The organism is Actinomadura sp. HBU206391 (assembly GCF_014323665.1).
Lineage (GTDB): Bacteria > Actinomycetota > Actinomycetes > Streptosporangiales > Streptosporangiaceae > Actinomadura_C.
Genome location: NZ_JABVEB010000026.1, coordinates 1 through 55,300, shown reverse-complemented (window position 1 = coordinate 55,300; position 55,300 = coordinate 1). Strand labels below are relative to the sequence as shown.

At 71.3% G+C, this 55,300-nt stretch carries 49 protein-coding genes and 1 pseudogene; 30 read left to right on the top strand and 20 right to left on the bottom strand.

The window, feature by feature from the left end; all coding sequences use genetic code 11:
- Positions 1 to 273: 273 nt before the first annotated feature.
- Positions 274 to 414 (top strand): annotated as a pseudogene (locus HKK72_RS12385) (transposase); the annotation flags it as partial.
- Positions 415 to 611: 197 nt separating this feature from the next.
- Here HKK72_RS12385 and HKK72_RS12380 read toward each other — a convergent pair.
- Both HKK72_RS12380 and HKK72_RS12375 read right to left on the bottom strand, forming a co-directional pair.
- A complete protein-coding gene (locus tag HKK72_RS12380; RefSeq protein WP_187234459.1) occupies positions 612 to 1,103 on the bottom strand; it encodes a hypothetical protein in 492 nt (163 codons plus the stop codon).
- Positions 1,104 to 1,285: 182 nt separating this feature from the next.
- Positions 1,286 to 2,671, bottom strand: coding sequence for an NAD(P)H-quinone dehydrogenase (locus HKK72_RS12375; RefSeq protein ID WP_187234458.1), 1,386 nt, complete (start codon positions 2,669 to 2,671; stop codon positions 1,286 to 1,288).
- A gap of 85 nt (positions 2,672 to 2,756) precedes the next feature.
- On the opposite strand from HKK72_RS12375, the gene HKK72_RS12370 reads away from it, so the two are divergent.
- The 3 genes from HKK72_RS12370 (at position 2,757) to HKK72_RS12360 (ending at position 5,783) form a co-directional block, all read left to right on the top strand.
- Complete coding sequence (locus tag HKK72_RS12370) at positions 2,757 to 3,215, top strand: gamma-glutamylcyclotransferase (RefSeq protein ID WP_187234457.1); 459 nt, start codon at positions 2,757 to 2,759, stop codon at positions 3,213 to 3,215.
- 112 nt (positions 3,216 to 3,327) lie between these two features.
- On the top strand, positions 3,328 to 4,110 hold the full coding sequence (locus HKK72_RS12365) for a purine-nucleoside phosphorylase (protein WP_187234470.1): 783 nt from the start codon (positions 3,328 to 3,330) through the stop codon (positions 4,108 to 4,110).
- Positions 4,111 to 4,115: 5 nt separating this feature from the next.
- Complete coding sequence (locus HKK72_RS12360) at positions 4,116 to 5,783, top strand: phospho-sugar mutase (protein ID WP_187234456.1); 1,668 nt, start codon at positions 4,116 to 4,118, stop codon at positions 5,781 to 5,783.
- A gap of 63 nt (positions 5,784 to 5,846) precedes the next feature.
- On the opposite strand, the gene HKK72_RS12355 is transcribed toward HKK72_RS12360, so the two are convergent.
- The 3 genes from HKK72_RS12355 to HKK72_RS12345 all read right to left on the bottom strand — a co-directional run bounded on the left by HKK72_RS12355 (position 5,847) and on the right by HKK72_RS12345 (position 9,919).
- Positions 5,847 to 7,199 carry a hypothetical protein gene (locus tag HKK72_RS12355; protein WP_261986748.1) on the bottom strand — a complete coding sequence of 451 codons (1,353 nt, stop codon included), beginning with the start codon at positions 7,197 to 7,199 and terminating at the stop codon, positions 5,847 to 5,849.
- A gap of 113 nt (positions 7,200 to 7,312) precedes the next feature.
- Complete coding sequence (locus HKK72_RS12350) at positions 7,313 to 8,002, bottom strand: hypothetical protein (protein WP_187234455.1); 690 nt, start codon at positions 8,000 to 8,002, stop codon at positions 7,313 to 7,315.
- Between the two features lie 168 nt (positions 8,003 to 8,170).
- Positions 8,171 to 9,919, bottom strand: coding sequence for an acetyl/propionyl/methylcrotonyl-CoA carboxylase subunit alpha (locus HKK72_RS12345; RefSeq protein ID WP_187234454.1), 1,749 nt, complete (start codon positions 9,917 to 9,919; stop codon positions 8,171 to 8,173).
- 486 nt (positions 9,920 to 10,405) lie between these two features.
- Here HKK72_RS12345 and HKK72_RS12340 point away from each other — a divergent pair, with 486 nt between their 5' ends.
- From HKK72_RS12340 to HKK72_RS12330, 3 genes are all read left to right on the top strand, one after another.
- A complete protein-coding gene (locus tag HKK72_RS12340; protein ID WP_187234453.1) occupies positions 10,406 to 10,678 on the top strand; it encodes a WXG100 family type VII secretion target in 273 nt (90 codons plus the stop codon).
- Positions 10,679 to 10,838: 160 nt separating this feature from the next.
- Entirely contained in the window at positions 10,839 to 11,843 is a 1,005-nt protein-coding gene (locus tag HKK72_RS12335) for an SPFH domain-containing protein (RefSeq protein WP_187234452.1), read from the top strand.
- Positions 11,844 to 11,876: 33 nt separating this feature from the next.
- On the top strand, positions 11,877 to 12,200 hold the full coding sequence (locus HKK72_RS12330) for a hypothetical protein (RefSeq protein WP_187234451.1): 324 nt from the start codon (positions 11,877 to 11,879) through the stop codon (positions 12,198 to 12,200).
- A 34-nt stretch (positions 12,201 to 12,234) separates the two neighbouring features.
- On the opposite strand, the gene HKK72_RS12325 is transcribed toward HKK72_RS12330, so the two are convergent.
- The gene (locus HKK72_RS12325; protein WP_187234450.1) at positions 12,235 to 16,722 is read right to left on the bottom strand and encodes an FtsK/SpoIIIE domain-containing protein; all 4,488 of its coding nucleotides are present in this window, start codon (positions 16,720 to 16,722) and stop codon (positions 12,235 to 12,237) included.
- 275 nt (positions 16,723 to 16,997) lie between these two features.
- Between HKK72_RS12325 and HKK72_RS12320 the strand changes: the two genes are divergently transcribed.
- The 10 genes from HKK72_RS12320 (at position 16,998) to HKK72_RS12275 (ending at position 26,785) form a co-directional block, all read left to right on the top strand.
- Positions 16,998 to 17,879: a hypothetical protein gene (locus HKK72_RS12320; protein WP_187234449.1), complete on the top strand. Its 882-nt coding sequence runs from the start codon at positions 16,998 to 17,000 to the stop codon at positions 17,877 to 17,879.
- On the top strand, positions 17,880 to 18,689 hold the full coding sequence (locus HKK72_RS12315) for a hypothetical protein (RefSeq protein ID WP_187234448.1): 810 nt from the start codon (positions 17,880 to 17,882) through the stop codon (positions 18,687 to 18,689).
- An 11-nt stretch (positions 18,690 to 18,700) separates the two neighbouring features.
- Positions 18,701 to 20,002, top strand: coding sequence for a CpaF family protein (locus HKK72_RS12310; protein WP_187234447.1), 1,302 nt, complete (start codon positions 18,701 to 18,703; stop codon positions 20,000 to 20,002).
- Positions 20,003 to 20,108: 106 nt separating this feature from the next.
- Complete coding sequence (locus HKK72_RS12305) at positions 20,109 to 21,080, top strand: type II secretion system F family protein (protein ID WP_187234446.1); 972 nt, start codon at positions 20,109 to 20,111, stop codon at positions 21,078 to 21,080.
- The gene (locus HKK72_RS12300) at positions 21,077 to 21,994 is read left to right on the top strand and encodes a type II secretion system F family protein (RefSeq protein WP_315987206.1); all 918 of its coding nucleotides are present in this window, start codon (positions 21,077 to 21,079) and stop codon (positions 21,992 to 21,994) included. Before HKK72_RS12305 ends, HKK72_RS12300 begins: the two co-directional genes overlap by 4 nt.
- A gap of 37 nt (positions 21,995 to 22,031) precedes the next feature.
- Positions 22,032 to 22,244, top strand: coding sequence for a Flp family type IVb pilin (locus HKK72_RS12295; protein WP_187234445.1), 213 nt, complete (start codon positions 22,032 to 22,034; stop codon positions 22,242 to 22,244).
- 4 nt (positions 22,245 to 22,248) lie between these two features.
- On the top strand, positions 22,249 to 22,716 hold the full coding sequence (locus tag HKK72_RS12290; protein WP_187234444.1) for a TadE/TadG family type IV pilus assembly protein: 468 nt from the start codon (positions 22,249 to 22,251) through the stop codon (positions 22,714 to 22,716).
- Entirely contained in the window at positions 22,713 to 23,135 is a 423-nt protein-coding gene (locus HKK72_RS12285) for a pilus assembly protein (protein ID WP_315987205.1), read from the top strand. The genes HKK72_RS12290 and HKK72_RS12285 overlap by 4 nt, the downstream gene beginning before the upstream one ends.
- A gap of 95 nt (positions 23,136 to 23,230) precedes the next feature.
- Complete coding sequence (locus HKK72_RS12280) at positions 23,231 to 23,620, top strand: pilus assembly protein TadG-related protein (protein ID WP_187234443.1); 390 nt, start codon at positions 23,231 to 23,233, stop codon at positions 23,618 to 23,620.
- Positions 23,621 to 23,899: 279 nt separating this feature from the next.
- Complete coding sequence (locus HKK72_RS12275; protein WP_315987204.1) at positions 23,900 to 26,785, top strand: BTAD domain-containing putative transcriptional regulator; 2,886 nt, start codon at positions 23,900 to 23,902, stop codon at positions 26,783 to 26,785.
- A 57-nt stretch (positions 26,786 to 26,842) separates the two neighbouring features.
- On the opposite strand, the gene HKK72_RS12270 is transcribed toward HKK72_RS12275, so the two are convergent.
- From HKK72_RS12270 to HKK72_RS12245, 6 genes are all read right to left on the bottom strand, one after another.
- Entirely contained in the window at positions 26,843 to 28,081 is a 1,239-nt protein-coding gene (locus HKK72_RS12270) for a YncE family protein (protein ID WP_187234441.1), read from the bottom strand.
- A 96-nt stretch (positions 28,082 to 28,177) separates the two neighbouring features.
- Positions 28,178 to 28,684 (bottom strand): methylated-DNA--[protein]-cysteine S-methyltransferase, encoded by a 507-nt coding sequence (locus HKK72_RS12265; RefSeq protein ID WP_187234440.1) that lies wholly within the window; start codon positions 28,682 to 28,684, stop codon positions 28,178 to 28,180.
- A 78-nt stretch (positions 28,685 to 28,762) separates the two neighbouring features.
- Positions 28,763 to 30,241 (bottom strand): DNA-3-methyladenine glycosylase 2 family protein, encoded by a 1,479-nt coding sequence (locus tag HKK72_RS12260; protein ID WP_315987203.1) that lies wholly within the window; start codon positions 30,239 to 30,241, stop codon positions 28,763 to 28,765.
- Positions 30,242 to 30,441: 200 nt separating this feature from the next.
- On the bottom strand, positions 30,442 to 31,446 hold the full coding sequence (locus HKK72_RS12255; RefSeq protein ID WP_187234438.1) for an NYN domain-containing protein: 1,005 nt from the start codon (positions 31,444 to 31,446) through the stop codon (positions 30,442 to 30,444).
- Positions 31,447 to 31,542: 96 nt separating this feature from the next.
- A complete protein-coding gene (locus tag HKK72_RS12250; RefSeq protein ID WP_187234437.1) occupies positions 31,543 to 31,764 on the bottom strand; it encodes an acyl-CoA carboxylase subunit epsilon in 222 nt (73 codons plus the stop codon).
- 24 nt (positions 31,765 to 31,788) lie between these two features.
- Positions 31,789 to 33,381 (bottom strand): acyl-CoA carboxylase subunit beta, encoded by a 1,593-nt coding sequence (locus HKK72_RS12245; RefSeq protein WP_187234436.1) that lies wholly within the window; start codon positions 33,379 to 33,381, stop codon positions 31,789 to 31,791.
- Positions 33,382 to 33,534: 153 nt separating this feature from the next.
- Here HKK72_RS12245 and HKK72_RS12240 point away from each other — a divergent pair, with 153 nt between their 5' ends.
- Positions 33,535 to 36,210 (top strand): phosphoenolpyruvate carboxylase, encoded by a 2,676-nt coding sequence (locus HKK72_RS12240; RefSeq protein ID WP_187234466.1) that lies wholly within the window; start codon positions 33,535 to 33,537, stop codon positions 36,208 to 36,210.
- A 92-nt stretch (positions 36,211 to 36,302) separates the two neighbouring features.
- On the opposite strand, the gene HKK72_RS12235 is transcribed toward HKK72_RS12240, so the two are convergent.
- From HKK72_RS12235 to HKK72_RS12220, 4 genes are read right to left on the bottom strand one after another with little or no spacing between them, the layout of a single operon-like run.
- The gene (locus tag HKK72_RS12235) at positions 36,303 to 37,082 is read right to left on the bottom strand and encodes an enoyl-CoA hydratase/isomerase family protein (protein WP_187234435.1); all 780 of its coding nucleotides are present in this window, start codon (positions 37,080 to 37,082) and stop codon (positions 36,303 to 36,305) included.
- A 26-nt stretch (positions 37,083 to 37,108) separates the two neighbouring features.
- Positions 37,109 to 38,107: an adenylate/guanylate cyclase domain-containing protein gene (locus HKK72_RS12230; RefSeq protein ID WP_187234434.1), complete on the bottom strand. Its 999-nt coding sequence runs from the start codon at positions 38,105 to 38,107 to the stop codon at positions 37,109 to 37,111.
- A gap of 27 nt (positions 38,108 to 38,134) precedes the next feature.
- Positions 38,135 to 38,641 (bottom strand): PH domain-containing protein, encoded by a 507-nt coding sequence (locus tag HKK72_RS12225; protein ID WP_187234433.1) that lies wholly within the window; start codon positions 38,639 to 38,641, stop codon positions 38,135 to 38,137.
- Between the two features lie 54 nt (positions 38,642 to 38,695).
- Positions 38,696 to 39,613, bottom strand: a complete 918-nt coding sequence (locus tag HKK72_RS12220) for a biotin--[acetyl-CoA-carboxylase] ligase (RefSeq protein WP_315987202.1) — start codon at positions 39,611 to 39,613, stop codon at positions 38,696 to 38,698.
- Positions 39,614 to 39,709: 96 nt separating this feature from the next.
- Here HKK72_RS12220 and HKK72_RS12215 point away from each other — a divergent pair, with 96 nt between their 5' ends.
- The 5 genes from HKK72_RS12215 (at position 39,710) to HKK72_RS12195 (ending at position 46,059) form a co-directional block, all read left to right on the top strand.
- On the top strand, positions 39,710 to 41,776 hold the full coding sequence (locus tag HKK72_RS12215; RefSeq protein ID WP_222720613.1) for an RNA degradosome polyphosphate kinase: 2,067 nt from the start codon (positions 39,710 to 39,712) through the stop codon (positions 41,774 to 41,776).
- A 46-nt stretch (positions 41,777 to 41,822) separates the two neighbouring features.
- Positions 41,823 to 42,761 carry an NUDIX hydrolase gene (locus tag HKK72_RS12210; protein ID WP_187234465.1) on the top strand — a complete coding sequence of 313 codons (939 nt, stop codon included), beginning with the start codon at positions 41,823 to 41,825 and terminating at the stop codon, positions 42,759 to 42,761.
- A 105-nt stretch (positions 42,762 to 42,866) separates the two neighbouring features.
- A complete protein-coding gene (locus HKK72_RS12205) occupies positions 42,867 to 43,544 on the top strand; it encodes a response regulator transcription factor (protein ID WP_315987201.1) in 678 nt (225 codons plus the stop codon).
- Positions 43,541 to 44,575: a HAMP domain-containing sensor histidine kinase gene (locus HKK72_RS12200; RefSeq protein ID WP_315987200.1), complete on the top strand. Its 1,035-nt coding sequence runs from the start codon at positions 43,541 to 43,543 to the stop codon at positions 44,573 to 44,575. The genes HKK72_RS12205 and HKK72_RS12200 overlap by 4 nt, the downstream gene beginning before the upstream one ends.
- Complete coding sequence (locus HKK72_RS12195) at positions 44,572 to 46,059, top strand: DUF4153 domain-containing protein (RefSeq protein WP_187234430.1); 1,488 nt, start codon at positions 44,572 to 44,574, stop codon at positions 46,057 to 46,059. The genes HKK72_RS12200 and HKK72_RS12195 overlap by 4 nt, the downstream gene beginning before the upstream one ends.
- 7 nt (positions 46,060 to 46,066) lie before the next feature.
- On the opposite strand, the gene HKK72_RS12190 is transcribed toward HKK72_RS12195, so the two are convergent.
- From HKK72_RS12190 to HKK72_RS12180, 3 genes are all read right to left on the bottom strand, one after another.
- Complete coding sequence (locus HKK72_RS12190) at positions 46,067 to 47,596, bottom strand: CHAD domain-containing protein (protein WP_187234429.1); 1,530 nt, start codon at positions 47,594 to 47,596, stop codon at positions 46,067 to 46,069.
- Positions 47,597 to 47,757: 161 nt separating this feature from the next.
- On the bottom strand, positions 47,758 to 48,237 hold the full coding sequence (gene bfr, locus HKK72_RS12185) for a bacterioferritin (protein WP_187234428.1): 480 nt from the start codon (positions 48,235 to 48,237) through the stop codon (positions 47,758 to 47,760).
- A gap of 104 nt (positions 48,238 to 48,341) precedes the next feature.
- Positions 48,342 to 48,566, bottom strand: a complete 225-nt coding sequence (locus HKK72_RS12180; protein ID WP_187234427.1) for a bacterioferritin-associated ferredoxin — start codon at positions 48,564 to 48,566, stop codon at positions 48,342 to 48,344.
- Between the two features lie 391 nt (positions 48,567 to 48,957).
- On the opposite strand from HKK72_RS12180, the gene HKK72_RS12175 reads away from it, so the two are divergent.
- Together HKK72_RS12175 and HKK72_RS12170 are read left to right on the top strand one after the other, a co-directional pair.
- Complete coding sequence (locus HKK72_RS12175; protein ID WP_187234426.1) at positions 48,958 to 49,629, top strand: response regulator transcription factor; 672 nt, start codon at positions 48,958 to 48,960, stop codon at positions 49,627 to 49,629.
- 95 nt (positions 49,630 to 49,724) lie between these two features.
- Positions 49,725 to 51,002: a sensor histidine kinase gene (locus HKK72_RS12170; RefSeq protein ID WP_187234425.1), complete on the top strand. Its 1,278-nt coding sequence runs from the start codon at positions 49,725 to 49,727 to the stop codon at positions 51,000 to 51,002.
- Here the strand turns inward: HKK72_RS12170 and HKK72_RS12165 are convergent.
- Positions 50,986 to 51,666 carry a GtrA family protein gene (locus HKK72_RS12165; protein ID WP_187234424.1) on the bottom strand — a complete coding sequence of 227 codons (681 nt, stop codon included), beginning with the start codon at positions 51,664 to 51,666 and terminating at the stop codon, positions 50,986 to 50,988. The two genes, HKK72_RS12170 and HKK72_RS12165, sit on opposite strands and share 17 nt — an antisense overlap.
- A gap of 196 nt (positions 51,667 to 51,862) precedes the next feature.
- Between HKK72_RS12165 and HKK72_RS12160 the strand changes: the two genes are divergently transcribed.
- The 5 genes from HKK72_RS12160 to HKK72_RS12140 all read left to right on the top strand — a co-directional run bounded on the left by HKK72_RS12160 (position 51,863) and on the right by HKK72_RS12140 (position 54,704).
- Entirely contained in the window at positions 51,863 to 52,999 is a 1,137-nt protein-coding gene (locus tag HKK72_RS12160) for a 5-(carboxyamino)imidazole ribonucleotide synthase (protein ID WP_187234462.1), read from the top strand.
- Positions 52,996 to 53,514, top strand: a complete 519-nt coding sequence (gene purE / locus HKK72_RS12155; protein ID WP_187234423.1) for a 5-(carboxyamino)imidazole ribonucleotide mutase — start codon at positions 52,996 to 52,998, stop codon at positions 53,512 to 53,514. Before HKK72_RS12160 ends, purE begins: the two co-directional genes overlap by 4 nt.
- A 91-nt stretch (positions 53,515 to 53,605) precedes the next feature.
- A complete protein-coding gene (locus HKK72_RS12150; RefSeq protein ID WP_315987199.1) occupies positions 53,606 to 54,034 on the top strand; it encodes an EamA family transporter in 429 nt (142 codons plus the stop codon).
- 44 nt (positions 54,035 to 54,078) lie between these two features.
- Complete coding sequence (locus HKK72_RS12145) at positions 54,079 to 54,306, top strand: AbrB/MazE/SpoVT family DNA-binding domain-containing protein (protein WP_187234422.1); 228 nt, start codon at positions 54,079 to 54,081, stop codon at positions 54,304 to 54,306.
- Positions 54,303 to 54,704, top strand: a complete 402-nt coding sequence (locus HKK72_RS12140; RefSeq protein WP_187234421.1) for a type II toxin-antitoxin system VapC family toxin — start codon at positions 54,303 to 54,305, stop codon at positions 54,702 to 54,704. The genes HKK72_RS12145 and HKK72_RS12140 overlap by 4 nt, the downstream gene beginning before the upstream one ends.
- The last annotated feature ends 596 nt before the right edge of the window (positions 54,705 to 55,300 follow it).

Sequence of the window (55,300 nt, the reverse complement as noted above, 5' to 3'; positions counted from 1 at the left end):
CTGACAATGGTCGAACAGCAATTCGTCCATGACCACTTTGACAATGGAACAATTGCCACGAAATTACCCCAATCGGTCAGCGTGGCGGGTCGAGTGCGGCCTCCATCGCAATTGGCGCTTGGTCGCGGGTCTCGTCTAAGTGCGTGTTTGAGAATTTGATCTCGGTCGGTGTGGCTACGTGATCTTTGGTGGTGGTTCAGGAAGCCGGCGCGGTGACTCGGTCCCCGCGTTATCCCTCGGACCTGACCGATGAGCAGTGGGCGCTGGTTGAGCGATTCCCAGTCGGTCAAGGGCGCCGACACCGTCGGACGAGATTCGCGTGGGTACGACGCGGGCAAGAAGATCAACGGCCGCAGGTGCTCCATCGTCACCGACACCCTCGGTCTACTGATCACCGTCACCGTGTACGCCGCCGGCGCCTGGCCCGCGACTACGAACGCGATCCCGCCACCTCCGAAGCGATGATCCGCTGGGCCCGCCATCAACACCAGTGACCCGCCGTCTGGCCCGCGGCGGCTACACCACTCGACCCGGCCCACGACCCAGCGAACCCGCTGTTTGAGATACTGGCGGCATCGCGTATCGAAGTGTCGTGAGTTCCTGCTGAACTGTCAGGTGGAGTACTCGCCGTCCCAGGGTTCACAGAACCCGAGGTGGTCTGGATAGAGCTCGGCCCAATCGTCTTCGTCCTCGTTCTCGCCGTGCCCCTGCTCGATGATCAGGCCGAACAGCACGCCGTCGACGGTCAGTCGGAACGGGCGGATCGCGATGTCCTGGTATTCGCGCTTGGGCAGGGCATCCAGGAGTTCGGCCAAACGTGCTTCGGCTTGGGCGAGGACCGAGTCGGCTCCGTAGGGGCGTTGCTGCTGTTCGCGCCAGGTTCCGGCGTACCAGATGTCGGAGTCGATGTAACGGCCGTCGGCGTCGAAGCGGTGGAGGACGACGTAGAGACGCTTGGCGTCTTCCCAGCCTTCCCCGTGACGGAATCCTTCGGGGAAGGCGTATGTGATCGAGGCGAAGAACTGGCCGTCCGCGTATCGACCGATCTTATCGGTCCGGTAGTCCGGCTCGTAGGCAATGGAGATGATCTCGGGGACTGCCATCGCAGAACCATAACCGAGTCCGAACATGCGTAAAAGTGGTCACCGAACCATGAGATGGAGCCCTCGACACGGGAGCGCTACACCCGGCAGGTTGCCCGGCCTCAGACATGCGTGCACGAGCAGATCGGCTTCAACTCGGAACGGCTCCCGGGTCTGCCGCAGAGTGGCAGAGCGGGGAATCGTCAGTACGCGGACTCCTGCATGAGGCGGCGCGAGGCCTCGGTGATGCTGCCGGACAGCGAGGGGTACACCGTGAAGGTGTGCGCCAGCTGGTCCACCGTCAGGTGCTGCTGCACGGCCACGGACAGCCCGAGGATCAGCTCGCTGGCCCTCGGGGCGACGATGACTCCGCCGAGGACGATTCCTGTGGCTGGGCGGCAGAACAGCTTTACGAAGCCGTCCTCGAAGCCCTGCATCTTGGCGCGCGCGTTGGTGCTCAACGGCAGCATGACCGTGCGCGCGTCCACCTCGCCAGAGTCGATCATGTTCTGCGACACGCCGACCGTCGCGACCTCGGGATCGGTGAAGATGTTGCCGGCCACCCAGCCGAGCTTGAGCGGCTGGACGGCCTCGCCCAGCGCGTGCCACATGGCGATGCGCCCCTGCATCGCCGCGACCGAGGCGAGCATCAGCACGCCGGTGCAGTCGCCTGCCGCGTAGATGTGGGAGGCGTGGGTCCGGGACACCTTGTCGACCTTGATGAAGCCGCGCTTGTCGAGTTGTACGCCGACCTCCTCCAGCCCGATGCCGTCGGTGTTGGGGACCATGCCGACGGTCATGAGGCAGTGCGAGCCCTCGACCTTGCGGCCGTCCTCGAGCGTGACGACTACCCCGTCACCGGAGCGGTGCACGGCGGCGGCGCGCGAGCGGGAGAGCACATTCATGCCGCGCCGCTGGAAGACCTCCTCCAGTACGGTCGCGGCCTGGGCGTCCTCGGTGGGCAGGATCCGCTCGCGCGAAGAGACCAGCGTCACCCGGGACCCGAGAGCCTGGTAGGCCGACGCGAACTCGGCCCCGGTCACGCCCGACCCGACCACGATGAGATCCTCGGGCAGCTCGGGCAGGTCGTACAGCTGCCGCCAGCTCAGAATGCGTTCGCCGTCCGGCTCCGCACCGGGCAGCACCCGCGGCGTCGCGCCGGTCGCCACGAGCACGATGTCCGCCCGCAAGCGCTCGTCACCCACCGCGACGATCTGCGGATCGACGAACCTCGCCTCGCCCCGCACGATGCGCACGTCCTCGTAGCACAGCCGCTCGGCGACGTCGTAGGACTGCGCCCTGGCCAGCTCCTTCACCCGTTTGTTGGTCAACTGCAGGTCGACGCCCAGGCCGCCGACCTGACCGTCCGACCCGCCGGAGAAACGCACGCCGAGCGAGGCGGACTCGGACATGACCGCCATCCGCGTCGACGTGGCGATCAGCGTCTTCGACGGGACGCAGTCGGAGAGCACGCACGCTCCGCCGGGGCCGTCTCGTTCCACCACGGTGACGTCGGCGCCGAGCTGTGCCGCGACCAGGGCGGCCTCGTAGCCTCCCGGGCCTCCTCCAATGATCACGATGCGGGTCACGTGACCATTGTCCCGCATTTGTGGTGATGCCCAGGCAAGAGGTAGTCCGAGCGTCGGCCTGGCGGAGGCCGTACGCTTGCCAACCGTGGCCTTGTACGCGGCGTACGCCTCCAACATGGACCCCGAGCAGATGGCTCAGCGGGCCCCGCACTCACCCCTGCACGGTTCCGGGTGGCTCCAGGGCTGGCGGCTGACCTTCGGCGGTCAGGACGTCGGCTGGGACGGAGCGCTCGCCACCGTGGTCGAGGACACCTACGAACAGGTCTTCGTCGTGCTCTACGACGTGCCCGAGTGGGACGAGCGGGACCTCGACGCCTGGGAGGGCGCCGCACTGGGCGTCTACCGCAAGATCCGAGTGCGGATCGCGACACTCGACGGTGACGTGCTCTGCTGGCTGTACGTGCTCGACGACTACGAGGGCGGGCTGCCCTCGGCGCGCTACGTGGGAATTCTGGCCGATGCGGCCGAGCGTGCCGGCGCGCCGGACGACTACGTGAAGGATCTGCGCACCCGCCCGTGCAAGTCACTGGGCGCCGAGGGGTGACCACGGCCGCGCTCGGCGCGGCGGCTCCGGAGGGTGCTTCGCCCGCGTCCTTCACGGGATGTCCGGTTCTCCATTACTCCCCGGTAGTGTCTGGATCGTGAGACACGACGCGATGGATGTGGCGAACAGAGCCGCCGACGAGCTGCGCTCCCGGACCTTTGACTCGTTCGACGTGGCGCTGGTGATGGGGTCCGGCTGGGTGCCGGCCGCCGACGCGCTCGGCGAGCCCGAGGCCGAACTTCCGGTGACCGACCTGCCGGGTTTCGCCCCACCCGCCGTCGAGGGTCACGCCGGCCGGATCAGGGCCGTGAACGTGGCCGGCAAGCGCGCGCTGGTCCTCCTCGGTCGTACGCACCTGTACGAGGGACTGGGCGTCGACCCGGTCGTGCACGGCGTCCGCACGGCGCTCGCCGCGGGTGCGAAGACCGTGGTGCTCACCAACGCGGCGGGCGGGCTCCGGCCGGAGCTGCACGGTGTCGGCACCCCGGTGCTCATCAGCGACCACCTCAACCTGACCGGCGCCAACCCGCTGACGGGCGCGCGGTTCCTCGACCTCACCGAGGCCTACTCGGGCCGCTTGCGCGCGCTGGCCAAGCAGGTCGACCCGGACCTTCCCGAAGGCGTGTACGCGGCGTTCCGCGGGCCGACCTACGAGACGCCCGCCGAGATCAGGATGCTTCGTACGATGGGCGCGGATCTCATCGGGATGTCCACGGTGCTCGAGACGATCGCGGCACGCGAGGGCGGTGCGGAGGTGCTCGGCATCTCGCTCATCACCAACGTCGCGGCCGGTCTGTCCGGCAGGCCGCTCGACCACGAGGAGGTACTCGCCGCCGGTCGCGACGCCGCCGCGCGGATGGGCGCACTCCTCGCCACGGTCGTGTCGAAGACGTGACGGCGATGAGCGACCACACGCGAGCCGCGCAGGAGTGGCTGGCACAGGATCCCGACCCTCGGACACGCGAGGAACTGCGGGCGATTCTGGACGGCGGAGACGACGCGGCGCTCACCGACCGGTTCGGCGCCAAGCTGGAGTTCGGCACCGCCGGTCTGCGCGGTGAGCTCGGCGCGGGGCCGAACCGAATGAACCGGGTCACGGTCATGCGCGCCGCCGCCGGGCTCGCCGCGTGCCTGCGCCCGCACGCGGCCGATCCGCCAGGCACGTCGGTGGTGGTCGGCTATGACGCGCGGTACGGCTCTGAGCGGTTCGCCCTCGACACCGCCGCTGTCATGACCGGGGCGGGGGTGACCGTCCGGCTGATGCCGCGCCCGCTGCCCACGCCGGTGCTGGCATTCGCCGTACGGCACCTGGGCGCGGACGCCGGGGTCATGGTGACCGCCAGCCACAACCCGCCTCGCGACAACGGCTACAAGGTCTACTGGGCCGACGGCGCCCAGATCGTCCCGCCACTGGACGAGGAGATCTCCGCGGCCATCGACGCGGTCGGCCCGGTGGACGGCCTGCCGCTCGGGAAGGACTGGACGGTCCTCGGCGACGACATCGTCGAGTCCTACCTCCGCTCGCTGTCGCGGCTGCCCCTGGGCGACGCGCGCGAGATCGGGGTCGCCTACACGCCCCTGCACGGGGTGGGCCGGGACGTGCTGCTGCGGGCCTTCGCATGGGCCGGTTTCCCGGCGCCGGCCGTCGTCGCCGAGCAGGCCGAGCCCGACCCCGACTTCCCGACCGTGGCCTTCCCCAATCCGGAAGAGCCCGGGGCGATGGACCTCGCACTGCGCCTCGTCGTCTCGGCGGACGCCGACCTGGTGATCGCCAACGATCCGGACGCGGACCGGTGCGCCGTCGGTGTCCGGGTCGGTGCCGACGGTCCCGAGGGCTCGCGGATGCTCACCGGAGACGAGGTAGGCGGGCTGCTGGCCGAGTACGTCCTGCGGCACACGAGCGGCGCCGACCGGCTCGTCGTCACCACCATCGTCTCCTCGTCGCTCCTCGGCAAGATCGCAGAGGCGCACGGCGTGCGCTTCGCCCAGTCCCTCACCGGCTTCAAATGGATCATGAAGGCGCGGTCCGCCGGCGATCGCCTGGTGTTCGGCTACGAGGAGGCGCTCGGCTACAGCGTCGGTGGAGACGACGGGTTGCCAGTGCACGACAAGGACGGCATCGGCGCCGCGCTCGTGGTCGCGGCCATGGCCGCCGAGGCGCGGCGGCAGGGTGGCTCGCTGCTCGACCTGCTCGACGAGCAGGCCCGCCGCCACGGCCTGCACGCGACGGCACAACTGTCGATCCGGCTTGAGGACCTCTCGGCGGCCGGCGCGATGCTGGCCCGGCTCAGAGACGACCGGCCGGCCGCCCTCGGGGGCCGTGCGGTCGAGGCGGTCGACGACCTGTCCGAGGGGATCGACGGCCTGCCGCCCACCGAGGGCCTGCGCCTGCGGCTCGCCGGCGGCGCCAGGGTGATCGTGCGGCCCTCCGGCACCGAGCCCAAGCTCAAGTGCTACCTCGAGGTGGTCGCCGGTGTCGAGGACCAGGTCGCGGACGCCCGCGCCACAGCGTCAGCGGCACTGCAGGCCCTACGCGAGGAACTCGCCGCGTTGCTTTCGCCGGCCTGAAACGCACCGTTTGACAGGGGAGTCCTCAGGTTCGGGTGCCGCCCGGCCTCGGGGGAGCGGCCCTCAGAAGTCGCCGCCTCCGCCGAAGCCCCCGCCTCCGCCGAAGTCGCCGCTGCCGAAGTCCCAGCCGCCGCCGATGTCGCCTCCGTCGCCGCCGAAGACATCGCCACCGCCGCCGAGGCCGCCGCCCATTCCGCCGAACCCGCCGAACCCGCCGCCCAGCATCGAGCCGAGCGCGGTGCCGATGAGGATGGGACCGAGGATGTCCATGCCGCCGTAGCCGGCGTAGTAGCCGCCGGCGTAGGGGGCATAGGCGGGACCCGCCTCCCAGTAGGGCCTGCGCCCGCCCCCGACCGGTACCATGCGCGAGTCCGGCGCCATCCCGTTCAGTACGGCCTGGGCGTCGGCGGCACAGGCCGGCACCGACCGCGGCGCCGAGCCCGCCGGCGCCCATGGGACGTCCTCTACGGACGGGCCGTGCTGCGGGTTGAAGAAGCACGGCGCGCGCCGTTCGGGGACGGCCTCGCCCGCGAGCCTGGCCCGTACCGCGACCATGTAGTAGCGGCCGTCCTCCAGCGCCGTGGTGACGTTGCGCATGTCGTCGGGCCGCTGGGCCGTCTCGACCGCGGCCTTGGCCTTGTCGTAGGAGTCGAGCGCGCGGGTGTAGTCCTCCCGTGTCTCGGTGGCCAGGGCCGGGTCGGTGACCTTGAGGTCGAGCGCCGCGATGTCCTCGCCGAGTGAGGTGACGTCCTCGTCGACGCCCTGCTTGAGCTCAGCCATCTGCTGAGCGTCCCGGACCTTGCGCCGCCGCTGGACCACGGCGACGAGCCCGACGACCCCGACCACCGCGAGTACGAGGACCCCGAGGCCCACGAACATCGAGTTCCGGCTCGATGCGGCCTTGTCCGCCGCCTTGGCGTCGGCGAGCTGGGCGAACTTCACCAGCCGGGTCGTGATGTCGCCGCCGGAGGCCTGGGTGATGAGCTGGTTGATCTCAGTGGCGGAGAGGTCCTTGGAGATGCCCACCATCTGGTCGTCGGCGGTGACGGCGACATAGGTGTCGCCCTTGCCGACCCGCTGGCGGACGCTGTTGAGCATCTGGCCCAGCTGCTCCTGGCCGAGCCCGGCCTTGGTGACGACGACACGGATGTCGGTGTGGTCCGCGGCGTCCAGCGCCTTGCGCACCTGTGCCCGTGCCGGGTCGGAGAGGACCCCGCCGGCCTCCGAGGAGACGTACAGCTTCGAGTTCCGCAGACCGTTGGCGATCTCGGAGACCGTGTCGGCGCGGGCCGGTGCGGCCCAGCCGAACAGCAGGATGCCGATGAACGCCAGTAGCGCCGGAAGCGCGAGACGGCGGGTGACCGCGTGCAGCCGGCCTCCCTGGTGACCGCCGGGAGTTGATCGTGCGTACCTCATGCCTTCAGTCTGCCTCCTTTATCAGAAGACGAACCGATGGCGCGGGTAGTTCCGTAAAGGTAAGGAAAGAAAATGGGCTTAGCTCGTGAATCCCCTGGTAGGAGCGAGATCGCTCAGCCCACGGCCCCGTCCGAGCGGCTGCGCCTGCGCCACAACAGGAAGCCGCCGCCCGCAGCGACGATCACGAGGGCCGCGACGCCTCCGATGATCGGCAGCTTGGAGCCGTCGTCCTTTTTCGCCGGAGCGGCCTGCGTCGCCTCGTCGGTCGGGGCGGGCTCCTCCTCGGTGACCTCGGTCGGCGTCTCCGTGATCAGAGGCTCGGGGGTCACCTTGGATCCGGGCGGTTTGGGCGTGCCGTTGGTCAGCCGGACGAACGAGATCAGCGCGCCGGCCGGGTTGGCGCCGTTGGCCCGCCGCGCCCCGCTGAGGGCGGAACGGAGCTGCGCCGCGGGCATCACGCTGGAGGACGCCGTCAGGTTGTTGCCGGACAGGACGGCGAAGGTGCCCTCGCGTTTGACGATCCGGTAGAGCTGCGAAGGCGTCAGCGACGAGCCCGCGGGCAGTACCGCGACGTAGACGGGACGCTTCGCCGTCTCGAGCTGGGCCCGCAGCCGGTCCTTGGCGGCGTCGTCGGCGAAGAGCTTGGCGCCGGAGGCGACGTAGACGCCGCCGTCGTTGATCGACTCGGCGACCAGGTCAGGCTCGATGGGATCGGCATGTGAGGCCGGGGCCAAGGCGACGTTGAGCGCGAGCGCGCCTGTGACGACTGAGACCAGGAGGGCCGGGAGGGTTCGGCGTTTCATAGGTGGCTCACTTTAGTGGTCACGGCGGCCCGGCTCGCCCGAAAGCGAGAGATTCCGCCCGGTCATCCGCGCCGTAGGTCCCCGCGACGGACTCGCTGGACGAGGTCGTCGCGGGACCGCCCGTACCCGGTCTCGGCCCAGGCGCTCCCGGACGGTCCCGCGGCGGGTCTAATCCTTGATCTCGCAGATCGCGGCGCCGCTGGTGACGGTCTGTCCCACCTCGGCGGACAGGCCGGTCACCGTGCCGGCCTTGTGCGCGGCGAGCGGCTGCTCCATCTTCATCGCCTCGAGTACCACGATGGTGTCCCCGGCGGCCACGGTCGTGCCCTCGGCGGCGACGATCTTGACGATCGTGCCCTGCATCGGGCTGACCAGGGCGTCGCCGCCGCCGGCCGCGCCCCCGCCGCCGTGCCGCCCCTTGCCGCGCCGGGGCGCCGGACCCTGACCGGCCGTACCCGCCGCCGCGCCGAGCCCTGCGGGCAGCACCACCTCGATGCGCCTGCCGCCGACCTCGACCGTGATCCGTTCGCGTTCGGCGGCCTCGACGTCGTCCGACGCGTGCTCGTACGGGGGGATGGTGTTGTCGAACTCGGTCTCTATCCACCGGGTGTGGACACTGAACGGCTCGCTGATGAAGGCCGGGTCGTCGAGCACGGCCCGGTGGAAGGGCAGCACGGTCGGCATGCCGTCGATCGTGAACTCCGCCAGAGCGCGTCGTGAGCGCTCGATGGCCTGCCGGCGCGTGGCGCCCGTGACGATGAGCTTGGCCACCAGCGAGTCGAACGCCTGCGGCACCGTCATGCCCGCCGTGTAGCCGGTGTCGAGCCGTACCCCCGGGCCGGAGGGCGGCTCCCACGCGGTGACGGTGCCGGGCGCGGGCAGGAACCCGCGGCCGGCGTCCTCGGCGTTGACGCGGAACTCGATCGAGTGGCCGCGCAGCGCCGGGTCGTCGTATCCGAGCTCCTCGCCGGCGGCGATCCGGAACATCTCCCTGACCAGGTCGAGCCCGGAGACCTCCTCGGTGACCGGGTGCTCCACCTGGAGCCGGGTGTTGACCTCGAGGAACGAGATGGTGCCGTCCTGGCCGACGAGGAACTCGCAGGTCCCCGCGCCGACGTAGCCGGCCTCCTTGAGGATCGCCTTGGAGCTGCGGTAGAGCAGCTCGACCTGCTCCTCGGTGAGAAACGGGGCCGGTGCCTCCTCGACGAGCTTCTGATGCCGTCTCTGCAGGGAGCAGTCCCTGGTCGAGATCACCGCCACGTTGCCGTGCTTGTCGGCCAGGCACTGGGTCTCGACATGTCGCGGCCGGTCGAGGTAGCGCTCGACGAAGCACTCGCCGCGGCCGAAGGCGCCGACGGCCTCGCGGACCGCCGACTCGTAGAGTTCCGGGATCTCCTCCAGCGTCCGAGCGACCTTCAGACCGCGCCCTCCACCGCCGTACGCCGCCTTGATCGCGATCGGCAGGCCGTGCTGCCGGGCGAAGGCGACGACCTCGTCGGCGTCGCTCACCGGATCGGCCGTGCCCGGGACCAGCGGGGCGCCGACCTTCTGCGCGATGTGCCGCGCCTGCACCTTGTCGCCGAGCGTGGTGATGGCGGCGGGTGGTGGGCCGATCCAGGTCAGCCCGGCCTCGGTGACCGCGGTCGCGAAATCGGCGTTCTCGGCGAGGAAGCCGTAACCGGGATGGACGGCGTCGGCGCCCGCCTCGTGCGCCACCTTGATCAGCTTGGCGATGTCGAGGTAGGTCTCGGCCGCCGTCTGGCCTCCCAGCGCGTACGCCTCGTCGGCCACGCGGACGTGCAACGCGTCCAGGTCGGGCTCTGCGTACACCGCGACGCTGACGAGGCCGGCGTCCTTGCAGGCGCGGGCGACGCGGACCGCGATCTCCCCACGGTTGGCGATCAGAACCTTGCGCACGGGCGACTCCTCCTAGAACTTCCGCACGAAGTCTAGGCAACGGCGCCACCCGACTTCGTAAGGCCCTCGTCGTCGGCGCATCGCCGCAGGACCCGTGGGCGACGCCGTCCGGTTCCGGGGGTACCGGCCGCGGCCCGGCGGCATGAGGACCGGACGGTCTTGACGCGGATGCTGACAATCAGAAAGGATCCATTTCCCGAAATGACCCGGTAGCCGCCACATCTTCTGACACGGCGGCTTCTCCGGGCGCCGGGCGCATTCCCATTGTGGGTCGGATGGCCGCATGCGGTCAGGTCTCTGTAGTGCGAATGGGGGCGAAGTGACATCCAATCCGCAATGTACGTCTGGAATCGTGAAACGGCGATCTCTAAGCTGGGCGCCGATGCGATGACGTCGCCCTCCGACCCTGCCGCCCCGCACCGGAGACGCTGGGCGACCCGGAACGGGCAGCGGCATGACCCCTGTTCTCAATGAAAGGATCAAGTCATGAGCGGAGACCGGCGTGGTGCCAATATCGCGGCACTGGAAGAGCTGTCCCGGATGTTCAGCAAGCATTCCAAGAACCTCGACGGGCTCATCAAGGACCTGAACGGACGCACGGTGGGCAGCACCGAGGTGTGGTGGGGACCCGGAGCCGACCGGTTCCGGAGTGCCTGGCAGGAGGCCAAGACCGCCTTCGACAAGATGGCGATCGCCCTGGAGCAGGGCAGCCAGGACATCAAGAAGTCGCGGCAGAACATCGAATCGGCCACGCGCTGACCCTGGCCCCCGCGTATCCGGCTTGCGAGGCCTCGATCGACCCCCCGGTCGAGGCCTCGCGCCATTTTCCGGTCTCCAGCCGCGCACGGGATCCAGGCAAGGGCCGCGAACGTCTCATTCCCGTCGCCGAGACCGCTCGCATGGCTCAAAGGGGATGCCGATGCCCAAACCATCCACACCCGCTCCGAACGTCTCGCGCAGGGGCACCGTCATCGCGCTCGTCGTCCTGCTCGTCGTCGGCCTGCCGGGGCTGCTCGCGCTCGCCGGGGGTTACGAACGGACCGGTGGCGGTGAGGTCGCGGTGGTCCGCAACGGGGGCTTCTTCGACAACAACCGAATCCGGCAGATCATCGATCCGGGCTCCGGCCGCACGTGGATCGGCTTCTACTCGAAGGTCCACAAGTACCCCGCCCAGCAGCGCTTCTACACCATCACGTCCGAGGACAAGCGCGGCGACACGGCCGGCGTCGACGTCGTGACGGTGCCGAGCAGCGACGGCGTCAACATGGGCATCGAGGGGACGCTGTACTTCACCCTCAACCTCGACCACGCGGTTTTGAGGTCGTTCGACGACAAGTTCGGCACCCGCAAGTTCCGCGGCCCGGGCGGGGAGTCGAACTACACCTGGGACGGCGACGATGGCTGGCTGGCGTTCCTCAACCAGATCGTCCGCCCGGTCATCGACAACGCGCTCCGCACGCAGATCAACAGCTTCCGCTGCGCCGAGTTGGTGTCGTCGTGCGCGCTCGTGCAGAACACCTCCGCGCCCCGGCAGACGACGCAGAAGTCGGGTCTGCAGGCGCAGAGCAACAACGCCAACATCGCGAAGGTGCAGAACGCGATCAACACCAGCCTGGCCGTCGACCTGGAGTCGACGCTCGGCGGGAAGTTCGTCACCAACATCCACTTCAACCTGGTCCGGGTGACCCTCCCCGACAAGGTGCAGGAGTCGGTCGATCGGGCCCAGGCGGCGTTCGCGCAGGTCAGCGAGGCGCAGGCCAAGGTAGCCTCGGCACGTGCGGAGGCCGAGGCGAACCGGGCCCGCCAGGACGGTTACAACAAATGCCCCACGTGCGCCGAGATCGAGAAGCTGAAGGCGCTGCCACAGGGCATCACGGTCTACGCACCCGGGAACCCGGGCGGCGTGAACGTCCCCGGCCGCTGACGTGCGTCGGCGGTCCGGATCGGAAGGTGGCAAATGCGTCCTCTGGTCATGCTCGCAGGGCTGTTGTTCCTCTGCCTCGTCGCCTACCTGATGGCGCGCGCGTTCTCGGGCGGTGCCGGCGTCGGCCGCCCGGCGGTGGAGCAGGGCGCCCGCTGGGAGACCCACACCGAGGTCGGCGAGGGCGTCACGTCCGTGGTCGTGCGCAGGGTGACGGAGGGCCGGTCGGGTCTCCTCGAACTGGGCCGGCAGGTGATCCGCACGATCCCGGACGACGACCCGGAATGGGACACGAAGTATCACGCGGCGATGGCGGAGGCCCGGTCTCGCGTCGCCGCCCTCGAGATCGAATCCGACTGACCTGTGCACGACCGCGATCCCGGTCGTGCACAGGTCAGGCTTCGGCCGGCTCGTCGGGTGACTCGGGCAGGGCGACCTGGATCTGGGTGGTGACGCCGACCGCGACGAAGATGCCGCGGCCGGTCGGGCCCCCGCCGGCGGCGTTGCGGGGCAGGCGCAGCCCGAAGACGTCTCCGTCGTCGGGCGAGTCCACTGACAGCAGCACGCCGGAGCGGGACCGGCGGGCGTCGGACAGGAACCCCCGGTAGCCTCGGGCGAGGTCCTCGGTGGTGCCGCCGAGGATGACCGCGTGCTCGCCGTCCCGCGCCGAACGCAGGACCTTGCGGAGCGCGTCGTCGAGCTCGGTCTCGTCCAGCAGCTCGGCGTCGTCGACCACGACCGCGTACCGGTGCTCGTGCTCCAGGAGCGACTCCAGGTCCTCCTCCGACGCCATGGCGTCCAGGACGCCGAGCACTCCGGGACGACGGGCCAGTTCCCGCAGGGGGGATCGGCGCGGCGTGATGAGCACGATGGGCACCAGCCCTCCGCCGACCGACGGATCGAGCAGTGAACCCGCGATGGTGAGCAGTGCCGTGGAGCGGCCCGATCGCGCCGGGCCGGCCACGACGAATCCCGGGCCCTCCGCCAGGAGGTCGACGCCCACCGGCGCGAGCGCGTCGCCGCCCACGCCGACCAGGGCCCACAGCGGCGAGGGCGCGAGGAAGTCCGGTTCGAGCGCGAGAGCCTCCCGGTAGGAGACGCGTACGGGCAGCTCGTCGACATGCAGCGGCCGCATTCGGCGCGGCAGCCGCCCGTAGCGCGTGGAACAGGCGCGGGTGATGGCCTGCAGCGCGGCGACCTGCGCGGTGCCCGACGGATCGTCGCACAGCAGTCCGATCTGCGATTCGCGGAGCGGCTCGCCCGGCCCGATCTGCTCGAGCGCCCGCCCCGGCGGCATCACCGACGGCACCTGCTTCTCCTGGATCCCGGCGTGGCCGTAGTCCTGGGGATCGGCCATGCGCAGCACCAGCCGCCGGTCGAACACGGTGGACACCTGGCCGCCGAGGCCCGAGCGGTCGCCGGTGAACACCGCGCGCAGGCCGACGGCGGCGCCCTCGCGCAGCAGCCGCAGCACGGTGTCGATGAGCCGGCCGTAGTCGTAGTTCTCGAACGCGCCGACGAAGCCCTCCCAGCGGTCGAGCAGCAGGACCATCCAGGGCAGCCGCTCGGCCGAGGTCACCGCGGCGCGCTGCTCGGCGATGGAGGCGAATCCGGCCTCGGCCAGCAGTTGCTGGCGGCGGGCGACCTCGGCGGCGAGCGCGGCGAGCAGCCGCTCCACCCGGTCGAGCTGGTCGCGTCCGACGACCGCACCGCAGTGCGGCAGCGACACGAGCGGCAGCAGCGCGTTGGCCCCGCAGTCGATCGCGTACAGGTGCGCGTCGTACGGGGAGCACGACGCGGCCAGCGAGCCCGCCAGCGTGCGCAGCGCCGTGGACCGCCCGGATCGCGGTGAACCGGCCACGTACACATGACCGCCGCGCGCGAGGTCGAGCGTCAGGGGCTCCCTCGACTGGGTGGCGGGCAGGTCGGTCATCCCGAACTCGATCGGCGGCAGGTCGACCACGGAGCCGCCCGCCGCGGTACGGGGCGACAGCGTCACCAGCTCGGGCAGCTGCTCCAGCCACGGGCTCGGCCGCCGGCTGATCCCCGCGCCGCGGGCGGCGTCGGCGACCGCCCGCACCAGCACCGCCAGATCGGTGACCATGGTGGACTCGTCCCCGCCGCCGGCCCCGCCGGCCGCCGGTAGGGAGCGTCCCAGCCCGAGCCATGGCAGCGGCAGCACCGAGGCGGGCCGGGTGCCCGCGCCGGCGCCGGGCCGCCGCCCGCCGATCCGCGCCGACTGCACGGCGTGCAGCGACGAGACCCCGGACCGCACATAGCAGCGCCCCGGCGTGGACTTCGAGATGCGCACGGCCTCGGGGGAGTCGAGCACATCGGTCGACTCGTCGGCGTCGGTCACCCGCAGCGCGATCCGCAGGTTGGTGTTCGCGCGGATGTCGGCGGTCACGACGCCCGCCGGCCGCTGCGTGGCGAGGATCAGATGCACGCCGAGCGATCGGCCGCGCCGGCCGATGTCCACGAGCCCGGTGACGAAGTCGGGCAGCTCGGCCACCATCGCGGCGAACTCGTCGATGATCAGCACCAGTCGCGGCATGGGCTCGGGCCGCGCGCCGGTCGCCCGGTCGCGCAGGTCGTCGTAGTCCTCGATGTCCTTGGCGCCGGCGGCGAGCAGGAGCGCCTCGCGGCGGCGCAGCTCGGCGCCGAGGGAGTCCAGGGCCCGCTGGGTGAGGTGCCCGTCCAGGTCGGTGACCATGCCGACCGTGTGCGGGAGCTCGGCACAGTCCTTGAACGCGGCGCCGCCCTTGTAGTCGATGAGCACGAACGTCATCTCGTCCGGCCGGTTCGCCACGGCCAGCGACGCGATCAGCGTCTGCAGCAGCTCGGATTTGCCGGCGCCGGTGGTGCCGGCGATGAGCCCGTGCGGCCCGTCCGTGCGCAGATCCACGGAGAACGGGCCGTCGGCGCCGAGGCCGATCGGGACGCGGGTCCTGCGGCCGCCCCGCGCCCACGAGGCGAGCACGTGGTCGGCCGTCGGGTCGGGCATGCCGAGCAGCTCCAGCAGCCGGGCCGTCGCGGGAAGGGCCCCCTCGGCGTCCTCCCGGGAGACGTCTCGCACGGGTGCCAGTGCCCGGGCCAGCCGGTCACACCACGCAGGCGAGACCTGATCGGCCAGCACCGGCCCCAGCCGGTCGAGGCCGTGGCCGCGCAGCCGCAGGGCGGCGGGCCGGTCCCAGTCCCACGCCGCCACGGCCGTGCACTCCTCGGGCAGCAGCCGTTCCTCGTCGTCCACGCAGATGGCGTGCACTCCGTACTGCGGGCCGCTCGACAGGACCTGCGGCATGCCCGGCACCCGCCGCAGCGTGCGGGCGCCGTCGAGCACGACCAGGATGTTGTACGGGGGCGCGGCCTGGTCGGCCGACGACGACAGCGATCCTGCGGCGGCGTTCTGGCGGCGGCGCCGGTCGGTGATGCGGATGGCCAGTTCGGTGACCCGGCGGGCCACCGACTCGGGGTCGGTGCCGACCATCGCGACGCAGTCCTCGCCCTCGCGGGGAGCGCAGTGCGGCAGCCAGCGCACCCAGTTCCAGTGCTCCGCCCCGCCCGGCCCCGCCTCGCCCGAGTCGGCCCCGCCCGAGTCGGCACAGAGCACCACGATGGCCAGATCGCGCGGACTGTGCAGCGCCGCCGCCTGGGCGACCAGCCAGCGGGCCAGCCCCCGCGACGCCGTCCGCGGGCCGGTCAGCCCGATCACGCCGAGCTCGGCCAGCGGCAGCGTGACCGGCACCGTGCGGGCGACCGGCTGCTCCCGGTCGGCCTCCTTGTCCACCAGTTCGATGTGCGCCGGCTGGTCGGCATAGCCCACGCGCAGGCACAGCGCGTCGGGATCGGTGATCCGCCGTTCCCACAGCCTGCGGCGCGGGCCGGTGGCGGTGAGCAGCACCTCGGCGGGATCCGGGCTCAGTACCCGCCGCTCGGTCTCGTCGGCCCGGCGCAGCCGCTCGACCTCCAGATCGAAGTCCTCGATGCGCTGGTGATACTCCTTCAGCGCCTTCCGATAGGACTTGCGGCCGTGGACGCGGTCGCCGATCCACTCGCCGACCTGCATGATCGGCCAGCTGAGGGCGAACAGCGCCCACCACCACTGTCTGAGCGCGAACGCCATGACCAGGCCGAAGGCCGAGAACATGAGGGCGCTGAACAGCCTGAGCCGCTGTCGCTCACCTCGCTCCGGGCGCTGCGGCACCTCGATGCGCCACGGGCGCCGGGACGGGCCGATGCGCGGCGGCCGGTTGAACGCGAGCCCGCCCTCGGGAAGGGGCTCGAGGTGGGTGTCCGGGCGCGCCGACGGGGCCAGGGTGAGGGCCGTCGATCCCATGACGAGCATGCCGCCGACCGGCCAGTCGCACGGCCCGGTCAGAGGGGCCTGGTCCAGCGTCGCCGTCGTCTGCCGTGAGGCCTCGACGGTGACCTGGTCGGGCTGCACCGTCACCCGCAGGGAGTGACCGGGTATCTCCGGATCGGTGAGCCTGAGGTCGGCGTCGTCGCCCGTGCCGAGCGTCGTGGTGCCGATCCCGAGCCGGTGCACGCCACCCGCCGCCGGGCCCCCGACCACGCGGATCTCGACCAGTCCCGAGGGCTCGGCGAGTACGGTGGCGGCCGCCGCCCTGGGCTCGATCGTGACGACCGCGCCGTCGCGCAGCGTCCGCCCGGCCTCGGCCCGCGGATCGAGCATCCGGCCGTCCATCCACAGAGCCTGGGCGCGCGGCGATTTCACCGCCCGGGCCGGTGGATCGGGCGTGTCGCCGTCGCCGATGGTGCGGACCAGTGATGTGGCGACGCTCTCCACGGTCATATCGGAATCGCCATTGATCACGATATCCCGGGGGCCCTGTTCGGTCAGCGCCGTGAGCGAAATGCGCATCCATACCCTCCGCTGTTCGGCCTGGCGCCAAGCCTAGGTCGTACGCCCGCACCGCGGGCGAAGGCTCGGATCATTCTGACCGGGTGGTCCTGTCCCGATCCGGGGCGGGAAACATTAACGGTGAGTAGCGTTAATAGTCCGAATATCTGCAGGTCAGTTCGAAGAACAGGGTCACGGGACGGCCTCACCCGCGCGAATCCATTGACGTCGGCTTGTCAAGACCGGGACCATGGGTCGCTCCGGCCGTCTGCGCATGCTTCGGAGTGGCCAAACCGATGAAGACCAGTCAGTCGACCGCCGCGAACACCGCGAATCCGGCGAACACCGCGGCCGGCCTTGGGCGTACGGGCCTCGGCGCCTCAACCGGTCAGCGGCTTCCCGTACCTCCCCGTGAACGCAAGCCCGCCCTCGCCGCCCTCGCCGTACTGCTCATCCTGGGCGGCGCGCTCACCAGCGCCTATCTCGTCATGGCCAGCGGCCAGCGGGTCTCGGCCATCCGGATCGCCCAGCCGGTCGCGGCCGGGCAGCGCATTCCCGCCGACGCGCTCGAGGAGGTGCAGATCGGAAACACCGGCATCGAGTTCATCAGCTGGACGGAGCGCGGCGCGGTGTCGCAGGCCTACGCGGCCGTGCCCCTGGTCAAGGGGGCACTGCTCACCAACGGCATGGTCTCGCCGACCGACGCCGCGACCAACGGGCGGGTCGTCGTGGGGCTGGCGCTCAAACCCGGTCAGCTGCCGGCCGACGGACTGAAACCGGGAGACCGGGTGAGCCTGTACGGGGTCGGCGGCCAGAACGCCGCGGGCGTGCGGGCCGGCACGACGCTCTCCGAGGACGCGATCGTGGTCGACGTCGCGCGGGGTGGAGAGCAGAGCCTGCAGTCGGACCAGACCATGATCTCGATAGCGGTGCCGCCCGAGGAGGCGCCGCAGGTCGCCCAGGCCGCGTCGGCGGGAGCCGTGGCGGTGGCCCGGGTGCCCGTGGGCACGAAGGTCCGCGGCGGCGCGACGGCGCCGAGTGGGCAGACGTCCGGCGGCCAGAACCCGACCGGTCAGAACCCGAACGGCCAGAATCCGACCGGCCAGACGTCGGACGGGCCGGAGCCGGGCGGCCAGAACCCGAGCGGGCGGACCCCGACGCCGGCCGGGGGCGGCTAGGTGGCCCTCATCGCCCTGGCGGCGGACAAGGGGGCACCGGGCGTCACCACCGCCGCGGTGGCCTTGGGCGCGGTGTGGCCGCGGCCGGTCCTCGTCGCCGAATGCGACCTGGCCGGAGGGGATCTCGTCTACCGCCTGCCGGGCGAGTCGGGCATGCTCAATCCGGCCCGCGGACTGCTGAGCCTGGCCGCGACGGCCCGCCGCGGTCTGCGCCCCGACCAGATCGGCGAGCACGGCCAGCGGCTCGTCGGCGGGCTCGACGTCCTGGCGGGGCTCACCAACGGCGAGCAGGCGCAGGGACTCACCTGGCTCTGGGGGCCGCTCGGCCGTGCCTTCGCCTCACTCGCGCCCGTGGACGTGATCGCCGACTGTGGCCGGCTCGGCGCGGGCACCGCGCTGCTCGACCTGCTACGCGAGGCCGACATGATCGTGTTGCTCACCCGGCCGACCCTCGAGCAGGTGGCGCACCTGCGCGAGCGCGTGAACGCGCTCGGCACGGAGCTGCGCGGGGGCCCGCCCATCGGGATCATCGTCGTCGCCGACCCCCGCGACTACCGCGCCTCGGTCGCCGAGGTGGACCGGATCGTCACCAACGCGAGACTTCCGGCGACGGTGCTGGGGGGTTTCGCATTGGACCCCAAGGGTGCTGAAATGCTGCGGGGCCAATGGGGCGGGCGCCTGGACAGGTCGCTGCTGATCCGTTCGGCGCGGGAGGTCGCCGGCGATCTGGTGGGGCGGTTGACCGCGTCCTCTGGCCCGGGGGCGGGAGGCGTGCGCCCGGCCGACGGGGTCGGGGGGCGCACGCGGTGAGGGGGCGGTAGGTGGACCACAGTCTGGTCAAACGACTGCGCCAGGAGGTCGGGGACCGGCTGGCGCAGCAGCGCCGGCTCGACGCGGCGAGCGGGATCCCGCCGATGTCCTCGGAGGACGAGCGGCAGTTCGCCCGTGCCCTGATCGGCCAGGTTCTCGAGGAGTACGCGCGCGGTGAGATCACCGCCGGCCGCCGCCCGCCGAACGCCGAAGAGGAGGAACAGCTCGCGGCCGGCGTCCATGCCGCGCTGTTCGGTGTCGGCCGGCTGCAGCCGCTGCTCGAGGACACCGAGATCGAGAACATCGACATCAACGGCTGCGACCGGGTCTTCATCGGCTACGCCGACGGCCGTGAGGTCATGGGCGAGCCGGTCGCCGAGACCGATGACGAACTCGTCGAGCTGGTCCAGGTCCTCGCCGCCTACAGCGGGTTGTCCTCGCGGCCCTTCGACACCGCCAACCCGCAGCTCGACCTCCGCCTGCCGGACGGTTCGCGGCTGTCGGCGGTGATGGACGTCTCCGTGCGGCCCGCGCTGTCCATCCGCCGGGCCCGCCTCGGCAAGGTGTTCCTGTCCGATCTCGTCGGCAACGGGACGTTCAGCAGGGAGGTGGGGCTGTTCCTGCGCGCCGCCGTGGCCGCGCGCAAGAACATCATGATCGCGGGCGCCACCAACGCCGGCAAGACCACCCTCCTGCGCGCGATCGCCAACGAGATCCCGCCATCGGAACGTCTGATCACCGTCGAGCGGGCGCTGGAGCTCGGCCTGGACCACTTCCCGGAGCTGCACCCGAACTGCATCGCCCTCGAGCAGCGGCTGCCCAACTCCGAGGGCGAGGGTGCGATCTCGATGGCCGACCTCGTCCGGCGCTCGCTGCGGATGAACCCCTCTCGGGTCATCGTCGGCGAGGTCCTCGGCGACGAGATCGTCACGATGCTCAACGCGATGACCCAGGGCAACGACGGCTCGCTGTCGACCATCCACGCCAACTCCTCGGTCGAGGTGTTCAACCGGGTGGCGACCTACGCGATCCAGTCCGAGGAGCGGCTGCCCATCGAGGCGACGCACATGCTGATCGCCGGTGCCATCGACTTCGTCGTGTTCATCGAGAAGCGCAACGACTACGCGGTGGGCGGCCGGCTGCGCCGCTACGTGTCGAGCGTCCGCGAGGTGACCGGCTGCGACGTGCGGGTGCTGTCCAGCGAGGTGTTCGCGGCCGGCCCGGACGGCCATGCCGTGCCCGCCGCGCCGATCGCCTGCGCCGCCGAGCTGGCCGAGTACGGCTACGACCCGGCCCAGGGGGTGCCCTGGTGATGCGTCCCCTGGTGATGACTTCGACCCGGTGTGCACGTGCCCGGGGTGCAGGTATCTGTTGTGCAGGTGTCAGGTGTGCAGGTCTCAGGTGCGGAGGTGGCCGCGGATGCTGACGCCCGACGTGCTGTACGCCGTGCTGGCCGGCGGGCTGGTCGGCGGCGGACTGGTGCTGCTGGTCGCCGCCGTGCGCGGGCTGCCCGTCCGCCCGGGCCGGGCCGGCCGGGGCCGCAGCCGCGAGGAGATCCTGCGCACCCTGACGACCCGCGGCTCTATCGGCATCGGTGCCGGAGCCGCCGCGCTCGTCGCGACGCGCTGGCCGGTCGCCGCGATCGGCACCGGACTGCTCGCCTTCGGCTGGAACGGCATCGCCGGCGGCGCCGCCGAGGAGCGCCGGGCGATGGCCCGGCTGGAGGCCCTCGCCGCCTGGACCGAGTCACTGCGCGACACCATCGCCGGCGCGGTCGGCCTGGAGCAGGCGATCCCGTCGTCGCTGCGGGCGGCGGCACCGGTGCTGCAGCCGCATCTGCGGATCCTCGTCGACCGTATGCACACCCGGATGCCGATGGGCGACGCGCTGCGCCGGTTCGCCGACGACCTCGACGACCCCTCGGCCGACCTGGTCGTCGGCGCGCTGATCCTCAACTCCCGGCTGCGCGGCCCGGGGCTGCGGGACATGCTCACCGCCCTGTCGGCCTCGGCGCGGGCCGAGCTCGACATGCGCCGCCGGGTCGAGGCCAACCGGCGCACGACCCGCCGCAGCGTCCAGATCGTCGTCGGGGTGTCGGTCGGCACCGCACTGTTGCTGGCCGTCTTCAACCGGTCGTACGTGGAGGTGTACGACGGGTTCCTCGGACAGTTCGTGCTCGCCGGCGTCGTCGCCCTGTTCGGGCTCGGGTTCGTCTGGCTGCGCCGGCTCTCCCGCTACGACATGCCGCAGCGCTTCCTCGGCCGGCCGGGCACGCAGCCCGGGGTCCCGACCGAGGTCCCGGCCACCGTGGCCGGGTGGCAGGGCGGGCGGGGCGACGGAGGACGGCTACGGGGACGGCACGCCATGGACGCGGGAGGTGGTCCGTCGTGAACGCTCCGATGCTGGCCGGGGCCGCCTGCGGCATCGGCCTCTACCTGCTGCTGCGGGCGCTGTTCCCGCCGCGTCCCGGGCTGGCCGCCAGCCTCGCCGCCTTCGACGCGGCCGCCCGCCGCCGGGACGAGGACGCCCGGGCCCGGCGCACGTCCCCGACCCGGGAGAAGGTCGGCGGCCTGCGCTCGCAGCTCGGCCGCAGACTGGCCAGGTTCTACGACGAGCGCGGCTGGGAACAGCGGTCCGTACGCGCCGATCTGGCCATCGTGGAGAAGTCCTTCGAAGGCTTCCTCGCGACCAAGTTCCTGCTGCCGGCCGCCGCGCTGGTCTTCATCCCCGTGCTGGTCGGTTACTTCGCGCTGCTCGGCATGGGGGCCTCGCTGGCCGTCCCGCTCTGGCTGGGCGTGCTGTTCGCGGCGGTGTTCTTCTTCCTGCCCGACCTGCAGCTCCGGCAAGATGCGGCGCAGCGCCGGCGGGACTTCCGGTACGTGGTCGGCGCGTTCCTCGACCTGGTCGCGATGAACCTGGCCGGCGGTCGCGGCGTGCCCGAGGCCCTCATGACCGCGTCGCAGGTGGGCGAGGGCTGGGCGATCGGGCGGATCCGGGACGCCCTGGCCAACGCCCGCATCACCGGGCAGACTCCGTGGCAGGCACTCGGCAACCTCGGCGACGAGATCGATGTCGTCGAGCTGCGCGACCTGTCCGCGGCGCTGGGGCTGGTCGCCGACGACGGCGCGAAGGTACGGCAGTCACTGTCGGCCCGGGCCGCCTCGATGCGCAGCCGCCAGCTCTCGGAGGTGGAGGGCAAGGCCGGCGAGCGGTCGCAGTCCATGCTGGTCGCCCAGCTGCTGCTGTGCACCGGCTTTCTGGTCTTCCTCGCCTTTCCGGCGGTGATGCGGGTGCTTGCCGCATGACCGGAACCCGAACAGAAGACGCCGAGGAGCGCCCCATATGAATCCCCTGACCGACCCGGCGATCGTCTACCTGCGGGCCCTGCTCGGGCACCGCCTGCACCAGGTGCGCGCCGACACCGACCGCAGCCGGGGTGCGTCCGCCATCGAGTGGGCGATCATCACCGGCATCCTCGCTCTCATCGCGATCGGCATCGGCGTGACCATCAAGAACAAGGTCGACGAGGCCGCGTCGAACATCAAGACCAAATAGCGCCATGGGCCGTCCCGCCGACCACCCGCCACCGGCTCGAGCACGGGCCGGTGGTGGCGCGGGCGCCCCTGACCGGGGGGCGACGTCGCTCGAACTCGCGCTGCTGACCCCGATCCTTCTGCTGGTGATGCTGATGGTGGTGCAGTTCGCGATGGTCTACCACGCCCGGCACGTGGCCCTCGCCGCGGCGCAGGGCGGCGCCAGGGTCGCCCGCAGCGAGGTCACCGGGGACTGGAAGGGGCGGTCGGAGCAGAAGGCACGGTCACAGGTCCAGCAGTTCGGATCGCGGCTGCTGGCCAATACCAAGGCCGAGGCGGGCGGTGACGGCAATGAGCGCTGGGTCGAGGTGAGCGGCGAGGCCGTACAGGTGATCCCGTTCTTCACCTTCCGCGTGCACCAGCGGTCCGGTGGCCCGATCGAGTGCTTCCGGCCCGACGTCGGCAGCGCCACCCGGTGCGGTGACGGGCCGTGACGCGCGCCGCCGGGGGCTCCGCCCGGGGGTCGATGGCACTGGAGCTGGCGCTGCTGACGCCCGTGCTCATCGCGTTCATGATGCTCATGGTCGGGGTCGGCCGGATGGTGGAGGCCCAGAGCCAGATCGACGGAGCCGCCAGGGACGGAGCCAGGGCCGCCTCGGTCGGCCGTACCCAGGGCGATGCCGCCGCCTTCGCCGACCGGGCGAGCAAGGAGACGCTCAAGACCCGCGACTGGTGCCAGGGCGGTCCGAGGGTGGGCCCGGACCTGTCCGAATGGGCACCCGGCGGTCAGGTGACCGTGACGGTGACGTGCGACGTCGACCTGGGCGGGATGTCGCTCATCGGGCTGCCGGGCTCGAAGACGATGACCGGCACCGCCACGGTTCCTCTCGACACCTACCGGAGGACCGGATGATCGCGGGACGGACGGGGGGGCCGATCGCGGGACCGGCCAGGAACCTGGTCGCGGCACCGGCCGCGCGACCCGGCCGCGATCGGGGAACCGTCTCGATGTTCACCGTGATCTTCGCGCTGTTCGTCATCATGCTGGCCGGGCTCCTGGTCGACGGCGGCCTCGCCATCCACGCGCGGCAGCGCGCCGCCGACATCGCCGAGCAGGCCGCGCGGGCCGCCGCCGACGAGATCGACGTCGGCCTGCTGCGGAGCAGCGGTGAACTGCGGATCGCGGATGCCGCCAGCGCCTGCGCGAGAGCGCGTCGGCTGGTGGCGAAGTACCCCGAGGTGTCGGGCGGCGGGATGGAGTGCCGTCTGCAGGATCCGCAAACGGCGTGGGTACAGGTGACGATCACGGTGAAATTGCAACTGCTGTCAATCATGCCGGGTTTCTCCGACATGGAAATCACCTCATTCGCCACGGCGACTCCGGAAACAGGAACTTGATCTTTGGGAACCGAAGCAGGAACTTGATCTGTGGGTGGAAGTGCGGGCCGGGCCCGGCACCGTAATGGCGTCCACCACCGACCCCAGCCATTCGTCGGACGGGAGCGTGAAGATGTGCGAGGACTGTTCTCGGCGTGACTTGTACGGCTCCGCCTGCCAGAGTGGCGACGGTCGTACCATGACGTTCGATGGCATTCGCCATCCGCAGACAGGGATCTGAAGCCAATGGGCGCGTCGCGGCAGGCAGTGAGGGTTCGGGGCAGGCGGAGCCCGGGTGATGTGCTCCAGGGCCTCGCCGCCGTGGCGGCGCTGGCCGCGCTCGTCGCCGGGGTCCCGTTCGCCCTTCTCACGTTCTTCGGTTCGCCCGTACCCGACCACCTGCCCACGGTCGACGACCTGACCCAGCGGCTCGGGCCGAGCTCGCTCATCACCATCCTGGTGTCCCTGGTGTGGCTGGCCTGGCTGCAGCTGTCGATCTGCGTGCTGGTCGAGGTCTACGCGGGCGTGCGGGGGGTCGGCGTGCCGGCTCGCGTGCCGCTGGCCGGCGGGACCCAGTCGCTCGTACACCGGCTCGTCGTCACGGCGCTGCTGCTCTTCACCGCCACGACGGCGATCATGCCCGCGTTCGCTAGCCGTGACCTGCACCCCGCCCGGCCGGTCCAGACCCAGTCACAGCAGCTCCAGCGGATCCCGGCGACTCCGGCGGAGGTCTCCGCGCCCGAGCTCGCCGAGAGCGTCCAGAGCCCGCCGGTGCACAAGGCGAAGGCCAAGAAGATCTACCGGGTGCAGCCACCGCACGGCCGCCACCACGAGAGCCTCTGGGAGATCGCCGACAAGTGCCTCGGCGACGGCCGCCGCTATCCGGAGATCTACGAGCTCAACAAGGGGCGCCAGCAGCCCGACGGCACCCGGTTGACCATCGCCAGCCTGATCCGGCCAGGCTGGGTGCTGGTCATGCCCGACGACGCGGTGGGCGCCCAGGTCGTACCGGCGCACGACCTCGACGACTACTCCACGCACGGCAAGGCCAAGCCCGATCGGCAGGATCTCGCCGAGCCGCTTCCGCAGGCCCCTCCCGCCGGCGCGGACCAGTCCGCTTCCGGCGGCGCCCATGCGGCGGTTCCGGCGCCGCGCGCCGGCGCCGCGGACCGGCAGCCGGAGCAGGGCGCGGGCGAGCACCGGCCCGCCGCGTCCGAGCCCGCCGGTGAGCAGGCCGGCGAGCAGACCGTCCGCGACGACGCCGGCACGAGCGGCGCGGAGCAGCAGGAACCGCACGAGGCGGCCCCGGCCGCGCACGCGTACGACTTCGGCTGGCCGCAGGGCCTCGCGGTGGCGTCTCTGCTCGCCGCGGGGCTCCTCGCCGCGCTCGGGCGACGACGGCGCGAGCAGATGTGGCATCGCGCGTTCGGCCAGATGATCCTGCGTCCGGAGGGCGACGCGGCCGTGGCCGAGCAGGCGCTGCGGCTCGGCGCCGACACCGAGGCCACCAGGCTGCTCGATCTCGGACTGCGGCAGATGTCCAAGGCGCTGGCCGCCGACGGCCGCACCCCCCCGACCGTCTACGGGGTGCACCTCGGCTCCGACAGTCTCGACCTCTGGATCGCGCCGGCCGACCGCAACCCGCCCGAGCCGTGGGAGGCGCACGACAGCGGCCAGGTGTGGCGGCTGCACCGCGACCGGATCGGTGATCTGGCGCTCGAGCCGGACGGCCTGCGCGACGTGCTGGCGCCGTACCCGGGGCTGATCTCGATCGGCACCAACGACAACGGCCGCATCATGGTCGACCTCGAGGCCGCGCACGGACTCATCGTCCTGCGGGGCCCCGAGGAGGTGCGGCGGGCGGTGCTCGCGGCGGTCGCCATCGAGCTGGCCACCAACCGCTGGTCCGACCACATGCGCATCACGCTCGTCGGATTCGGCGAGGAGCTCTCGCACATCGCGCCGGATCGCATCCGGGCGGTCGGCTCACTGGCCGAGGCGCTGCCCGAACTGGAGGCCCGGGCCGAGGAGGTGCGGCAGGCCCTTGCCGCGTCCGGCGCCGACTCGGTGCTCACCGGCCGCTGCCGCGGCGTGTTCGGCGAGGCCTGGATGCCGCACTACCTGATCATGGCGGACCAGCCCACGACCGAGGAGGCCGACCGGCTGGTCGCACTGGCGAGGACCGGTCAGCGGATGGCGGCCGGCTACATCGTGCCCGGCGACGTCCAGGGCGCGACATGGACCTGGGAGGTCGACCAGGTCGGCCGGATGCAGGCGGGCGTGCTCGGGTTCGACGTCGAGGCGCAGATGGTCCCCGGGCATCACTACCGGGCGGTCGTCGAACTGTTCCGCACCGCCGGCCGGCTCGACGGCGTCGCACTGCCGGAACCCGCCGGCGAGCCCACGGCCGGTGTGGTCCCCGCGGAGCAGCAGCCCGTGGTCGACGTACGGCTGCTCGGGCCGATCGAGGTCGACGCGCCCGGACCGATGGAGCAGACGCGGCGGGCCCTGTGCACGGAGGTGCTCGTCTACCTGGCGACCCACCCCGGCGGCGTGCACCCGACGGTGCTGAGCGGCGCCGTCTGGCCGCGCGGCGTCACCGCGGGCGTCCGCGACGCCACGATCGCCCGGGTGTCCGACTGGCTCGGGCGCGACTCGCGCGGCCGGCCCAACCTCTACTACGACGACGGCGGGCGGATCAGGCTCGGCTCCGAGGTGCGGGTCGACTGGAGCGTGCTGCGCTGGCTGATCTGGCGGTCGGCGGCCGAGCCCGCGTCGGAGACGGCGTACATGTCGTACGCGCTCGACCTGGTGCGCGGGCCGCTGCTCGCCGACCGGCCGCGCGGACGCTACGCGTGGCTGGCCGCCGACGATCTCGAGTACGAGGCCGGCGGGCGGGTCGTCGACGTCGCCCACCGGCTCGTGGTGCTCCGGCTCGACGACGGTGACGCGCGGGGCGCGATCGCCGCCGCCCGGGCCGGCCTGCGGCTCGCACCCGGCGACGAGGGGCTGTGGCGTGATCTGCTGCGGGCCACGCACGCGACCGGCGACCAGGCGCAGGTGCGGGTCGTGGCCGAGGAACTGCGCAGGCAGGCCGAGCGCGACGCGATGCTCGGCCACATGCAGCCCGAAACCGAGGCCATGATCGACGAATTCGTGCCGCAGTATCGCCGCGTCTCCATCTGAGATGCTCCCGCCCCGCCGCCGCCCCGCCGCCGCGCCGCCGGCGGCGGTGGTGGTGGCTCAGCGGAGGTTGCCGGTGTGGCCGAGCGAGAATCGGCCCGGCTGGGGATAGACGCACAGGTTTGGTGAACCCCCGCCCGCCCTGATCACCCGGATCGGCCGGCCGGTACTGGTGGGGATCGCGTACACGAGGCCGGGGGAGCGGCCGGGCAGCCACAGCACCTTCCCGTCCGCCGACACCCCACCGGGCCCGGCCGAGCCGCCGAGCGGCAGGCGCCAGCGGCCAACCACCCGGCGGGCGGTGAAGTCGATCAGCGAGACGGCGACGCTGCCGGAGACGTACAGGATCGAACCGTCCCGGCTCGGGGTGAGCGCGCCCGCACCGGGCCCGGTGCGGATGAAGCCGAGCTTGCCGAACCGCTCGGCGTCGATCACCCAGACGCCCTGGGCCACCGGGTCGGACACATAGAAGACGGTGCCGTCCGGCGACAGCCGTACGTCCTCGGGGGCGGCCCGCCGATGCAGCGGGAGCACGCCGGTCACTGTGCCCCGCTTCGGATCGATCCGCACCAGCCCGCCCGAACGCGCGCAGGTCACGATCAGGAAGTCGCCGGCGGCGGAGAAGTCGGCGTGCCTCGCACCATCGCACGGCACCGGCAGAGAATGCCGCAACCGCATCGTCCGCGGGTCGCGGAAGTCGATCCGCCGCAGCCGGCCGGTCATGACCAGTGCGGTGCCCCCGTCCGGGGTGAAATAGAGGTCGTGCGGCGAGGTCACCGCCACGGCCCGCCCGCGGCGGCCGGTGCGCGCGTCCACGGGCACCAGCGTGCCGCCCGCGCCGTCGCCGACCCAGAGGGTCTTCAGGTCCCAGGACGGCACGATCTGCCGCGGCGCGATGCCCAGGCGCAGGCGGTGCACCACCTGGAACGTCCGCGGGTCGACGAGTTCGACCGCGCGGCGCGCCGCGTTCGGGACCCAGATCCGCGCGGGCACCTCCCGGACCACCGGGCTCAGCATGCCCGGCCGGGTCCAGGCGTAGACCGGAGCCGCCCGGCCGAGCGTCCGTGAGGCGTCCGTCCGGCCGGCGGACCGGCCGCCCGGGAGATCCGGCACGGCGGCCGCTCGGGCGTCCGGGTCGATGTACGGCATCGGGCCGCCCAGCCCGAACACGGGCGCGTCGGGCCGCTGGTCGTCGGCGTAGAAGGGGACGGGGGATCGGCAGCCCGACAAGGCGACCAGGCCCGCGCAGGTCCCCGTCAGGGCCACACGCAGTCGTCGCCGATTTCGCAGCCGTACCACGCGGGGACTGTACCGACTTCGCAACTCATGGTGTCGGGTCAATCACAAAAGGTGTGTGTCGGGCTGCTATGGGCGGCCTGCCGGGCCCTGGGCGGGTCAGCCGGCCGTTTCGTGCCGAAGCAGCCATTCCTTACGGTCCAGGCCGTAGTAGTAGCCGTTCAACCGCCTGGTCCCGGTTCCGGTCGAAGCCACCACGCGATGGCAGGGGATCACCGGGGCGATGAGGTTCTGCGCGCACGCCTGACCGGCCGCCCGCGCGCCACGGGTGAGTCCGGCCCGCACCGCGAGCTCGCCGTAGGTCACGGTCTCATCGGACCGTACGTCGCGCAGTGCCGCCCACAGCCGCTCCCGTACCGGCGGACCCGGCGCGTGGACGGTGAGAGCGTCCAGCGCGTCGAGATCGCCGCCGAAGTACGCCTCGTGCGCCTTGCTGATCTCGCCGAGGTCGGGGGCGTCCACGAGTTCCAGTGTCCGCAGCGATGGGTGCAGGCGGGCGTGCAGTTCTCGCGGGTCGGCGGTGAAGCCCGCGCCGATGAGCGCGGACTCGTGTTCGAGCATCGCCAGCGGCCCGATCGGCGTCCGAAGCACGGTGGCATGGATCATCGGAGGATTCCTCTCGTTCATGAGAGTCGGGTTCAGCGGGAGTCGGGTTCGGCGGGAGTCGGGTTCAGTGCGAGTCGTTCAGTGCGAGGTCCAGAGATGCATGGCGGCGTAGGCCCGCCAGGGACGCCAGCGCTCCGCCCGCTGCGCGAGCGCCGGCTCGGAGGCGCCGAGGGCGTCGAAGGCCCGGCGGAGCCCGAGGTCGGTGGCGGGAAAGGCGTCAGGGTCCCCGAGCGCACGCATGGCGATGTAGCTCACCGTCCACGGCCCGATTCCGGGGAGCGCCATCAGCCGGTCGGCCGTCTCGCCCGGCTCCGCTCCGCCGTTCAGGTCGATCTCCTCCGCCGCCACGGCCGCCGCGAGCGCCCGGAGGGTCCGCTGGCGGCCCCCGGTCAGCCCGAGCCGGCTCAGATCCGCGTCCGCGAGCCGGGCCGCTGTCGGGAACAGGTAGCTCGGCCCGGTGCCCGCGGACCCGGGCGTACGGCTGGTGCCGCAGCGGGCCACGACCCGGCCGGTGAGGGTGCTCGCCCCGGCGACCGAGACCTGCTGGCCGAGCACCGCGCGGACCGCGAGCTCGAAGCCGTCGAAGGCGCCCGGAACCCGCAGCCCCGGCCGCGCCGAGACGAGTGGAGCCAGTAGCGGGTCGGCGGCGAGCGCGTCATCGACCGCCCAGGGATCGGCGTCGAGGTCGAACATCCGCCGGCACCGTGCCACCAGCGACGCGACCCCGCGCGGGCTCGGCGCGCCGGCCCGCAGCAGAACGTGGTCGTCCCGCGGGATCAGCTCGATCGTCCCCACCTCGGTCTCGGTGCCCGAACCGGCGTCAGAGGCGCCGGCCGGGGCCGCGCCGGTCGCGGTGGCGATGGTCCGGACGTAGCGGTCCGCCGTCACCTTCTCGACCCCCGGGATGGCCCGCGCCGCGAGATAGGCCAGCAGCGATCCGGAGTCGTACGGCCGCCGGACCGCCAAGCGCAGCTCCAAGGTGGCCGGCCGGCCGAACCCGCGGCCGACACCGCGCAGCTCCGACGGGGCCTGGCCATAGGTCTCGCGCATGCTCGCGTTGAACTGCCGTACGCTGCCGAACCCGCTGGCGAAGGCCACGTCGGTCACCGGCATGTGGGTTTCGGCGAGCAGCCGCCGGGCGAGCCGCAGCCGGCGGTTGCGGGCCACCGCCAGCGGCGGCACGCCGAGTTCCGCGACGAACAGCCGATGCAGGTGCCGCTCGGTGACCGCGAGCCGCCGGGCCAGCCCGCGCACGCCGAAGTCGTCGACCACACCGTCGTCGATGAGCCGCAGGGCCCGGCCGATCAGGTCGCCCCGTACATCCCAGTCGGGTGATCCGGGGCTGGCCTCGGGCCGGCAGCGCTTGCACGGCCGGAAACCGGCGCCCTCCGCCGCCGCCGCGGCGGCGAAGAACCGTACGTTCCGCCGTGCGGGCGTGCGGGCCGGGCAGATCGGCCGGCAGTAGATGCCGGTCGAGGTCACGGCGGTGAAGAACCGGCCGTCGAAGCGGGCGTCCCGGGAGGTCACCGCCCGGTAGCAGGAGTCGAAGTTGAGCACGTTCCGATTCAACCCCAGGCAGCGACCACATGCTGGCGGGAATCGGACGCCGCCGTTCTTATGGCCTCGCTCCGCTCGGCGGCTCGCGGGCGCCTTAACGCGGCGTCTTCCCTCGTCGCTCCCGAGCGCTCGTTCCTCACGCTCGCTCCTCAGTCCAGACGCCGCGCGCCCGCTCGCAGGGCCGCTTGGAACCGGACCACTCAGCCGGACTTGCCGATGCCGATGCCGAACTCTCGGTAGACGCGTTCCCAGAAGCCGTCCCGCAGCCACGTGCGGGCCTCCTGGTAGGGGCGCAGCGACCGGCCGAGCTCCTTTTCGGCCTCGATCAGCAGCTCTTTGTCGATGACCGGCGGCAGGATGGGCCCAGGGAGCAGATCACGGATGTTGTCGCGGCCCCGTTCGAACACCCACTTCTGGGCGACGTGTTCGCCGATCTCCAGCATCTGGGAACGCTCGGGGCCGAGCTTGCCGTCGGTCGAAGCGTGCTGGGCGGTGGGCTTGATCGCGGCCGGGACCGGGCGGGCGATCGCGGCGGGCGACGGCGCACGGCCCGCGAAGACCTGCGAGGGCTTCGGCACCGGACTGGCGGCTCGGGGCGCGGCCGTGTCGGGCGGCTGTTCGCCGGCGGGCACGGCGATGACGCCGGCCTTGCTGAAGTACGGGCGCAGGAAGTCCGACGGCAGCACCTCGACGGTGTCGGACTCCCACACCAGCCACTCGGCCTGGTTGGAGCCGTGCGTCGGCTCGACGCCCCACAGGTGGACGCGGACGCCGTAGCGCTGCGCCGCCTCTACCGCCGGCAGCATGTCCTCGTCCCCGGCCAGCAGCACCGCGTCGGTGATCGCGCGGTGCCGGGCGAGCGCCTCGAGATCGGCACGCAACTGGGCGTCGACGCCCTTCTGCTGGCCCTGTGCGTTGAGGTTGCCGAGCCGCAGTTTGACCAGCGGCAGGTTGGCGATGACGCGCTGGTCCACGGTCGGCTGCCGCTTGGGGGCGGCGTCGAACCAGTACACCCGCAGCAACTCGCCGCGCATTTTCTCCGCCGCGTGACTGGTCAGTGCCCGGATCAGCTTCTCGGCGGCGACCCGGTATTCACGCCGGGAAGTCGCGTCGAGCAGCAGCGCCCCGGAGGCCGCGTAGAGATAGCCCGCGTCCACGAAGACGGCATAGCGGGCGGGCTGGGGAACTAGCTCCGAGGTAGTCATGGGCTTTCTAGCTTATTCATGCCGGAGCCTTTACGGGCACGAACCACCGTTACCCGCTTCCCCATGAAACAGCCGAGTCGCTAACCGTCGCGACGGTTAACGGGGGAATGCGCTTGCGCGCCAGGCTCCCGGGCCGGGTGCCGGCGGCCGCTGGACCAGCCGGGATCGGTCCGCCCACCAGGATCCACGGCGCGTCGCGGGCCCGGCTGCGGCGCGGGCAGCCATCTCGGCGCGCGCGCTGAGCACCGCGACGAGGGCGGCGATCTCCTCGGCGGTCGGCTCACCGCGCACGATCTGCAGGAACGGCTGGTCAGCCATGGCCTCTCCCTGTCGCAGCCCGGGTCACAGCGGGATGTTCCCGTGCTTCTTCGGAGGCAGCGTCCTGCGCTTCTCCCGCAGTGCGCGAAGTGCCTTGACGACCTGTGCCCGGGTCTCCGACGGCTTGATGACCCCGTCGACATATCCCCGTTCAGCGGCGATGTACGGATTGGCCAGCGTGTCCTCGTACTCGGTGATCAGCTCGGCGCGGCGGGTACCCGGATCGTCCGCGGCGGCCAGTTCGCGCCGGTAGAGGATGTTCACCGCGCCCTGCGCGCCCATCACGGCTATCTGCGCGGTCGGCCAGGCCAGGTTGATGTCGGCGCCGAGGTGCTTGGAGCCCATGACGTCGTACGCCCCGCCGTACGCCTTTCGAGTGATCACTGTGACCAGTGGGACGGTCGCTTCGGCATAGGCGTACAACAACTTCGCGCCCCGCCGGATGATGCCGTTCCATTCTTGATCGGTACCGGGAAGAAATCCCGGCACATCCACAAATGTCAGAACTGGAATATTAAACGCATCACAAGTCCGTACGAAACGTGCGGCCTTTTCGGAGGCGTCGATGTCGAGCGTGCCGGCGAACTGCATCGGCTGGTTGGCGACGATGCCGACCGAGTGTCCCTCTACCCGGCCGAAGCCGCAGATGATGTTCGGCGCGAACAGCGGGTGCACCTCGAGGAACTCACCGTCGTCCAGCACGTGCTCGACCACGGTGTGCATGTCGTAGGGCTGGTTCGGCGAGTCTGGGATCAGCGTGTCCAGGGCCTCGTCCAGCGCCTCGAGGTCCACCACCGCCGGGTAGGCCGGGGCCTCGGCGAGGTTGTTCGACGGCAGGTACGACAGCAGCTCCTTGGCGTACTCGATCGCGTCCTTCTCATCGGACGCCTGGTAGTGCGCCACCCCTGACCTGGTGTTGTGCGCGTGGGCGCCGCCGAGGTCCTCGAACGTCACCTCTTCGCCGGTCACCGTCTTGATCACATCGGGGCCGGTGATGAACATGTGGGAGGTCTGGTCCGCCATCACCACGAAGTCGGTGATCGCGGGGGAGTAGACCGCGCCGCCCGCGCACGGCCCGAGGATCAGGGAGATCTGCGGGATCACGCCCGAGGCGTGCACGTTGCGTTTGAAGATCTCGGCGTAGAGCCCGAGCGCGACCACGCCCTCCTGGATCCGCGCCCCGCCGGAGTCGTTGATGCCGATCACCGGGCAGCCGGTCTTCAGCGCGTGGTCCATGACCTTGCAGATCTTCTCGCCGAAGACCTCGCCGAGCGATCCGCCCGAGACGGTGAAGTCCTGGCTGAACACCGCGACCGGCCGGCCGTCCACCGTGCCGTGGCCGGTCACGACGCCGTCGCCGTACGGGCGGTTGCGCTCCATGCCGAAGCTGGTGGACCGGTGCCGGGCGAGCTGGTCGAACTCGACGAACGAGCCCGGGTCGAGCAGCGCGTCGATCCGTTCCCGTGCGGTCATCTTGCCCTTGGCGTGCTGCTTTTCCACCGCTCGCCCCGACCCGGCGTGCACGGCCTCGTAGCGTCGCCGTTCAAGGTCGGCGATCCTTCCCGCGGTCGTGTGGATGTCGATGTCGCCGGTGGGTTCTGGAGCTTCCGTCGCCATGTGGAACAGCCTAGCCAGGCCTGGCCCGGCCACATTTGCCCGGGCCGGGCACACCAGCGGGGCGGCTCCGCTGACTACGCTGAGCGGGTGGCTACCAATATCCGCGACGGCGCCCGGACAGGGCAGACCGAACGCAATTCGGCACGGCAGGAGATGCCCGAGCCGCTACGGCGCGACGTCCGCCTGCTCGGCTCTCTGCTAGGCCAGGTCCTCGTCGAGTACGGCGGGCAAGGTCTGCTCGACGACGTCGAGAGGCTGCGGCACTCCGTGATCGCCGCCCGGCGCACCCACGAGGGCGGCGGCTCCGGCGAAGCGGCGGGTGACGAGTCCACCGGCGACGAGTCCACCGGCGACGAGGTCGCCGCGATCGTCGCCGGATGGACCCTGGAACGGGCCGAACTCGTCGCACGGGCGTTCACGGTCTACTTCCACCTGACCAATCTGGCCGAGGAGCACCACCGGATCCGCACGCTGCGCGAGCGCGACACGGCCGCCCCCCGCCCGGTCACCGGCGAGGAGCCGGGCGAGCCGGTGAGCGGTTCGGTGGCCGCCGCGCTGGCCGAGATCCGCGCGGGCGGCCCGGATCGGCTCGATGAGACGCTTCGCGAGCTGGAGCTGCGCCCGGTGTTCACGGCGCACCCGACCGAGGCCCGCCGCCGGGCGGTGGTCACCGCGATCATGCGGATCAGCGGCCTGCTGAACGATCTGAACGACGTACGGCTCGGCGAGAGCGAACACCAGGACGTCCGGCGGCGGCTGCTCGAGGAGATCGATCTGCTCTGGCGCACCGCGCTGCGCCGGCACACGCAGATGGACCCGCTCGACGAGGTGCGCACGGCGATGGCGGCCTTCGACGAGACGATCTTCCGCGTCGTGCCCGCGGTCTACCGGGTGATGGACACCGCGCTCGACCCCGAAGGGGTCGGCGAACGCCCGCCGCGCGCCCCGGCCTACCTGCGGTTCGGCAGCTGGATCGGCGGCGACCGCGACGGCAACCCGCACGTCACCGCGCAGGTGACCCGTGAGGCCATCATGATCCAGGCCGACCACGTACTGCGCGCGCTGGAGACCGCGTGCGTGCGGATCGGCCGCGAGCTCACCGCGCACGTCTCCACGACCCCCGCGTCGCCGGAGCTCACCGCCGCGCTGGCGGCGGCCCGGGCCGCACAGCCGAAGCGCATCGCCGAGATCGTCAAGCGCTCTCCGGGTGAGCCGCACCGGCAGCTGCTGCTGTACGCCGCTGAACGGATCGGCGCCACCCGCACCCGTGACGCCGACCTCGCCTATGACTCACCGGACGAGCTGCTCGCCGAGCTGCGCCTGGTGCAGGACTCGCTCGCCGCCGCGGGGTCGGCCCGGCAGGCCTACGGTGAGCTGCAGCATCTGATCTGGCAGGTCGAGACCTTCGGGTTCCACCTCGCCGAACTGGAGATCCGCCAGCACTCCGCGGTGCACGAGAAGGCCCTGGCCGAGGTACGCGCCGGAGGGGCTCTGTCCGAGCAGACCGAGGAGGTCCTCGACACCCTGCGGGTCGTCTCCTGGATCCAGGAGCGGTTCGGGGTCGAGGCGTGCAAGCGCTACGTCGTGTCCTTCACCCGTTCGGCCGAGGACGTCGCGGCCGTGTACGAGCTCGCGGCCGCCGCCGGAGGCGCGGCCGGCGGGCCGATCCTCGACGTGGTGCCGCTGTTCGAGACCGGTGAGGACCTCGAGCGGGCGCCCTCGGTGCTCGAAGGGATGATCGAGCAGCCGGCGGTGCAGGCCCGGCTGGCCCAGACCGGACGCCGCATGGAGATCATGCTGGGCTACTCCGACTCGGCGAAGCAGCTAGGGCCGACCAGCGCCACCCTCCGGCTGTACGAGACCCAGGAGGCGCTCGCCGCCTGGGCGCAGCGGCGCGACGTGACCCTGACCCTCTTCCACGGCCGGGGCGGCTCGCTCGGCCGCGGCGGCGGTCCCGCGAACCGCGCGATCCTGGCGCAGGCGCCGGGCTCGGTGGCGGGCCGCTTCAAGGTCACCGAGCAGGGCGAGGTCATCTTCGCCCGGTACGGGCATCTGGCGATCGCGCGGCGCCATATCGAGCAGGTCACCAACGCGGTCCTGCTCGCCTCGACCCCCGCGGTCGAGGACCGCGCCCGCGCCGCCGCCGCCCGCTTCCGCGGGCTGGCCGACCGGATGGGCGCCGCGGCACAGCGCGCCTACCGGGCCCTGGTCGAGGACGACGGCTTCCCTGAGTGGTTCGCGCGGGTCAGCCCGCTGGGCGAGATCTCCCAGTTGCGGATCGGGTCGCGGCCCGCCAGGCGCAGCGCCTCGACCTCGCTCGACGATCTGCGCGCCATCCCGTGGGTGTTCGCGTGGACCCAGACCCGCGTCAACCTGCCCGGCTGGTACGGCCTGGGAAGCGGACTCGAGGCCGCCGCCGAGGAGGGCCTCGACACGCTTCGCGAGGCGTACAGGTCATGGCCGCTGTTCGCCGCGCTGCTCGACAACGCCGAGATGAGCCTGGCCAAGACCGACAGGGACATCGCCGCCCGCTACCTCGACCTCGGCGGCCGGCCGGCGCTGACCGAGACCGTGCTGGCCGAGTACGACCGGACGCGCTCCCTGGTCCTGGCGGTGACGGGCCATCAGCGACTGCTCGAGAACCGCCGGGTGCTCTCCCGCGCGGTGGAGCTCCGCAACCCCTATGTCGACGCGCTGTCCCACCTGCAGCTGCGCGCGCTGGGCGCGCTGCGCGAGGGCGTCGCCGACGACGCCGAGCGGGACAGGTTGGAAGAGCTGTTGCTGCTCACCGTCAACGGCGTCGCCGCCGGCCTCCAGAACACCGGGTGACGGCAGAGGCCCGGCCGGCCGCGCACGCCGACCGGCCGGCCGTCCGGGAGACCGTCGAGGACGCCTACCCGCCGGGGCCACAGGGTCGAGGCTCAGTGGCCGGGCCAGCGGGGCGTGCGCTTCTCGTTGAAGGCGGCGATGCCCTCCCTGCGGTCGGCCGAGAAGGCGACGGTGCGCCACGCGGCGTCCTCGATGTCGAGGGCGGCGGTCATTGCGGCGTCCGCTCCGTTGCGCATGGCGCGCTTGGCGGCGCGCACGGCGACCGGAGAGTTCTTGGCCATCAGCGCCGCGACCGTGAAGGCCTCTTCGCGGACGTTGCCGGCCGGCACCTTGCGATCGACCAGGCCGTAGCCCACCGCCTCGTCGATGCCGAGCCGCCGTCCGGTCAGCACCAGATCGGCCGCGCGGCCGGGGCCCAGGCGGCGTACGGCCAGCTGGGTGCCGCCACCGCCGGGGACCAGCCCCACGCTGACCTCGGGCAGGCCGAACACCGCGGACTCGTCCGCCACGATCAGATCGCATGACAGCGCGAACTCACAGCCGCCGCCGAGGGCGAAACCGTGCACGGCCGCCACGACCGGCTGGGGCAGGCCGAGCACGGCGCCGAAGGCGGCGCGGAAGATCTCACGCTGGCCCAGCAGCTCGGTGTCGGTCATGCCGGCCCGCTCCTTGAGGTCCGCGCCGACGCAGAAGGCCTTGTCACCGGCGGCGCTGAGCACGACGGCCCGCACCTGAGGGTCCTCGGCGACCTCGGCGCACACCGCCGTCAGCCGCCGGGCCATCGCGGTGGAGAGGGCGTTGAGCGCCTCAGGACGGTCCAGCACTATCTCGGCGACGTGATCGAACCGATGCAGGCTCACACCCTCGTTCATGAGGAGCACTCTAGACGCGGGCGTGATCAGTACCTGACGCGGCGCCTCAGCACGTACGGCTGGATGATGCCGAGGCCGCGGGCGGGGCGGCGGACGATACGGGTGATCTCGAAGGCCGGGGAGTGCTCGAGCTCGGCGGCGAGCCCGTCGTCGATCACCACCGCGCCGGGGCGGGCGATCGAGGTCAGTCTCGCGGCCAGGTTGACGGTGGTGCCGAAGACGTCGCCCATGAGCGGCAGCACGGGGCCGTACGCGACCCCCACCCGGACGTCGGGGACCTCGGTCTCATCCTTGATCGTCTCGGCGATGGACAGGGCGATCTCGGCGCCGAGCTCGGGTTCGTCGGCGCTGAACAGCACCTCGTCGCCGAGGCTCTTCACCAGCCGGCCGCCGTTCGCGGCGACGACGTCGGAGGCGGTCTCCTCGAATCTTTCCACCACCCGGGCCAGCTCCATCTCGCCGAGCTCGCGGCTCATCTGGGTGAACGACACCATGTCGGCGAACCCGATGGTGGCCTGGGTGCGGGCCGGGATCACGTCCCTCTCGTTGGCCGCCATGGCCATGGCACGGGTCCCGGCGGCCGCGAGCTGCCGGCGCCACGCGTGCACGATCAGCGGCTCGAAGTCCGCGATGTGCTTCTCGGCCAGCCCGATGATCTGCTCGACCGACTCCACGGTGGGCGGTTCGGCGGGATCGCCCGCGATCTTGCTGGTGAGGACGTCGACCTGCCATTCGGCCAGCTTGGTCATCGTCTGTCCGACGGCCCGGACCATCCGGATCACGTCCTCGTCGTCGAGGACGTCGTCCTGCATCAGCCGCTGGATCCGGTAGAGGGCGGCGACGTCCCGTTCGGTGAACGCGACCGTGTCATCGGCCATGTGGGGATAGCCGAAGGCCCGCCACAGCCGGTGCGTGAACTCGCCCGACACTCCGGTGATCCGCTGGACGTCGACGCGCGTGTACCGGAGCTCTCCGCCGAGCAGGAGCTCCTCGATCTGTCTGGGGTCCGGGCCCTGAGCAGACATGTCCACCCCTTCGACCGACCGGTGCGGCTACCGGCCGTCCCTGACCCCGTCGGCCATGTCGTCGATGAGCCGGTAGATCTGCTGATGCCAGTTGTCGACGTCGGGGACGTTCTTGAGCACGAGCCGGCCGCGTTCGCCACCGGACTCGACGATCAACGTGCCCTTGCCGAGCATCCGCTCGATCAACCGCTGGGAGTGCGACGCGTCGTTGACCCGGCCGATGGGGATGGTCCGCACCGAGCGGGACAGGATGCCCTCGCGGATCACCAGCCCCTGCTCGGTCAGTTCGTAGCGGGTGGCGAACCAGCGCAGGAACGGCACCACCGAGACGACGATCGCGATGATCAGGGCAACGGCCACGATGCCCAGACGCACCTGAGCCTGCACATCCGAGTCGGGCAGGAACAGGATCGCGGCGACGGCCGCGGCCACGGTGAGGATCAGCAGGATGATCGTTTGGATCAGCGTCGTCCAGTGCGGGTGGTCACTGAGGATGACCCGTTCCCCGGCCGATGGCTGCTCAGGTAGACCCATAACGCATATCGTGGCAGAAATAGCGCCGCGTAGGTGATCGACCTGGCAAACCCTTCAGGTGCCGGGCCGTACGTGCACGACGTCACCGGCGCTGAGCGCGTGTTCACCCTCGGCGGTCCGGACCAGCAGGCGCCCCATCGCGTCGATGTCGTCGGCCGTACCGTCGACCGCTTCGTCGGCGGGCAGATCGACGTGCACGTCGCGGCCCAGGGTGGCGCAGAGCGAGCGATAGGTCCCGCGCAGGCCGCCGAGCCGGCCGGCGGGAAGGCCGGTCACGTCCGGATAGCCGCCGGGGCCGTCCGCGTCCGCGTCTCCGCCGACGGCCTGCCAGGCGGTGTACCAGGTCTCCAGCTCGCGCAGGATCGCGCGGAGCAGCGGCTCCCGGTCCGAGAACGCGGCGTTCTCGAGGGTCAGAGAGGTCGCCGTGCGCACGGGCAGCTCATCGGCCCGCAGGCTCACGTTCAAGCCCACCCCGACGACGATCCCGTGATCGGCCCGCTCGGCCAGGATCCCGGCCAGTTTGCGTTCGCCGACCATGACGTCGTTGGGCCACTTCAGCCGGGCGTCCACGGACTGCTCGCCGGTCGCCTCGCCGAAGTCGCCCGCCTTGGCCCGCGCGGTCATCCTGCGGACGGCCGCCGCGACCGCCACCCCGGTCAGCAGGGGCACCCACCCCTGGTGCGTGATGGGCACGGAGGGACGCAGGAGCACCGAGAAGGTCAGCGCCGACCGCGGCGGTGCCGCCCACTGCCGGCCCAGCCGCCCTCGGCCGGCCGTCTGCGCCTCCGCGATCATGACGGTGCCCTCGGCCGCCCCCTCCATGGCCGCCCGCGCGAGGTCGGCGTTGGTCGACCCGGTCTCGGGCACCACCCGGACGTCGTGCCACAGCGACTCCGGCCGCACCAGCACGCGGCGCAGGGCCTTCTCACTCAGTGGCGGCCTGGTCAGGTCCCCGTACGGCGATGTGCTCACCCCCTCATCCAATCTCATTCCCGGACGCGGGACGGCGGGCGGTATCCGCGGGGGCTTGTTGTACCGATGTTCACCTTTATCAGGGATCATTGGGATATGGGTACCGATCCCGGACACGCCGCGCCGGCCCAGGATGTGCTCCCCGACAACCGATTCCTCGATCGCGAAGAGAGCTGGCTGAGGTTCAACGAGCGGGTGCTGCAACTCGCCCAGGATCAGACCCTGCCGCTGCTCGAACGCGTCCGCTTCCTCTCGATCTTCGCCAGCAACCTCGACGAGTTCTTCATGGTCCGGGTCGCCGGCCTGACCCGGCGCATGGCCGCCGGCATCGCGGTCCAGGCCGCCAGCGGCCGCCAGCCCCGGGAGGTGCTGGAGAGCACGACCCAGCTCGCGCACAAGCTGATGCTCGAACACGCGGCCTGCTACCAGGACCAGCTCTGCCCGGAGCTGGCCAAACAGGGCATCGACGTACTCCGGTGGGACGATCTCGCCGAGCGCGAGCAGGAGACCCTGCGGCGGATGTTCCACGACCGGATGTTCCCGGTGCTGACCCCGCTCGCGGTCGACTCCGCGCATCCGTTCCCGTACATCTCCGGGCTCTCCCTCAACCTCGCGGTGATCGTGGCCGATCCGAGCACGGAGGAGCGGCTGTTCGCCCGGGTGAAGGTGCCGCCGTCGCTTCCGCGGTTCATCGAGGCGTCGCCCGGGCAGTTCACGCCGCTCGAAGACGTGATCGCGGCGCAGCTGTCGGAGCTGTTCACCGGCATGGAGATCGTGGAGTGCCACGCCTTCAGGGTCACGCGCAACGAGGACCTGGAGGTGGACGAGGACATCACCGAGGACCTGCTGCAGGCGCTCGAGCGCGAGCTGCTGCGCCGCAGGTTCGGGCCGGTGGTGCGCCTGGAGGTCGAGGACTCGATCTCGCCCGAGGTGCTCGACTTCCTGATGGCCGGGCTCGACATCGGGGAGCGCGAGGTCTACCGGGTGCCGGGCCCGCTCGATCTGGCGGCCATGAGCGCGATCGCCGACCACGATCGGCCCGAGCTGAAGTACCCGCCCTTCGTGACGTCGAAGACCGCGCTGCCCCGGGACGCCGACATGCTCTCGGCGATCGACGAGCGCGACGTTCTCGTGCACCACCCGTACGACTCGTTCACCACGAGCGTGCAGCGGCTCATCGAGGTGGCGGCGAACGACCCCCAGGTGCTCGCGATCAAGCAGACGCTGTACCGCACGAGCGGCGACTCGCCGATCGTGGACGCGCTCATCGGCGCGGCGGAGCAGGGCAAGCAGGTGGTCGTCGTGGTGGAGCTCAAGGCGCGCTTCGACGAGCAGGCCAACATCACGTGGGCGCGCAAGCTCGAGCACGCCGGTTGCCATGTCGTGTACGGCTTGGTCGGCCTCAAGACGCACTGCAAGCTGGCGCTGGTCGTGCGGCAGGAGAGCGACGGGAGTCTTCGGCGCTACTGCCACATCGGCACCGGCAATTACCACCCCAAGACCGCCCGCGTCTACGAGGACTTCGGGCTGCTGACCGCCGACCCCGAGGTCGCCGAGGACGTCACGGACCTGTTCAACCACCTCACCGGTCACTCCAGGCAGATCCCGTACCGGCAGCTGCTGGTCGCACCGAACACGTTGCGCTCGGGCCTGGTGCTGCGGATCGAGCGGGAGGCCGAGCACCACCGGGCCGGCCGGCCCGCCCATATCCGCTTCAAGTGCAACTCGCTGGTCGACGAGGTGATCATCGACGCGTTGTACCGGGCCTCGCAGGCGGGCGTGCCCATCGACATCTGGGTCCGCGGGATCTGCGCCCTGCGGCCCGGTGTGCCCGGCCTCTCGGAGACGATCCGGGTCCGGAGCATCCTCGGCCGGTTCCTGGAGCACTCCCGGGTCTTCGTCTTCGACTGCGGCGGTGACCCGGAGGCGTGGCTCGGCAGCGCCGACCTCATGCACCGCAACCTGGATCGCCGCGTGGAGGCGCTGGTGCGGGTCAAGGACCGCCGGCACCGCGACCACCTGATCGAACTCCTCGACCGGGCGATGGACGAGGGCACCAGCAGCTGGTGGCTGGACGGTGACGGGAGCTGGACCCGGCACGCGGGCGACGACGACGCGAGGCTTCTGGACATCCAGGGTTATCTGATGGAGAGCCGCAGGTGAACGGGCCCGCCGGCCGTATGGGACGTCTGCTTTCGGGGAGCCGACGATCGCCGGGGATCTGATCCGGGCCGCGGGGGCCGTGCTTTGGCGCGAAGGTGCCGCGGGCGCGGAGGTCGCGCTCATCCATCGGCCGAAGTACGACGACTGGACCTTTCCGAAGGGCAAGCTCGACAAGGGTGAGCATGTGCTCCGCGCCGTCGTGCGCGAGGTGATGGAGGAGACGGGGATCACCCCCCGGCTGGGCCGCCCGCTCCCGTCGCAGTCCTACGTGGCCGACGGCCGGCCCAAGCGCGTCGACTACTGGGCCGCGACGGCACGCGACGGCCAGGTCGGGCCGGGCCGCGGTCAGGAGGACGAGTTCGTCCCCGGTGACGAGGTCGACCGGCTGGAGTGGCTCGTGCCGACCGAGGCGGAGCGGTGGCTGAGCTACCAGCGCGATGTGGAACTGCTGCACGCCTTCACCGCCGGGCCGCTCCTCACCAGCGCGTTCATCGTTCTCCGGCACGCGTCGGCGGGCGCACGCGGCGACTGGGCCGACCTCGACGCGCTGCGTCCCCTCGACGCCCAGGGCCGGGCGGACGCGCGCGAGCTGGCCCACCTGCTCTTCGCCTACGAGCCGGTCAGATCGCTCAGCTCAGCGACCGCCCGGTGCGTGGACACGCTCCTCCCGTACGCGCTGCTCGAACGGACCAGTGTGACGACCGATCTGGCCTTCACCATCGACGAGTCCGATCTCGACCAGGCCAGGGCCCGCATCGCCGAGCTCGCCGCTGAGCCGGTCCGCGCCGTCGTGTGCACGCACGGCGAGATCGCGCCCGCTCTGTTCAGCGAACTCTGCGCGGCGTACGACCGGCGACCGGCGGACGGGTCGACGAAGCCGCCGTCGCTGCGCAAGGGCGACTTCTGCGTCGTGCACCTGACCACCGGAGCCGCGGGTGCGGTGACCGGGCTGGCCGCCGTCGAACGGCATGCCCCTGGCCGCTGAGCCCGGACGCGATGGCGCCCGGAGCACCCTGGATCGCACCGATCTTCACAAGTTCACCACAAATGGTGCCCAGGACGTCCGCACGGCGCTCCTAAGGTCATCCCTGTGACACGGCAACGCATATTGGTGGTCGAGGACGAGCCCATGATCGCGCAGGCGGTCGCCGCGCGGTTGTCCGCCGAGAACTTCACGGTGGAGGTCGCAGGCGACGGGCCGGCGGCGGTCGAGCAGGCTCGCGACTTCGAACCGGACCTGATCGTTCTCGACGTGATGCTGCCCGGATTCGACGGGCTCGAGGTCTGCCGCCGGGTGCAGGCGGAGCGGCCGGTGCCGGTGCTCATGCTGACCGCCCGCGACGACGAGACCGACCTGCTCGTCGGGCTCGGCGTGGGCGCCGACGACTACGTGACCAAGCCGTTCAGCATGCGCGAACTGGTGGCCCGGGTGCGTGCGCTGCTGCGCCGGGTGGACCGCTCGGCGCGGCCGGCGGACGAGACCCTGCGGGCCGGGCCGTTGGAGATCGACAGGGGGGCCCGCCGGGTCCGCTGGGCCGGCCGTGAGATCCGGCTGACCCCGACGGAGTTCGATCTGCTCGACTGCCTGGCGCGCAACCCGAGGACGGTGCTCACCCGGACGGTCCTGCTGGAGCAGGTGTGGGACTGGGCCGACGCGTCGGGGACGCGCGTGGTCGACAGCCATGTCAAGGCGCTGCGCCGCAAGCTGGGCGCGGATGTCATCCGCACCGTGCACGGCGTCGGCTACTCGTTGGAGGTGCCGGCGTGAGCGCCGTCCACAGGCTGTGGAGCAAGGTGCCCCGCCCGCTCGACCCGCTCCGCTCGATCAAGATCAAACTCGGCGTGGTGTCGATGGGCACCGCCGTCGTCGCCGTCCTCATCGTGCTCTGGGGCTACTACCTGGGGTTCTTTGCGCGCTACACGCTGCCGGTCGGAGTGCTCATCTCGCTCGGCGTCACCCAGTTGCTGGCGCACGGCATGACCGCGCCGCTGCGCGAGATGACCTCTGCGGCGACCGCGATGGCACGGGGCGACTACAGCCGGCGGGTCCGGTCCACCTCCCGCGACGAGGTCGGCGAACTGGCCCTGGCGTTCAACCGGATGGCGGCCGACCTGGCCGCCGTCGACCGCCAGCGCCGCGAGTTCGTCGCGAACGTCTCCCACGAGCTGCGCACGCCGATCAGCGCGCTTCGGGCGGTGCTGGAGAACGTGGCCGACGGCGTCACCCCTGCCACGCCCGAGGTGGTCGAGGCGGCGCTGCGCCAGACCGAGCGGCTCGGCCGGCTCGTCACCCAGTTGCTCGACCTGTCCCGGGTGGAGGCCGGAGCGGTGCCGCTCGACCTGGCGCCGTTCGATGTCGGCCTGTTCGTCTCCGAGGTCGTGACCGAGATCGGGACCGGACATCCGGAGGCCCGGGTCGTGGTGGACGTATCGGCCGGACTGACCGTGGTCGCCGACCGTGACCGGCTGCACCAGGTGCTGGCCAACCTGCTTGAGAACGCCGTACGGCACAGCCCGCCGGACGGCACCGTGACCGTCCGGGCCCGAGTCGGCCGGGACGGTCCCGTCGCCGGCGGCCTGATGCTCGAAGTCGCCGACGAGGGGCCCGGCATCCCGCTCGCCGAGCGGGCCCGCGTGTTCGAACGGTTCACCCGCGGCGTGCGGGTGCCGGACGGCGGGACCGGTCTCGGCCTGGCGATCGTCAAGTGGGTCGTGGAGATGCACGGCGGCCGGATCGTCGTCGCCGACTCACCGCGCGGCTGCCGCATTCGCGTACACATCCCCGGAGGGAACTCATGACAGTGGACCTCGAAAAGGCCGTCAACAGCCTGGATCGGACCTTCGAGACCTGGTCGCCGCCGCCCGGGCCCGCCCCGGCGCGCGTACTGGTGAGCGCTCTGATCGCCGGGCTGGTCAGCGCGGCCGCCCTCGGCGACGTGTTCGGCGGCGGGCTGGGGATCAACGTTGTGATCGCCGCGGTGGTGGTCGCGCTCGCGGTGCTGCCGTCCGCGCGGTCGGCCGGCCGCGTGGACCTGACCGGCGCCGGTTTCGCGCTGGCGGCGCTGTGCCTGGTGAGCGTGGGGGCGGTCCGGGACGCGGCGTGGATCGTCGGGCTGTGCATGGCGGCGTCGGTGCCGCTGATCTCATATGCCCTGGTCGGAGGTCGAAGCTGGACCCACGTGCTGGCCGGCGGGCTCGCGCTGCCGTTCGCGGGCGGCCGGATGCTGCCCTGGGCCGGCTCGGGCGTCCGTGCCGTCGCCCGGTCGGGCCGGGGACCGGCGACCCTGCCGATCATCTGGGCCACGCTGACCGCCATCGGCCTGCTCCTGGTGTTCGGGGCGCTGTTCGCCGGCGCCGACGCGGCGTTCCGCGACCTCCTCGGGCATCTTGTGCCCCCGGTCTCGGTCGGCACCTCCTTGTGGCAGGTGCTGGTCTGCGTCGCGGTGATCGGCTTCGTTCTCGCCGCCACGTTCCTCGCGCTCGCCCCGCCGCCGGTGTCCGAGCTGGTGTCGCCACCGGGCCGCCCCGCCGGCCGGTGGGTCTGGGCGGTGCCTCTCGTGGCGCTGAACCTGCTGTTCGTCGCCTTCGCCGCGGTGCAGGCCACCGTTCTGCTGACGGCCGACAAGGACCGGCTGCTGCGCTCCACCGGGCTCGGCTACGCGGAGTACGCGCGGCAGGGGTTCTTCCAGCTCGTCATCGTCACCGTGCTGGTCCTCGTGGTCGTCGCGGTCGCTGTGCGGTACGCACCGCGCGGCAGTGTCGCCGACCGCGCCGTGGTGCGCTCGCTTCTCGGCGCGCTGTGCGGCCTGACACTCGTGGTGGTGGCCGTCGCCCTGCGCCGGCTGTACCTGTACGAGGAGGCTTACGGGTGGACCCGGCTCCGGCTGTGGGTGCACGCCTTCGAGCTGTGGCTCGGCGTGGTGATCGTGCTCATCGCCGCCGCGGGCATCCGGCTGAGGGCGGCGTGGCTGCCGGGCGCGGTCGCCGGGAGCGCCGCCGCTGCGCTCATCACCCTGGCCGCGCTGAATCCCGACGGCTTCATCGCCCAGCACAACGTCGCGCGGTACAACGAGACCGGGAAGCTCGACACCCAATACCTCTACGGGCTCTCGGCGGACGCCGTACCGGCTCTGCGCGGCCTGCCGGAACCGCACCGGGTCTGTGCGCTGGAGCACTTCGCCCAGCGGCTCGACCATGACGAGGGCCGGCTGAGCGCGAACCTCGGCCGGCACCGGGCTCGCGCGATCGTGGCCGACCGAGCGGTGCCGACCGAGTCCTGCTAGTGGCCCGTCATCGGCGCAGGGCGGCCAGCGCGGCGGGGTCGCGGGCCTTGGCCCACGTCGCGGCCACGTCGTCCAGCGCGGCCCGGGCCTCCTCCCGTTCGACCTGGTACAGGACGCCGAGCGTGAAGGTCTCTCGGGGGTCGGTCGACGCGGCGGCGATCCGGGCGAGATGCTCCTGGGCGATCACACCGTCCTGGAAGCGGCCCATCACCTCCTGCATCGCCTCGGCGTTCGCCGCGACGGCGGTGGCCGGCTTGCCGAGCACTCCCGCGGCGACCTCGGCCGAGTAACGGGCCCGCTTGGCCTCCTTGCGGGTCTCGTGCCGGGCGGTGTCGCGGTCCTCCGGCGGCGCCGACTCGATCTCGCCGTAGGCGCGCTCCAGCCGGCGCCAGGTCCGCCGCACGATTCGCGGTAGTTCCTCGGTGGCCTCGCGCTCGGCGCGGCCGGTGAGCGGGGGGTGGGCTAGGAGATCGTCGAGGGCGTCGAGCAGCCGGAAGTAGCGGGGCTCCCGAAGGGCGGTGTTGAGCGTGCGGTAGCCGGTGGTCTCCTGGTCGTGCAGGGCGCGCAGCCATCCGCTGTGCCCGGCGAGGTCGCCCGGCAGCGCGTCGAGGAGGCCGGTGAAGCGCTCGCGCAGCACCTCGAGGTCGCGGACCGTGCCGAGTTCGTCGGCCAGCCACTTCAGTTCGGGCTGCAGCGGGTCGGTGTGCTCCCGGTCCAGCACCGGCCGGTAGCTCTTCAACGCACTGCGGATCCGGCGCACAGATACCCGCATCTTGTGCACGGCGTCGTGCTCGGCCATCCGCGCCTTGGGGTCGTAGGCCAGCAGCGCGTCGAACTGTGCGGTCAGATACGCCATGACGGCCGCTCCGGCGGTGCCCGCGGGCGGCGTGGCCGCGGGCGGCCGCTCCTCGCGGGTCCGCGCCATCACCGGTTCGAGCACCCGCCCGAGCTTGGAGCCGGATGAGGCCTTGCTCGCACCGGCTTTGCGCATCCGCTTGCCGGCGGCCTTCAGCAGCTCCGCCGATCCGGCGGCGAGTTCGACCTCGATCTCGCGCCACGCCCCACCCGACGGAGCCCGGTCGTCATCACCGGGCTCGACGATCACCTGTCCGGCCACGGCGTCGTCGGCGACCTCCGCGAGCACCTCGCCGTCCTGGCCCAGCAACCGGATGACCGTGCGGTTGGTCTCGAGTATCGCGACCGGCCGGAGCGGCTCGCCCCGGGTGTGGGCCGAGACCAGATCGGCCAGCCGCGCGGGGACGGCCTGGTCGCTGCCGAGCGGCGCGCGCAGCTCCCTCTTGGCGTCCTTACCCGCCGGGATCTTCAGATGCCAGCCCGCGTCCTCGCCCCCGCGGCGGCGGCGGAGCGTGATGCCGCGGGCGGCCAGCCGGAAGTCCCGCGTGTCGAAGTACTTCGCCACCAGTACGTGCGCCTGCGGTTCGCCGACCGCGTGGACACCGGGCAGCCCGTTCAGATCCGGTACGACGAAGCCGGCCTCGGCGTCGTACTTCCGCTCGATCTCGACATGGTCGGTCACGTCGGCTCCTCGCACCCCCAAGGTGACGGAGGGTCACATTAGGTGAATTGCGTACAACGGTCAGGTAAACGGCGGGTGTCCGATTCAAGAGTACGCGGGAACCGCCCTCGGCACTCCTGCCGAGCGGCGTGGCGAATGTGGCGCGGCCGTGCCGCTGTCGGTCAGGCGCTCGGCGGCTCGGCGTAACGCTGCAGGTAGAGCTGTTCGCCCAGGGTCTCGACCAGTTGCAACTCGGTCTCGAGATAGTCCACGTGCTCCTCTTCGTCCGCGAGGATGTCCTCGAAGATTCGCGCAGAGGTGACGTCGCCGCGGGAGCGCATCAGTTCGATGCCGCTCCGTAGCCGCTGTACCGCCTCGACCTCGATGGCCATGTCGGCCCGCAGTTGCTCGAACACGGTCTGCCCGATGCGCAGGGCGCCGAGCCTCTGGTAGTTCGGGAGCCCATCGAGGAACAGGATGCGGTCGGTGAGCCTCTCGGCGTGCCTCATCTCGTCGAAGGACTCGGCCCGGGTGTGCTCGGCCAGACGGGTGAAACCCCAGTTCTGCTGCATCTTGGCGTGCAGGAAATACTGATTGATCGCGGTGAGCTCTGCGGTCAGCTGCTCGTTGAGCAGCGCGATGATGTCCTTGTCGCCTTCCATACCGTCCAATCGTGGCATGAATGCCACGAGATGGCAGCGTCGGCTCCGGCTACGGTGTGTCAGCCCCGGGTGGAAGGGCCCGCCAGCGGGGCTCGGGCGCGGGGTCAGGCGGCGGTGACGACGCCTTCGTCGCTGAGATCCGCGAGTGCGTCCACGAGCCCGGCCGCCGACCGGCGCTGGCTGACGAGGGCGCACAGCCGCTTGGTGCAGGAGCCGCACCCGGGCCGCATCCCGCAGGCCGCCCGGACCTCCTTGGGGGAGCACGCGCCGGCGGCGATGCAGCCGTGTACGTCGTCCTCGGTGACGGCGTGGCAGATGCAGACGTACATCCGGTGGAATGCCTCTCGGGTCCGAGCGCCCGGGGGTGCGGGCCTCTCTTAAGGTTAGCCTCCCCTAAGTTAGCCGACCGCGTCGCGTCTGGTCCAGTCTGGGGCTTCCGGTGTGACTCAGTTCGCTTTGCGAAGATCACTTAGGGGGATCACCGAGGAGTTCGCCGAGGGGCTCACCGATAGAGCGCGTCCGCAATGCGGCGAGCCGCTCGATCCATGCCCCCGAGAGGCACTCGCCCGGGTCGGTGTTCGGTGACGGTTTCGACATGGGCGGTTACATCTGGTTAAAGCTGCTTCAGCCGTGTTCAAGCATGTACTGCGGGTGTTAAACCGCAGGTCAAGGCGCTCGCACTAAGCGGGAAACGTTCTTGAATAGTCCTACGATCGGGACATGACCTCAGTACTGCTCGCCGAGGACGACACGTCCATCTCTGAGCCCCTTGCCCGCGCGCTGCGACGGGAGGGGTACAACGTTGAAGTCAGCCCCGATGGGCCTCAAGCCCTGGAGCGAGCGCTCGGGGGCGGTGTGGATCTCATTGTTCTCGATCTCGGCCTGCCCGAGCTCGATGGGCTCGAAGTGGCACGCCGGGTGCGCTCAGAAGGGCACGGGGTGCCCATCCTCATCCTCACCGCACGCGCCGACGAGGTGGACACCGTCGTCGGCTTGGACGCGGGCGCGGATGACTACGTCACCAAACCGTTCCGGCTGGCCGAACTGCTTGCCAGGGTTCGCGCGCTGCTCCGCCGGGGCAGCACCGAGACACCGATCGTTCAAGGTGTTCGCATCGACGCGGAGTCGCGGCGCGCCTGGATGGGCGAGCAGGAACTCCAGCTCACGACCAAGGAATTCGATCTCCTGCGGGTCCTGGTCCGCGACGCGGGCAAGGTCGTGACGCGGGAACAGATCATGAGGGAGGTGTGGGACACGAACTGGTGGGGATCGACGAAGACACTGGACATGCACATCTCATGGCTACGCCGCAAGCTCGGTGACGACGCCGCCAGTCCCCGCTACATCACGACGGTGCGGGGGGTCGGCTTCCGCTTCGAACGCGGCGACTGACCCGCCTGCCGCCGGGATCGTGGCATCACAACTGCATGATCACGGCGGGTGCCCTCTCCATAGCGGCCAACTCTCATCCAGCGGAAGGAGCCTTGATGAGGCGCCGGCTGCTCGTGTCGACGTTCGCGGTGGCGATCGTCGCGATCCTGCTGCTCGGTATCCCCCTCGCCTACTCGACGCACAAACTGATCTATGAGGAGGCCGAGCAGTCGCTCCAGCGCGAGGCGGCGATCATTCTCGCGGGGGTGCAGCTGCGCTGGGACTCCAGGCAGCCCATCACGTCGGAGCAGATCGGGCACGAGTTCCCCGGCCGCTACGTCGTGATCATCTTGCCGAACGCCTCTGTCGTGACGGCGGGAACGGTGCCGCCGAGCCGCGGGCAGCGGCTCACCGACTCGCGTGCGGCCGGCGGCATCCACGTCGACGTGTCGCGGAACGCGCAGGACGTCGAGAACGAGGCGCTGCGCTCGCTGCTGCTCATCGGGGCGCTGGTCGTCCTCGGCATCGCGGTGACGACGGCGCTGGCCGTGTTCCAGGCGCGCAAGCTGACCGTGCCGCTGATCGATCTGGCCGAGACAGCGGACCGCCTCGGGTCGGGCGACGCGCGGCCGCGTCGCAGGCGCTACGGGATCCCCGAGGTCGACCGGGTGGCGGAGGTGCTCGACCGCAGCGCCGTGCGGATCGCCGACCTGCTGGCGGCCAGCCGCGAGTTCGCCTCCGACGCGAGCCACCAGCTCAGAACGCCGCTGACCGCGCTGTCGATGCGGCTCGAGGAGATGGTGGAGGCCGCGGACTACCCCGATCTCGTCCGTGAGGAGGGCGCGGCGGCGCTCGCCCAGGCGGAGCGGCTCGTCGCCGTCGTCGAGCAACTGCTGGCCCGCGCGCGGCACGACCGTACGGGCGCGGCGACGCCGGTCGCCGTCGACGAGATCATGGCGCAGCAGGTCGAGGAGTGGCAGCCGATCTTCCAACGGGACGGCCGGCGGGTCGAGGTGACGGGGGAGCGGGGGCTGGTCGCGGTCGTCACGAGGGCCGGACTCTCGCAGATCATCGCGACATTGCTGGACAACTCGCTGGTGCACGGCGCCGGAACGGTCACGCTGTGCACCAAGCTCACCGCGGGCTCGGTCGTCGTGGAGATCGGAGACGAGGGCCCCGGCGTGCCGCCCGAGCTGGAGCGCAAGGTGTTCGACCGAAGCGTGAGCAGCGGCGAGGGCACCGGGCTCGGGCTCTACCTGGCCCGGTCGCTCGTGGCCGTCGACGGCGGACGGCTGGAACTCGTACGGGCTCGCCCCGCGATCTTCGCGATCTTCCTGCGTGAGGCCGCCGAGATCAGAGCGGCGGGCGAGCGCCTGGTCATCGGGCCCGCGTGACCCGGCTCGAGTGCCGTTCGGCATGGCCCGCGTCGGCCGGCGGGCGCCGCTCGGCGCCGTGGCGCTCTGCCCCGTGGTTCTGGGCCCCGTGGTTCTGGGCCCCGTGGCTCTGGGGGCGCACGCCGTTGACGGCACCGGACCGGTCGCGAGCCGGACGGTCGCCCGTGGTGTGCCCGGGAACCGGCGGTGGGCTGAACTCGGGCAGCCCGGTGTGCGCGTCGGCCGGCGGCGGCGACATCGGCAGGAACACCCACTTCTTGTACGACCAGAAGCGGAAGAGCGTGGCCACCCCCGTGCCGATGATCAGCGAGACGTTGAAGGCGATCGGATTCCGCTGGTCGAGCACGTAGTAGGTGAACCCGATGAACAGCTGAGTGATCACCAGCCCGATGCCGTTCAGGCCGAAGAACAGGGCGTACTCGCGGCCCAGCCCGGTGCGGTCACGGTGCCGGAACGTCCAGTGCCGGTTCGCGAAGTAAGCGAACGTGGTCGAGATCACTGTCGCGATCCCGTTGGAGGTGAGCGGCCCGACGTCGAGGCCCGCGTGCAGGATGTTGCCGGTGCCTATGGTGATGACGAAGGCGATTGCTCCAACGCTGCCGAACTTGGCGAGCTCGTGCGCGAGGCGCGCAAACCGTCGGTAGAGGTTAACGACAAAGCTCACGTAGACGGCCCGTCCCTTCGGGATACCAGCACATTGCGGCACAACGAGGATAGAGGCTGAGTGACACCGCTGTGTTTGATTGCGCCGCTCGCCCCAACTGATAGGACGGCGATCCTCCCCGTATCGTTCACATCTTCGCCGGGCGGATAACCTCTTGCACGTGAGAGATCCTGCTCAGCGCGGTGGAGACACCCAGATGCCGGTCGTGGGAATGATAGGCGGCGGCCAGCTGGCCCGGATGACCCAGCAGGCGGCGATCGGTCTCGGCGTCACGCTCCGGGTCCTCAGCGACTCGGCCCATGCGTCCGCCGCGCGCGCCTGCGCCGACGTGCGGATCGGCGATCACGGTTCGCTGGACGACCTGAGGGCCTTCGCCAAGGGCTGCGACGCCGTGACCTTCGACCACGAGCACGTCCCGTCCGCCCATATCCAGGCCCTCGAGGCGGCCGGGGTCGCCTGCCGGCCCGGGTCCGCCGCGCTGCTGCACGCCCAGGACAAGCTGATCATGCGGGAGCGGCTCAGCGCCGCCGGCGTGCCGTGCCCGCGGTTCGCCCCCGTACGGGAGCCCGCCGACTTCGCCGCGTTCGCCGAGCGGACCGGGTGGCCGGTCGTTCTCAAGGCGGCCTCGGGCGGCTACGACGGAAAGGGCGTCTGGGTCCTCGACTCGATGGACGAGGCGCTCGGCGTGATCGACGGCGCGGTCGCCGGCGGGGTGATCCTGCTGGCCGAGGAGCACGTGCCGTTCCGGCGCGAACTGGCCGCGCTGGTCGCCCGGTCGCCGCACGGCCAGGGCGCCGCGTACCCCATCGTCGAGACGGTCCAGCGCGACGGCATCTGCCACGAGGTGATCGCACCGGCGCCGGGGCTGGACGAGGAGGCCGCCGCGCAGGCCCAGCGGCTCGCCCTCGACATCGCCGAGCGGCTCGGTGTGGTCGGCCTGCTGGCCGTGGAGATGTTCGAGACCGACTCGGGCATCCTCGTCAACGAGCTGGCGATGCGCCCGCACAACTCCGGGCACTGGACGATCGAGGGTTCGCTCACCTCCCAGTTCGAGCAGCACCTGCGGGCCGTGCTCGACCTGCCGCTCGGCTCGACCACCCCGACCGCCCCGTACGCGGTGATGGCCAACGTCCTCGGCGGCGAGGACCCTCGCGTCTACGACCGCTACATCCATGTGATGGCCCACGATCCCGGCGTGAAGGTGCACTTCTACGGCAAGGAGGTGCGGCCGGGGCGCAAGATCGGTCATGTGACCGTTCTGGGCGATGACCTGGACGATCTGCTGGCCCGGGCGCGCCATGCCGCCGACTACCTGAGGGACGGCCCGCGATGACCGCGGCGCCCGCCGCGCCCGCCCCGCTCGTCGGCGTGGTCATGGGCAGCGACTCCGACTGGCCGGTCATGCGCGCCGCCGCCGAGGCGCTCGACGAGTTCGCCGTGCCCTACGAGGCCGATGTCGTGTCGGCTCATCGCATGCCGAGCGACATGATCGCCTACGGCTCTGACGCCGCCTCGCGCGGGCTCCGTGTGATCATCGCCGGGGCGGGCGGGGCGGCCCACCTGCCCGGCATGCTGGCGTCGGTGACGCCGCTGCCGGTGATCGGCGTCCCGGTGCCGTTGAAGCACCTCGACGGCATGGACTCGCTGCTGTCCATCGTCCAGATGCCCGCCGGCGTGCCGGTGGCGACGGTGTCGGTCGCGGGCGCGCGCAACGCGGGTCTGCTGGCCGTACGGATCCTCGCGGCGGCCGACGAGGATCTGCGCGAGCGGATGACCGCGTTCCAGGCGGATCTCCACGCCCAGGCCAAGGCCAAGGGCGCCCGGCTGCGCGACTCGCTCTCACCCTGAGCGCGGGCTGCGGCCGATCCGCCTGGGCGGGCTCCTGCTCGGCTTCGGGGGAACGGTTCTGATCTTCGCCCCCTGGCATCGCACCGGAGCGGTGGGCTGGGGCGCCCTCGCCATCGTCGCGGCGGCGGTGAGCTATGCCGTCGCCTTCGCCTACATGGGCAGCAGACTCGTCGGGAAGGGCACTCCCACCATCTCCCTGTCCACGGCGCAGCTCATCGCCGACGAGGGCGCGACCAACGCCGCCACGGTGGGCTACCTGCTGCCGGTGGTCTCGGTGGTGCTGGGGGCGATCGTGCTCGATGAGGAGCTCGATGGCCGGGTCATCATGGGCATGGTCGTCGTGCTGGTCGGCGTCGGCATGACGCGACTGCGGAAACGGCGGCCGGCGCCCCCGACCGCCGAGGATGCACCGGTCGGCGCCCCGCGCGAGGCCGGTCGCGGCGCTACTTCAGGATTTGGCGGGCCATGCAGGACGCGGACCCGACCGAATACCGGGACCGCCGAAGGTCCCAGCGCATAGGATGGTAAGAGTTTTACAAGTAAGACCACCGACATGGAGGACCGATGCGCATCACCTCCAAGGGGCAGGTGACCATCCCCGCTTCGATCCGGGAGCGGTACGGGCTCCTGCCGGGAGCCGACATCGTGTTCGTCGAGGACGAGGCAGGTCCGAGGATCATGCTCGCCGAGCACTCCGGCCGCGGGCGGCGGCTGGTCGACCGGCTCCGCGGCCGTGCCGACGCCGGCATGAGCACCGAAGAGATCATGGCGCTCACCCGGGAGGAGGGTTGACCGCCACACTGGTCGACTCGAATGTGCTGCTCGACGTCCTCACCGAAGACCCGAAGTGGGCCGAGTGGTCGGGGACGGCCCTCGCCGAGGCGGCCGACGCCGGGCCGTTGGTGATCAATCCGCTCATCTATGCCGAGGTATCGGTGTCGTTCACCCGGATCGAGGACCTCGACGCCGCCCTGACCAGCGACTTCTACCGGGAGCAGCTTCCGTACGCCGCCGGTTTCCTCGCAGGCAAGGCGTTCATTGCCTACCGGCGCAAGGGCGGGCTCAAGACCACACCGCTCCCGGACTTCTACATCGGGGCGCACGCGGCGATCGCCGGGCACCGGCTGGCGAGCAGAGACGCGAGCCGTTACCGGACCTATTTCCCCTCGGTCGACCTGATCGCTCCCTAGCCATGCGCCCGTTCCCGATCCAGTCTCCCGATCCGGGACGTCGAGGTTCCCTGGGCTCAGGGACCTATTTCAGGATCTGGCAGGCCATGGCGACGCGCTGGATCTGGCTGCCACCGCCCGTGCTCCCGCTGGATTTGCGACATAGCGCACCATCGGCAAATGCAGCGGCAGGTGCAGGAGCAAGTAACGAGGCAGGCTGGCGCGGCGATGATCGCGACAAGGGTCGCAGGTATGCCACCTTTGGAAAATCCCGGTCAAGCCTGGCATCCCCATGTTTAGGGGGATTCGGACAGGGGACTGCGTTGACCGAATGATGCGGCATAGGTCGATGCATTCGGTTCATTAACCCTTTAATGCATATATTGCCCCGGCGCGGCGACAAGATCCCCGCTGTGAGGCAGGGCCAAAGCTTTGTCGCACAAAGCGAATTCTCCAGGGAGGTAATTTCCGTGGGAGTTCAAAAGCATATGGCAGTTGTCACATCCGGACTGGTTTTAGCGGGAGGTGCCCTCGTCTCGGGCGCGGGTACCGCGGCCACCCCGGCCAGTGTCCAGGCCGTAACAGCCGCACCTCGTCTGACGCCGGACGGACCACCG

What these genes read in the sequence shown, in the direction of transcription:
- HKK72_RS12380 (WP_187234459.1), bottom strand. Translation starts at nt 1,103, where the DNA reads ATGGCAGTCCCCGAGATCATCTCCATTGCCTACGAGCCGGACTACCGG.
- HKK72_RS12365 (WP_187234470.1), top strand. Translation starts at nt 3,328, where the DNA reads ATGGATGTGGCGAACAGAGCCGCCGACGAGCTGCGCTCCCGGACCTTT.
- HKK72_RS12360 (WP_187234456.1), top strand. Translation starts at nt 4,116, where the DNA reads ATGAGCGACCACACGCGAGCCGCGCAGGAGTGGCTGGCACAGGATCCC.
- HKK72_RS12355 (WP_261986748.1), bottom strand. Translation starts at nt 7,199, where the DNA reads ATGAGGTACGCACGATCAACTCCCGGCGGTCACCAGGGAGGCCGGCTG.
- HKK72_RS12350 (WP_187234455.1), bottom strand. Translation starts at nt 8,002, where the DNA reads ATGAAACGCCGAACCCTCCCGGCCCTCCTGGTCTCAGTCGTCACAGGC.
- HKK72_RS12340 (WP_187234453.1), top strand. Translation starts at nt 10,406, where the DNA reads ATGAGCGGAGACCGGCGTGGTGCCAATATCGCGGCACTGGAAGAGCTG.
- HKK72_RS12335 (WP_187234452.1), top strand. Translation starts at nt 10,839, where the DNA reads ATGCCCAAACCATCCACACCCGCTCCGAACGTCTCGCGCAGGGGCACC.
- HKK72_RS12330 (WP_187234451.1), top strand. Translation starts at nt 11,877, where the DNA reads ATGCGTCCTCTGGTCATGCTCGCAGGGCTGTTGTTCCTCTGCCTCGTC.
- HKK72_RS12325 (WP_187234450.1), bottom strand. Translation starts at nt 16,722, where the DNA reads ATGCGCATTTCGCTCACGGCGCTGACCGAACAGGGCCCCCGGGATATC.
- HKK72_RS12320 (WP_187234449.1), top strand. Translation starts at nt 16,998, where the DNA reads ATGAAGACCAGTCAGTCGACCGCCGCGAACACCGCGAATCCGGCGAAC.
- HKK72_RS12305 (WP_187234446.1), top strand. Translation starts at nt 20,109, where the DNA reads ATGCTGACGCCCGACGTGCTGTACGCCGTGCTGGCCGGCGGGCTGGTC.
- HKK72_RS12295 (WP_187234445.1), top strand. Translation starts at nt 22,032, where the DNA reads ATGAATCCCCTGACCGACCCGGCGATCGTCTACCTGCGGGCCCTGCTC.
- HKK72_RS12290 (WP_187234444.1), top strand. Translation starts at nt 22,249, where the DNA reads ATGGGCCGTCCCGCCGACCACCCGCCACCGGCTCGAGCACGGGCCGGT.
- HKK72_RS12280 (WP_187234443.1), top strand. Translation starts at nt 23,231, where the DNA reads ATGTTCACCGTGATCTTCGCGCTGTTCGTCATCATGCTGGCCGGGCTC.
- HKK72_RS12265 (WP_187234440.1), bottom strand. Translation starts at nt 28,684, where the DNA reads ATGATCCATGCCACCGTGCTTCGGACGCCGATCGGGCCGCTGGCGATG.
- HKK72_RS12255 (WP_187234438.1), bottom strand. Translation starts at nt 31,446, where the DNA reads ATGACTACCTCGGAGCTAGTTCCCCAGCCCGCCCGCTATGCCGTCTTC.
- HKK72_RS12250 (WP_187234437.1), bottom strand. Translation starts at nt 31,764, where the DNA reads ATGGCTGACCAGCCGTTCCTGCAGATCGTGCGCGGTGAGCCGACCGCC.
- HKK72_RS12245 (WP_187234436.1), bottom strand. Translation starts at nt 33,381, where the DNA reads ATGGCGACGGAAGCTCCAGAACCCACCGGCGACATCGACATCCACACG.
- HKK72_RS12240 (WP_187234466.1), top strand. Translation starts at nt 33,535, where the DNA reads ATGCCCGAGCCGCTACGGCGCGACGTCCGCCTGCTCGGCTCTCTGCTA.
- HKK72_RS12235 (WP_187234435.1), bottom strand. Translation starts at nt 37,082, where the DNA reads ATGAACGAGGGTGTGAGCCTGCATCGGTTCGATCACGTCGCCGAGATA.
- HKK72_RS12230 (WP_187234434.1), bottom strand. Translation starts at nt 38,107, where the DNA reads ATGTCTGCTCAGGGCCCGGACCCCAGACAGATCGAGGAGCTCCTGCTC.
- HKK72_RS12225 (WP_187234433.1), bottom strand. Translation starts at nt 38,641, where the DNA reads ATGGGTCTACCTGAGCAGCCATCGGCCGGGGAACGGGTCATCCTCAGT.
- HKK72_RS12215 (WP_222720613.1), top strand. Translation starts at nt 39,710, where the DNA reads ATGGGTACCGATCCCGGACACGCCGCGCCGGCCCAGGATGTGCTCCCC.
- HKK72_RS12195 (WP_187234430.1), top strand. Translation starts at nt 44,572, where the DNA reads ATGACAGTGGACCTCGAAAAGGCCGTCAACAGCCTGGATCGGACCTTC.
- bfr (WP_187234428.1), bottom strand. Translation starts at nt 48,237, where the DNA reads ATGGAAGGCGACAAGGACATCATCGCGCTGCTCAACGAGCAGCTGACC.
- HKK72_RS12180 (WP_187234427.1), bottom strand. Translation starts at nt 48,566, where the DNA reads ATGTACGTCTGCATCTGCCACGCCGTCACCGAGGACGACGTACACGGC.
- HKK72_RS12175 (WP_187234426.1), top strand. Translation starts at nt 48,958, where the DNA reads ATGACCTCAGTACTGCTCGCCGAGGACGACACGTCCATCTCTGAGCCC.
- HKK72_RS12170 (WP_187234425.1), top strand. Translation starts at nt 49,725, where the DNA reads ATGAGGCGCCGGCTGCTCGTGTCGACGTTCGCGGTGGCGATCGTCGCG.
- HKK72_RS12160 (WP_187234462.1), top strand. Translation starts at nt 51,863, where the DNA reads ATGCCGGTCGTGGGAATGATAGGCGGCGGCCAGCTGGCCCGGATGACC.
- purE (WP_187234423.1), top strand. Translation starts at nt 52,996, where the DNA reads ATGACCGCGGCGCCCGCCGCGCCCGCCCCGCTCGTCGGCGTGGTCATG.
- HKK72_RS12145 (WP_187234422.1), top strand. Translation starts at nt 54,079, where the DNA reads ATGCGCATCACCTCCAAGGGGCAGGTGACCATCCCCGCTTCGATCCGG.